Below are 57,671 nucleotides of genomic sequence, written 5' to 3' on the forward strand. Positions count from 1 at the left end.
GGTGGAGACCTTGCCTTGATAGCGGACCATCACGGCGACATCTCCGGGGAGATCAAAGAGCTGCACGCGACCGGTTTCGCTGGTCTCGGCCATCGCTTTTTCGTTGGCTTCATACAGCGCGCGCTTGGTGACGTCACGAGTGCTGCCGTCGGTGTAGTGTGCGGTGACCTTGAGCTGCTGCGCTCCTTTGAGCGGCATGGTGAGCTTGGCGGGCTCCACGCTGATACTCGCCATCTTGGGATCGGTGTCCTTGCCATAGGGCATGCCTTCGCGAATCCAGCGAGCCAGATCGGCGTAGTCCTCAGATTTTGGATCGAGCTTCTTGCCGCCTCCATGCGGGAGCTGGGCGGTGCCTTTGGTCAGCAGCAGACTCTGCTCCGCCGAGGCCGGAAACACACGACGTCCGCGCGCCTCCTTGACGATGTGCTCATAGTCTTCCTGGGGTTCGAAGCCGAGCAGCGAGAGCTTGAAGCCGTTCTGTCCGCCCGATTTGCCATGGCAACCGCCGGAGTTGCAACTGCCCTTGGTGAGGATGGGAACGATGTCGTTCGCAAAATTCAGCGGGCGCAGAGCTTCGGCCGCAAAACAAGGTGCGGCGGCAGAGAGTGCGGCGATGAGGGTGGCGCGTTTCAGATTCATGATGGGTCAAACTACGGGGTGAGAACTGAAATCTTGTCTTGCAGATTAAAAGGAGCGTGAGTTTCCGGCTTGAACCTTTCACACCAGCTCCGCCATCGGCAGATGGCTATCGACCAGATACTGCGGTCTGCCGGTGAGATCGGTGAGGGTGGCCTTCGTGACATCAATGCCCATCTGTTTGTAGAGCGTGGCGAAGACTTCGCCAAAGGCGACGGGACGCTCCGTGGGTTCGCCGGCTTGTTTGTCGGTGGCGCCGATGACCTGACCGTGGCGCATGCCGCCGCAGGCGAGAAGTGCCGATGCGACGCGCGGCCAGTGGTCGCGGCCGCCCTTGGCGTTGATCAGCGGCGTGCGGCCAAATTCTCCCCAGACGACGACGGAGACATCCTTGTCCATGCCGCGCTCGTGCAGATCGGCAATGAGGGCGGAAAGTCCGCTGTCGAGCAGCGGCAAATCTTCGCGCAACTGGCCGAAGTTGTTGGAATGGTAGTCCCAGCGGCTGAATGCGAGCGTAACGACGCGAGCGCCAGCTTCGACGAGACGGCGTGCGGCAAGGAAGTGCTCGGGCAGGCGCGGGCCGCCGTCGTCGCGATTGCGGTTTTCGCCTTTGCCGTAGCGCTCGACGACGCGCGGATCTTCACGGCTCAAATCGAGCGCGTGAAGCAGCTTCGGACTCGTGAGCACATTGAGCGCCTGCTCATTGAAGACATCCACGCCGCCCATGAGGCCGGTGGCATCGAGATCACGCCGCAGATTGTCAAAACTGGAGAGCAGTGACTTGCGATCACGAAGACGATCCAAAGTGATGCCACGGAGTGACATGTCTTCTGTGCCGCCGCCGCGATTTGGCTGGAAGGGTGCATGCGCAACGCCGAGATAGCCTGGCTCACCCGTGCGGGCCCATTCCATGTGACCCATCTTGGGTGCGAGCCCAACGAACGGCGGCATGGCGGGATTGGTGCTGCCCTGCAAGCGCGAGACGATGGAGCCGAGGGAAGGCCAGCCACCGGGAGGCTGCTGCTTGGAGTTGCGACCGGTGAGGCACTGAAAGGCATCGTGACGCGAGTCGCAGTCGGCCAGCGAGCGGATGAGGGTGCACTTGTCCATCATCTTCGCGAGACGCGGCAGATGCTCGCAGATCTGGATGCCGGGGACGTTGGTGGAGATTGGTTTGAACTCGCCGCGAATCTCGCTCGGAGCATCCGGTTTCATATCGAACATGTCCTGATGAGACGGTCCGCCGGGCAGGAAAATCATGATCACCGCCTTGTGTGACTTGCCGGTCTTCTGCACGGACTCGGCACGCAGCACATCATTCAACGACAGCCCGCCCATGGCGAGCCCGCCGATCTTGAGGAAGTTTCGACGTGACACGCCATCGCAATAACCGCCGCTGGGATGGGAGTATAGATTGAGCATGATCTGTTGGAGGACCTTTAACCTACGGAGCGAGGGACGGGACTCTTGCCAGACCGGTCACACAGCCGGCGTTTGGTTCAAACATGAGCGGACTGATCGGACACACGATGTATGGAATCCTGGCGGCGAAAGCAGCAAAGGGGCGAGGGCTGCCCATCACACCGATCATCGAGAGACATCTGCCGAGCTTCCTCTGCGGCGCGTATCTCGGATGCGACATTCAGGTGATGCCGGAAGCGGTCTGCGTCGATACCGGACGCGAGGTTGGCTTTGGCACGGTGCCGTTGGAAAAAAGCCCGATCACAAGCGGCGCGGTGAAGCCCTGGACGCTGGAGCATGATGGGCGCAGCTACCGGCCCAAAGAGATTCACGAGCTGTTTTATGGCCGTGCGCATCTCGTATTCGGCTGGGCAAAACCGGAGGTGAATCTGCGTGTGCCCTGGGACCATCTGGCAGATTACTGTGCACGAGCCATTCGTGATGACATGAGTTCTGAGCGCGGCCTGGCTTATGCGCTGGGCTGGATGGTGCACATTGTAGGAGACTCGTTGATCAAGTCGATCCAACCGGGCATTCGGATGCATTTGCTCGATGGCGTTTACACCCCGCGAAACCGCATCGTGCAGGATCAGTTCACGTTTCACTCGATTGGCGGCGAGCTGGGAGTCGACTGGATTCAAACTTTCCGTGACATGGCGGCGACGCCCGTGGAGACAATCCAGCCGCACTCCATGCGTGTTGGCGAGAAACGCGGTGAGCTTGCTCAACTGTTCGATGACGGTTGGAAGCCCGAGCTGCAATCACTGCTGGCTGCCGTGCTCACCGAAAACCGCCGCTGGCTGCCGCATCACACCGAGGACGTACTGCGTGTGGTGCAGCGTGACAGTGAGGAGGCGAAGCGCGTCAGCGGCGGACTGGAGTTTGATGCGATGATCGAGATCGCCGAGAGCGCGGGCATGCGGGACACTTTGGTGACGATCGCCGAACAGTGCGCCGATTTGATGGAGCAAACCATCGCGCAGGTACCAGAGTGGCGGAAATTGCCTCGACAGCCAGCCGATGGCTGGAACAAGCTCAAACGCTCTTGATGCGTTACGTCAGCCCGCCAATGGGCGAGCCCATGTACAGCGTGTGCGGGCGGCCGGTGAAGTCTTTCCAGATCGTTTCGCGTGGCAGGCCCAGAGCCTCGTAGATCGTCGCGGCGAGATTTTCAGGCGTCTGCGCATCGCTGGTGGGATAGCCGCCGTGTTTGTCGGTGGAGCCAATGACGCGACCGCCTTTGATCCCACCGCCGGCGAGGAGGATGCTTTGGGCGTGGCCCCAATGATCACGGCCCGGCAGGGCGGTGGCGGAGATGCTCTTGATTTTGGGCGTGCGGCCAAACTCGCCGCCCATGATGATGAGGGTCTCATCCAGCTGGCCGCTGGCGTCGAGATCTTCGAGCAGGGCGCTCACGGCCAGATCCATCGGCGGGAGCAGGTAGTTTTTCAGATTTCCCCAGGCGGCCTGATGAGTGTCCCAGGTCTCGCTGTTGCCGAGATTCACCTGCACCATGCGCACGCCGCTTTCCACCAGCCTGCGGGCCATGAGAAGGGACCAGCCAAAGCTGTTACGACCGTAGCGATCGAGCATTTTGGGATCCACTTTTTCCAGGCTGAAGGCATCATGCACCTTGCGGTTGCTCAGCAGGCCGATGGCCGCTTGCCGGGTGGAATCAAAGGCTTCATCACCGGCGAGAGCAGTGAGATCTTGCGTTTGCTGCTCCAAGGCGTTGCGGAGTGAGACGCGGTCCATCACACGATCCATTGTGAGCCCCTGCGGCAGCGAAAGATGCGGGGCCTGGAAGCGCAGCGTGGGGTCTGTTTCAAAACCGCGCTCATGATGGAACAGGTAGTTTGGATATGCGCCGTAGTGCTTCGGGTGGTAGGGCGACATCTCCAAAAACCACGGGTCATGCTGCGCGCCCAGCGTGCCTGCAAACTGCCCGGCGAGCGTGCGGCCTTCGCGATGCACGAGCTTTTCCGGCAGCACAATGGCGGGTGGCAGGTTGTCTTTGCGCTTCGGCAGCAGCGCGGTGGCCAGCGCCGCCATGCTGGGATGATCGGACTTTTTCGGCTTCGATGGATCGAACCCCAGCGGCGCATCGCTGCGGCCGGTGAGCATGATGTGATGGCCCAGCGAGTGATCACTGCTGCCATGCGTGAGCGAACGTACCAGCGACCACTTTTCCGAGATGCGCGCGAGATTGGGCAGGTGCTCGCAGATGTGCAGCCCTGGGGTGCGGGTGCGAATGGGCTTGAACTCGCCCCGGATTTCCATGGGGGCGTCCGGCTTCATATCGAAGCTCTCATGCTGCGCGAGTCCGCCGGAAAGGAAGATGTAGATGACGGACTTGGCCCGTGGCGGTTGCGTGGCCGCCGTCATCGCCTGGAGGGCGCTGAGATGATTCATGCCGAGGCCCAGCAAACCCACCGCCCCGGCCTGAATCACTTCACGGCGGGAAACGGGATGCGCTGGATGCGGCAAGGACATGCACCTTCACATACGCGCGCCATGGCCAAGACTTTCCGAATGGACTACTTCCTGTTCCAGGCACCCAGCTTGATCGTGTGATCAGCGGTTGATACATCCGCTGCCGATTTGATTCGCAAAATTTTGGTCACCACAATCGCGCCATCCTGAACCACCACACGCAGATCGGCTTCATCTCCTTCTTTGAGGACCAGCCCTTCTGGAATAGTCGTTTTGATTGGATACATGGCCACCTGTAATGCCTGAAGGGGGCATGGGCAAGCCGCCTTCCGCTCAAATCAGCTCGGGCATCGGCTGCCAGCCATCAACCAAATACTGCGGCCGACCGGTCAGATCGTTGAGCGTGGTCTTCACGGTGTCGATGCCCATGTGCTTGTAGAGCGTGGCGAAGACTTCGCCGAAATGGACGGGACGTTCGGTGGGTTCGCCGCCGAGTCTGTCGGTGGCACCGATGACCTGACCTGTGCGCATACCGCCACCTGCAAGCAGGGCGCCCCCGACACGGGGCCAGTGGTCGCGACCACCGTCTTTGTTCACCATCGGCGTGCGGCCAAACTCGCCCCAGGCGACGACGGCGACGTCTTTGTCGAGGCCGCGTTCATGCAGATCTTCCACGAGGGCGCTCATGCCTTGATCAAAGAGCGGCAGATGGCGCAGGAGCTGCGGGTAATTGTTGTCGTGGAAGTCCCAGCGGCCGAAATTCAGCGTGACCACGCGCGCCCCGGCTTCGACGAGACGTCGAGCGAGGAGGAAGTGCTCAAGATTGAGCGGAGCACCATCGCCGTAGTTCTTGGGATCACCTTTGCCGTAGCGTTCACGGGTTTTGAGGCTCTCCTGATTCAAATCGAGCGCGGTGAGCAGCTTGCTGGAGGTCAGCACATTCAGGGCCTGCTGATTGAAGGAGTCCATGCTGCCGACAAGGCCGCTGGCGTCGAGTTCGCGGCGGAATTTGTCAAAGCCGGTGAGCAGGGAGCGCCTGTCTTCGAGACGGTCGAGCGTGATGCCATTGAGCTGGAGATCATCCATGCCCGCGCCGTTTGGGCGGAAGGCGGCATGCGTGTTGCCGCAGTAGCCTGGATGCCCGGGCGAGCCATACGGCGGATGACCGGCTTTCGGAGCGAGGCCGATGAAGGCGGGCATTGCGGGATCGGCCTGGCCTTTGAGCTTGGAAACGACAGAGCCCAAAGAAGGGGGATCGGAAAGGCGGCCTACAGGAGCGCCGCCACCGTTCGGTGGTGGTGGCTTGCCAGTGTAGCAGATGAAGCTGTCGTGCGCACCGTTCGGCGAGCCGTACATGCTGCGAATCGGCACCAGCTTGTCCATGATCTTGGCGAGACGCGGCGCGTGCTCGGAGATGTGGATGCCGGGGACGGCGGTCTTGATGGGTTTATAAGGGCCGCGAATCTCCAGCGGCGCGTCCATCTTCAAATCATACATGTCCTGATGCGGCGGCGCACCGCACATATAGATCATGATTACGGACTTGAAGCTGCGGCCCGTGCGAGCCTCCGCCTCGGCCTTCAACAGTTCTGGCAACGACAGCCCGCCCATGGCGAGGCCGCCGATGCGAAGGAAGTCGCGACGCGAGACGCCGTCGCAGAACTTGCCGTGGGATTTGCCGGAAAGAGTGAGCATGAGAGTATGCCAAAATAAGCACTCAATGTGCCGGAACTATCATCAAAACGACGTTATGTGCCGGTCATGCTTCGCCCGCTGCTCTGTTTCATGTCCCTCATATTGACCGCCTCCGCCGCCGATTTGCCATGGTCGCCACTGCCTGCTCTGCCTGATGAGCGCGGTTTCGCCGGTTCGTTTGCCGGGGTGGTGGATGGCACGCTCATGGTCGCCGGCGGCACGCATTTCATCGACAAAATGCCGTGGGAAGGCGGCACGAAGGTCTGGTATGACAAGCTCTTCGCGCTGGAGAAACCCGATGGAGCCTGGCGGGTGGTGGGAAAACTGCCGAAACCCAATGGCTACGGGGTGAGCATCACGACTCCCGCCGGCTGGATCATCCTCGGCGGTGGCAATGCCACGGAGCACTTCCGTGAGGTGTTCTGGGTGCAAAAAGCTGGCCCACTGCCGCCGCTGCCAAAGCCCTGCGCCTTCATGTGCGGCTGCGAATCCGATGGGGTCATCTATATCTCCGGGGGCATCGAAACACCGGTGGCCACCACCGCCATGAGCACGTTTTGGTCGCTCGATTTGAAACAATCCGATGCGAAGTGGCAGGAACTGCCCCCCTGCCCTGGTAAGCCACGCATTCTGGCCTGCATGGCTGCTGTGGAGGGCGTGGTTCACCTGTTCAGCGGTGCGGCATTGCATGCGGGAAAGGATGGCAAGCCCGAGCGCGAATGGCTGAATGATGCGTGGGCCTACGAACCAGCTTCAGGTTGGAAAAAGCTGCCTGACATGCCCCGCGTGGCCGTGGCGGCTCCGAATCCTGCGCCAGCGGTCGATGGCAAGATTTACATCCTGGGCGGTGACGACGGGGCCAACGTCAATTTCGAGCCCAAGGAAAAGCATCCCGGGTTCCCACGGTCGATTCTGGTCTTCGACGTGAAAACGCAGACTTGGAGCCAGGCGGGCGAGGTGCCCTTTTCGCTCGTCACGACCAATGCCGTGCGCTGGAAGGACCAAATCGTGATCCCCGGCGGTGAGGCACGGCCGGGCGTCCGATCGCCGCAGGTCTGGAGTGGGGCGAGGAAGTGACTTGCAACTCCTCCCAGCGAACTCCAATGCTTGATGATGAGTCGTAGTATTTTGATCACCGGCGCAAATGGGGCGCTGGGCCTTGCCATTGCCGAATTTTTCCTGACACGGGAGGAAGACTGCCGTGTGTTTCTCGGAGTGCGGGAGCGGAGGGAGCGGGCGCAGGAGCTGGCCGGACGATTTTCGGACCGTGCAAATTTAGTGACACTCGAAATTACCTCTGCTGACGATTGGAAGGCAGCAGTGACCGAAATCGAAACCAAAGCCGCACCTCTCGGCGTCCTGATCAACAACGCCGGCTTCCATGAAGATGCGCTGCTGGCCAACATGGCGCAGGATCAGTGGTCGCGCGTTTTGGACGCCAATCTGAACGCCGTCTTCCACGGATGTCAGGCGGTTTTGCCGGGGATGATGCGGGAGCGGCAGGGGCGGATCGTCAATATTGCTTCGCTCAGCGCCATTTCTTCGCCGGCGGGACAAACCAATTACGCCGCCGCCAAGGCCGGAGTGATCGGCCTGACACAAAGTCTGGCCAAAGAATCAGCCCGGATGGGCATCACGGTGAACGCGGTCTGCCCCGGCTATATTGAGGGAGGACTGCCGGCCGACTGGACCCCGGAGCACCTCAAAGCACTCAAAATGCAGCTCCCGATGCGGCGTTTTGCCAAGCCGGCGGAGATCGCAGCGGCTGTTTTCTTCCTTGCGAGCCCGGATGCGAGCTATATCACTGGTTCGACCCTAAAAATTGACGGAGGCCTCCTTTAGCCTACCGTCTAGACCCTACGAAACGTATCCCCTGCATGCCGACCCGCCAGCGCCTCAAGGAACTAATGATCAGCGAACTCATGCTCGACATGGCCGCAGATGAAATCGGCGATGACACCCCTCTCTTTGGACCCGCAGGCATCGGCCTCGATTCCGTGGACGCCCTTCAGCTCGTGGTGATGATCGAAAAACACTTTGGCTTTAAAATGGCCGATCAGGATCAGGCCAAACGCATCCTGCAGAGTGTGAACTCGATCGCCGAGGCCGTGGACCAGAAGGCGGCAGCGTGACTCCCCTGCCCTAGCCCTGCGTTTTGAAACGCCTCATCTCCATCTCCCTGCGTCTGCTCATCAGCGGAGTGCTGCTTGCGCTGCTGTTTCGGGAGCATGATCTCATCGCTGACATTTTTCCGCGCCTCCGCGCCCTGGTAACGAACTGGCCCTGGGCGCTGGCCGGGATCTCCTTTGCGTTTCTCTCGCTGTTTCTGGCAGCCCTGCGCTGGCACATCATTCTGCGCGGTCAGGTGCCGGATCTGCCGTTCCATGTCGTGCTCTCCACGGAAATCGTCAGCGCTTTCTTCAACATCAGTTCCGTCGGCGTGGTGGGGGGCGACACCTACAAGATCATGTCACTTTCCCGGCGTCTGCCCGGACAGACGATGCCGGTCAGTGTGTCGCTCGTGCTGGATCATCTCACAGGTCTTATCTCCGTGGCCGTCTTGTTCGCGGTCTGCATGCTGACGCGGGCCTCTCACTGGAATGAAATCGGCCATGACCTGCGCATGCTGATCACGGGTTATGCCATGTATGTCGGCGGAGCGCTGGTATGCCTGGTGATCAGCTGGTTTTCCTTCAAACCCAGCCTGCTGGCCTGGGGACGGCGCGCGTTTCCCCGCACCATGGGCAATCCCAAGCTGGCCGGACTCATCGAACGCCTCTCACGGATTCATGAAGTGGCTGCCCGGCTCTGGCAGCGCACTCTTTCGGCCGCAGTCGTTTCCACAGGCATGCATGCGGCTTTTTTCATGAGCTTTTACTGCGGCCTGCGCGCGGTCGGCGGCGCGGCACCTGTGCTGGATGTGCTCACGGCCATGCCTATCGTCGATGCAGCGGCCTCACTGCCGGTTTCCATCTCAGGGCTCGGTGTGCGTGAGCGCACTTTCGAGGCCCTGCTGGCAGGTCTGGCGAATGTGCCGGAGGCTGTGGGCGTTTCGGCCTCTCTGGCAGGCTGGATCTTCAATCTGTTCTGGGGCATCGTGGGAGGCGTGATATTCCTGCGCGCCAAGCATTCCGCCATCATCGCGCCGGAGGCGCAGTGCGCATGAGTTCACCACCGCGCATTGCCATCGCCCTCGGAGCATCGTTCATGGGTTATGCCACTCATGCAGGCTTCCTGGCGCGTCTGCATGCGCTGGGGGTGCGTCCGGTCGCTGTCTCCGGCTCTTCAGCAGGGGCCATCACCGCAGGTCTTTACGCCTCAGGACTGGAGCAGGAAGTCATCCGGCAGGCGGTGCTCAGTCCTCGCCTCCATCTGTCATTTGCCATGCGCACCAAGTGGCTCTGGCACCAGCTCATAAGCAGCTTCTTTTGTCCTCATCCCGGCTTGTTCGACCCCCGGGGAGCCATCTCTCATTTCGAATCGGTCGTCGGCAAGCGGACCATCGAATCTCTGTCGAACCCCCGATTGCTGATCGCCTTGAGCGATCTGTCAAAACAAGAAACCCTTTTCGTTCGCAGCGGGCCGCTGGCCACGGCGATGGCGGCCAGCTCCTGCGTGCCGATGCTCTTCACGCCGCTTGAGTTTGAAAACCGCATGTGCACCGACGGCGGTGTCGCGCATGAGTCGCCCATTGATCCTTGGTTCACGGATGACGGCATTGATCACATCATCATTCACCGCATCGACCAGCCACAAGGAAAACCACCGGTGATGCCTCTGTCCCGTCTGATGGCCACCATCGCCGCGACGCATGCATCGATGAACCGCCAGATTCTGAACGACCGCATTGAACTGGCCCGCCTTCACGGCAAAAAACTCACCATCATCACCACGAACCACTCACGCCCTTCGCCGTTTTTTCCGGGACGGCTCAAGCAGTGTTATGAGCTTGGGGACGTTACTGGGCAAAAGCTTTTCGACGCGGAGCTGTCGAGCCACGTCTGATCACAGCGTCCGCAGCATCTCCAGCGTCTCAGCGAGCTGCTTGTGACCTTCTCGCGAACTGAGGCGCGGGAATTTGCCCTGGATCATGACGAACTTGCCATTGCGCGTGAGCATGAGTTTGCGGTCTTTGATTTCGACATCGCTGATGCCAACGTGTGCCGCAGCGAGGCGGATGGCGGCGCAGGTGAGCAGGTTCTGCACGGCATGGGGGAGCTTTTCACCAAACTGGTCACGCCACTGGGCTTCCAGTTCCTCAAGCTCCTTGCGGGTCATGATCTCGCCAACCTGGCGGTAGGCGGTGATGCGCAGCTTGAGGTCTTCGATGAAGGTGGAAGGCAGGAAGGCCGGTGTGGCGTGTTTTTCCGCCTGCACCATCATGGCCTCGTTCATGACAAGGAAGTCTGAACGCAGCCCGACTTCGACCGGGCGTGCCACGCGGCGGCCCTGCATGCGGGCGACGCTTTGCTTGAGCATCTGGCAGTAGAGATCAAAACCGACGGCGGCGATGTGCCCGCTTTGCTCGGTGCCGAGCAGATTGCCCGCGCCGCGAATCTCCAGATCCCGCAGCGCGATTTTGAAGCCGCTGCCGAGGCCGGCATACTGCTTGATGGCGTTCACACGCTTGCGCGCATCGCCGGCTGTGACGGCGTCCTGCGGCAGGAGCAGGTAGGCATGGGCCTGCACCCCGCCACGACCGACACGCCCGCGAAGCTGGTACAAATCCGCGAGGCCGAATCGGTCGGCACGATCAATGATGATGGTGTTGGCATTGGGAATATCGACGCCGCTTTCGATGATGGTGGTGCAAACCAGCACATCCGCCCCGCCATCGACAAAGGTGTGCATCACATCCTCCAGCAGCTCGCTGTCCATCTGGCCATGGCCGATGATCACGCGGGCCTTCGGGCATAAATCGCGAATGCGCTGCGCGACTTTTTCGATGGTCATCACGCGGTTGTGCAGGAAGAAGACCTGTCCGCCACGCTCGATCTCCGCCTCGACGGCCTGCTTGATTGTGCGCTCGTCGTAGGGGCAGATCATCGTCTGCACGGCCTGCTTGTTCGGCGGCGGTGTCTCGATGGTGCTCATGTCACGCATTCCCATGAGCGCCAGGTAGAGCGTGCGTGGAATTGGCGTGGCGCTGAGTGTCAGCACATCGACGAGGCGGAAGAGGTCTTTGAATTTCTCTTTGTGCTTCACACCGAAGCGCTGCTCCTCATCGATTACGGCGAGGCCGAGGTTTTTGAAGCGGACGTCTTTGGAAATGACGCGGTGCGTACCGACAACGATGTCCACCGTGCCCTCAGTGATGCCACGCAAAATTTCACGTTCGCGGTTCGGCGGCGTGAGGCGGCAGAGCATTTCGACGGACACGGGAAACTCGCTCATGCGCTGGCGAATATTCTCCCAATGCTGGCGTGCCAGCACCGTGGTGGGCACGAGGATCGCCACCTGGCGGCCGCCCATGACCGCTTTGAATGCCGCACGAATGGCGACCTCCGTTTTACCGAAGCCGACGTCGGCACAGAGCAGCCGATCCATGGGTTTTTCAGCCTCCATGTCGCGTTTGATCTCCTCCACGCTGCGGAGCTGGTCCGGGGTTTCACGATACAAAAATGATTCCTCGAACTCGACCTGCCACTTCGTATCCGGCTGGTGCGAATACGCCTTCAGCGTCTGCCGTTCTGCCGCCACGCTGAGCATGCGCACGGCGAAGTCCTCGACGCTTTTCTCAGCGCTTTTGCGCGTCTTCTGCCAACGCGCTTCGCTGAGTTTGCTCAAGGCGGGTGCTTTGCCGCCGACACCCACGTAGCGTGTGACCAAGTGCGTGTGAGCCACGGGCACAAAGAGCTTGGCACCTTCGGCGTAATGCAGCACGAGCACCTCCTCGCGCTTGCCGGAATCACGCACCTCGACGCCGCCAAAGCGGGCCACGCCGTGCTCGGCATGCACGACGATGTCGCCCTCACGCAGGTCGCGCATCACGTCGCGCGCCTTGCGCAGCACCTCGGCTTCATCAAGCTTCGAGCCGCGCACGCGGCGGATGTTTTGATGACGGCCAAAAATTTCCGCCCCGGTCAGCACCGCCAGTTTGGCCGCCGGCACGGTGAAGCCGCGATACAACAAACCCAGCTTTGTTTCGAGCGAGGCAGGAAGGCCGCTTTGAAGTTCCGCGAAGCGTTCACGCTCGGCCTCGTTGTGGAAAAAAATGACGGTGCGCCAGCCGTCACCATGCCATTCGCGAATCTGACGGGCGAAGTGCTCACGCCGTGCTTCATGCAAAACAAAGTCGGACGCATCAAAGACCCCCAGCGGGTTCTCATGAATCGCCGCTGAGTAATCCTCCATGCCCTCGACAGGCGCCGCACCACTGAGGATGCGTGCGTGTGCCTCGCCCTCGCAGTCGATGGTGACGACGAAGTCGTCCTTGTGCAGGTGCTCCCGCACCCGAGAGGCTTCCTCCGCATTGTCATTCATCTGCAGAATGACGCCCACGCTCTCAAGCCGCTTGATGGATGACTGATTGTGCAGGTCGAAAGCGCGAATCGATTCGATCTCGTCATCGAAAAACTCCAGTCGCAACGGCTCTTCCGCCTGCCAGGAGAAGAAGTCCACGATGCCGCCGCGACGGGCGAACTGACCGCGCTCGGTGACGACAGGCACACGCTCGTAGCCTGCCTCGCTCAGATCACGCAACAGATCCTCCACATCCAGCTTGGCTCCGATGCTGAGTGTGCGGCGCTGGCTGGAGATTTCGGCCAGGGCAGGAGCGGGCTCGTCCAAACTTTCCGCGCACAGGACCATGACCGGCGCGTCTCCTTCCATCATGCGGCCAAGCACCCCCGCGCGCTCCGCCAGCAGTTCGGGGTCAATCAAGGCATCGTTCACCACCTGTCCAAGACGCGGGAAATACAATGCGGGACACTGCCATACACCGAGCTCAGCATGCACGTGATCCTGCGTCTTCACGTCCGCGCACAAGATCCAAACGCGACGCCCTGGCAGGGCCTTCTCCGCGTGCCGAACCATGAGCGCCGCCGCAAAGCCAAAGGCCTGCGGCGTGACGTGGTCGAGCACCAAGTCTGTTTGCTTGAGTTTTCGCTGAAATTCGGCAGCGGCAAGAGTCAGATCCACCAGACCGAGCGCATCCCCCCGCGCACGCCCGGAGGGAGGTGGTGGTTGGCGGTTCGCAGCCTTCTTCACGGCGCGAGGTTTGGTGGCGCGCTTGACGGGGTCCAAAACAAAGCGCCGGGTGAAAACACCCGGCGCTGCATATCAGCGTGCGAAACGCGTAAATTCAAGGCTGGGCCGTGAACTATTTCGGACTTGCGTTGGACTGGGACCTTGAACCGTTTGCCTGCGGCTTGCCCACGGCAGCCACCAAAAGGTCATCCTTGGTGGCCCACTTCGTAACTTCACGTCCGTTTTTATCAAAGATACGCACTGCAAGCCCACCCATGCCATCCGACTGGATGGCGCTGTCGCCATTGGCCCAGTAATAGCCGCCCGCGAGTTCTTCTTTATGCAGGATGACTTCTGCGGTGTCCACGGTCGCCGTACCGGAGCCGGCGATCATGGCGACTTTGCTGCTGCCGGAAGTTTCGATGCGAGCCGCGCCTTTGCCCTTGCCGGAGTCTTCCCGGCGGAAGCACCAATAATCGACACGCAGGTCACCGACCGCCGTGGGCTGGCGATTCCTGATATTGATTTTGTAGATCCAGGTCTCCTCTTCGTGAGTCACGGCCCCCCGCTTCGTGCGGGTCTGATTGAGCTTTTTCTTGGTGTAGGTCACGTCAAAGCTGTACTTCGTGTTGGCGTCCGCCCAGTCGGAGATGACTTTTTGATCTGCGGGAATGAAGCTGTTGGCAGCCACATTGAAGGTGCGGCCATCGGCCGTTCGTTTGAGCATGACCTGTCCCCCGGAAGCTGCCAAAATCTCCGCGTCGAGTTTGCGACCTTGGAGGTCGGTAAATTCATGGGCAGAAAGCACCGGAACAACAGCAAGGAGGCACAGACTGGCGAGGATGTGAAGTTTCATGGCGGAGGGGTGTCAGGATTAACGAATGGATGCTAGTATTTTTAGCCGCTGATCGTCAACCAGTTTTGCCAACGTGTCATGCAACTGTTCTATTAGTCAACAGTCTAATTACTACGACTGTTCAACCGATTACGCATGAGCTCAATCCTTGGCGCTTGCCTGAAGAACCGCTTTAGCCAACGCGTTGATATTCAAAGCCATGAAAGCCTCAACCCAATTCTCCCGCCGCCGATTCCTTCAGGAGTGCTCCGCAGCAACCACGGCACTGGGCTTTCCCACGCTGATCCCGGCATCCGCCTTGGGGAAAAATGGTGCGGTCGCTCCGTCCAACCGCACGACCCTTGCGTTGATCGGCTGCGGTGGTCGCGGTACGGATGTGGTGAAAAATTTCCTGCAGGATGAGCGAGTGCAGGTCATCGCGGTGTGTGATGTGGAGCGCGAATCCGACCGCTACAACAAGGGCATCATCAAAAAGGCGGGAACACTGGGCCGCGAACCGGCGCGACGTTTGGTGGACCAAACTTACGGCACTCAGGGCTGCGGCACGCATGAGGATTTTCGCGAGGTGCTCGCGCGCAAGGATGTCGATGCCGTTCAGATCGCCACGCCGGATCACTGGCATGCGCTGATGGCGGTGGCAGCGGCGCGGGCGGGAAAAAACATCTACTGCGAGAAGCCGCTGAGCCTGACCGTAGGGCAGGGCCGTTTTATGAGCGATGTGGTGCGTGACAGCAAAGTCGTGTGGCAGACCGGCAGCCAGCAGCGCAGTGACATCCATTTCCGCATGGCCTGTGAATACGTGCGCAACGGCAGGATAGGCAAACTGACACAAATCCGTGTCGGACTGGCGAGTGACAACCGTGATAACAACGGCAGCGCAGCACTCACCGCGCCTGCGCCGGTGCCGGAAGGATTGAACTACGATTTCTGGCTCGGCCCAGCGCCTGATGCCCCCTTTTGTCCGGCACGACTGCACTCGAACTGGCGCTGGTTCTTCGACTACTCCGGCGGCAACATCACCGACTTCGGCGCGCATCACCTCGACATCGTGCAATGGGCGCTGGGGCAGGATGAGAGCGGCCCGGTCGAGTTCTTCGACCTGAAGGCCACCTGGCCCGCTGCAGGCAGTCTCTATACCACACCACCGACTTTCTCCTTCGCCTATCGCTACGAAGACGGCACCACGGTGCGCGTGGCTGACAAGCAGGACTTCGGCTCCGGCATTTCCTTTGAAGGCGAAAACGGCAGTGTTCTCTGCACCCGGGGCAAGCTGGAGATCAAGCCCGACTCGCTGCGCAAGCCGCTGGCCGAAAGCGATGTCCGTCTCTACGAGAGCAAGGATCACTTCCGCAACTTCATCGACGCCATCCAGAACGGCGTGAAACCCGCCGCTCCGATTGAGTATGCGCACCGCAGCATCACCATCGCGCATCTGGCGAACATCGCCCTGCGGCTGAACCGCACCAAGCTGCGCTGGGATCCGGCGAAAGAGCAGATTCTCGGAGATGAAGAAGCTTCGGCCATGCTGACACGCCCGATGCGCAGCCCATGGCAGCTGGTGTGATTTGCATGTAACATGGGGTCGCGTTTCCTGAAGAAACGCCGCCAACATGCCAGCCAGCCCTGCTCCTTCCCCACTGTTTGCGACCACTCGCTGGTCCGTCGTGCTGGCGGCGAAGCACCAGGATTCCCAGCAGGCCATGGAGACGCTGTGCCGGGCCTATTGGTATCCGTTGTATGCGTATGTGCGGCGCGATGGTCACACCCCACACGATGCCCAGGATCTCACGCAGGAATTTTTCGCGCGACTGGTGGAAAAGGACTGGCTGCGTGCCGCCGGGCCGGAGCACGGCCGCTTTCGCACCTTTCTGCTCGTGGCGATGAAGCGCTTTCTCATCAACGAATGGCACAAAAGCTCCTCACAGAAACGTGGTGGGCACATCACGCATGTGCCGCTGGATGCAAAGGATGCCGAGCGTCGCTTTGCGAGCGAGCCTGATCTGGCACCGGATGCGATGTTTGAGCGGCGTTGGGCGATGACGCTCCTGGAGCAGACCTTGGCCACCCTGGAGGCCGAATTTGCCGCATCATCCAAGGCGGGAGATTTTCAGGCGCTGAAGCATTGCCTCACACTTGATCGCGGCAGCATCTCCTACCCGGAACTGGCAGCCCAAATGGGTTGCAGTGAGGGTGCGGCACGCGTGACTGTACACCGGCTGCGCAAGCGTTTCCGTGAGCTGTTCCGAGCCAGCATCGCCGCCACTCTGGCAGAAGGGGAGGATGTGGACATGGAGCTGCAGCACGTGGTCGCGGTGCTGAGCAGCGTTTGATGGGAATTCGCTTGTAACACGGCTGCAAACTCCCTGAACTACTCATGGAAGCGATGAGCACCGAACCCACTCCATGCCCCAAATGCGGCGGCGCACTGCCGGCCGATGCCCCGCAGGGCCTGTGTCCGCGCTGCCTTGCCGCATTGAATTTCGCTACGGAAACGCTGCCGCCGGATGCCCTTCCTCTTTCACCCCAGGCACCGCTGACTCCGGAGGAACTGGCCCCTCATTTTCCACAGCTGGAAATCATCAAGTGTCTTGGTCGTGGTGGCATGGGTGTGGTTTACAAGGCCCGGCAGAAAACACTGAACCGCCTCGTCGCTCTCAAGCTTCTGGCACCTGAGCGCTCGAATGACGCGAAGTTCGCCGCACGTTTTGAAAAGGAGGCGCAGGCACTGGCCGCACTGAATCATCCGCACATTGTCACAATTCACGACTTCGGCCAGGCCGGCGGCTACTTCTTCCTGCTGATGGAGTACATCGACGGAGTCAACCTGCGTCAGGCCATGCAGGCAGGCAGGTTCACGCCGGAGCAGGCGCTGGCCATCGTGCCCCCGGTGTGCGAGGCGCTGCAGTATGCGCATGAACACGGCATCGTGCATCGCGACATCAAACCGGAAAACCTGCTGCTCGACAAAACAGGACGCGTGAAGATCGCTGACTTTGGGATCGCCAAGATGATCGGCACAACAGCGGAGAATGGCGGCGAGTCTTTGTCACAGCCGTTCGGCACACCGGCATATGCAGCACCGGAGCAGCGCAGTGAAACGAGCCATGTGGATCATCGTGCAGACATCTATTCACTCGGTGTGATTCTCTACGAGCTGCTGACAGGAGAGCTGCCGCAAGACAAACTCGAACCGCCTTCAAAACACGTGCAGATCGACGTGCGGCTGGATGAGATCGTGCTGCGGGCCTTGGAAACAAAACCGGAGCTGCGCTTTGCCACGGCGGCAGAGTTCCGCACGCAGCTCGTCGGAGCGGTGACACCCATGCCCGGAAAAATAGAGGTGGAAAAAGCGCCCACAGCTTCGCCGCAGCCTCAAAAAAGGCGGGGTGCCCTCGGCATGGTACTGGGCTTGTTGATTGCAGGAATTCTAGCGGTGCTGTTTTTCCTGCGTCAGGATGCTTCGCACATCAAAACGGCCAACGCTTCAAGCCGGGTGTTCATCATGAGTGAGCACAGCGGGACTGCATCTTCCTTTTACGTCCAATGGAGAGTGAGTGCTCTGGAAGCGAGCGAAGTGCGCATCGAATATGCCAATGTCACTCAGTCCAGCCGCATGCGGTGGAACCAGGCCTCTCAAGACTATGAAGTGAAGGCACGGATCGAAATCACCCGCCTCAAAGACGAGCTTGTTCGAATTCACACACAGATTGGTGACTCTGAAAACACAAAGGAACTCAACTGCAATTACACACAACTCCAGAACGAACTTCTCACGACCAGCCTCGTCTCTGCAAAAACAAATACAGACAGTGCTATTGTCATTTGTCGTCTGCTGGGCCAGCCGCTGACACTTGAAATGCCTGCCAATACGAGCACACTTTCTGCGGCCGTCACTCCTCAGGAACAATTCGGAGTCAGCGCCCGTATCTTTGGCCTGCAAATCCTGGTGCTGGCCTTGGTGGTGGTCGGTCTCATCTGGTTGATTCGTTCTCTGTTCAAACGTCAGCGCATAGGCTGTGCGGTGGTGCTCGTCATCCTGATGACGCTGCTTTTGTTAGGCGTGGCAGGCAGTTTGGCGTGGTATTTCAGCGGCCAGTCCCCCGGCAAAAGTACGGCTTCTGCTCAGCCGCCTGCCAAATCCAAGGCCCTTATGTCGGCCTGGGCGAACAGGCTGGGGGAGGATCTGCTCCTTTGTCAGCGGCAAATGTCCGAACTCCGCCAGACACTCGGACCAAACCATCCGCAGATGAAGTCCTTGAGCGAGCAAATCACCATGCTGGAGAAACAAATCGAGCTGGAGAGGCTGAAACCCGCGACCCGCATTCCACAGTTTGTGGAGGAGGATCCTCGATTCCTCAGCACCGCCGGACGCTCGCTTCAGCTGAACTCGCGTTACACTGTCAGTGTCGATTCCAAGCCCATGCGAGGAAAGGACGGCCTTTCAAGCATGCGCAGCTACACCCTCAAAGACAGGCTGAATGATGGGACCGCGGGTGTCACCACCTTTGCCCCCTTGTCGATTCAAAACGAGCGTTTCATCATTTTCTGGGACCGGGAGAAGGAGGAGTTATGGCTGGCGTCTCCCACCATCTTCCGCAGGCACCACCTGCCGCAGACCGGCAAGACCGTGGAGGAAATGTTCATGAAGCCGGTCATCCCGGAAGACTTCAAGCTTCGCATGCCGGACCCATTTCGCGAAGCCATCAACCACTGGCTCCTTGGTGAAGCTCGTGGAGATGACTTATCCAATATTCTGATCACGCCACAGGCCGGAAATTTCACTCTGATCGCCATGCTCTCCCGCATGCATTACTTTGGAAGTGAGGCGCCGCGATATGCGGAATACGAATGTTTCAAAATCGAGACTGATCATGCCCAAGGTCATGCTTTCATTCCTCGGCATGAAGCCTTGAGCAAACTCCTTGAAACATTGCTCCCCTGGGGCAAATCAACACAGTTTGTGATAACCCTCACCTGGCGGCATCAAGGCGCTGTGAGCTGGCTTGAATTGATTGGTGCCAAACCGTTTTGAGGGTTCCTATTTTGACCTTGCTCGCCTTGTCCGCCCTATCGCTCCGACTCGGCCTCCTGCTCTTCTTCGGCAGCTTTTTCTTTTTTGGCAGCTTTGTCCCTGCCCACTGCATCGAAGGGTGCAGTGACGACCTTGCCGGTCGTGGAAACGGTTGTGGTTACAATTTTCCCGGCCGTCTTAACCGGCACGGTAACGAGGGAGCAGCCGGGTGTGGCAAGACACAAAGCATAAGTCATCAGGATGGTGGTTTTCATATATTCTACTATACGCATTCAACATCAAACTCGCGCTTGTCATCCAAACTGTTTCCAGAACATGAGCACCGAAATAATTAAACCTATGGCGGTAATGAGATGCCTCACTCTCTGCGGTGAGATGCGCTGGGAGAAGTGTGCGCCGAGGTAGTAGCCGATCAACGCACCCGCTGTGAGGGCCAGCGCCTGCGGCCAATTGACCATGCCGACTGCAATGAACCACACGGCCGCAATGACGTTGATCAGCGATCCGAGAATGTTCTTCAGCGCGTTCATCTCGTGGATGTTCGTCATCCCCATGAAACCGAAAGAAGCGAGCATCAGGATGCCGATGCCTGCGCCGAAAAACGCGCCGTAGATCGCCACCGGCAGCTGCAGCGCGATGGAAAACCACAGAGCTTTCGCCTTCCCCTCCGTGGCCGACTTGCGCAGAAATCCCTGAAGGAAAAACAGCACGGTGGCAAACAGCACGAGGAAGGGAATGAGCTTCGAAAACTGATCATCGCTGGTCTGTGTCAGCAACCAGCTACCGATGGCCGCACCGATGAGACAGATGGGAACAAAGCTCCACAGCAGCGTGCGGATCGCCTTCAAACGCCCGCGAAAACCCACGATGCTGCCAGCAGTGCCGATGACCAGACCGACGGTGCTCGTGGCATTTGCCAGCACGGGCGGCGTGCCGCACATGAGCAGCACCGGAAACGTCAGTAGTGTGCCTCCACCCGCAATGGCGTTGATCGCACCGGCAGTGCAGCCTGCGGCGCTGAGGGAGAGGATTTCAATCCAGGTCATGCCTCTCACTACTCAGCACAGAGCACGTGGAAAGTGCGGTCTGTGGGCGCAACGAGCTATTTTGCCTGCGGATTCTGCAGGTAATAGAGATGCCCGTCCTCCGCGCCGCCGACGAAATCCGGCAGGCCGTCGGCGTTGAAATCCACCGTGGTAGGGCTGACGTCGTGACCTTCGATGTTGGCATCAATGAGAAGGCCCATGTCAGCGAAGAACCATTTGCCGTCGCTGCTGGAGGTCTGGCGGATGAAGTTGGCATTGGCGGAGTTGAGCAGGATGTCGAGCTTGCCGTCCTTGTCCCAGTCCATGATGCAGATCTTGCGCCTGCCGCTTTTACCCGCAATACCAGCGTTGAGACGCAGCGGTTCACCGGGTTTCATGGCGACAGGTGTTTTCACTTTGACCGCCTTGTCCGCTGCCGCAGGTGCTTGCGCTTCCGGCGCGGCGCAGAGAACACGCTGCGGGTGCTTGAGGATGAGTTTGCCTTTCTGCTTCGCCCGCTCAAAAAACGCGAGATAACCTTCCTGATCGAGCATGATGAGATCGGTGAGTCCGTCCTTGTTCCAATCGACAGCGACAGGTGTGGTGCGCCACTGGGTGAGCAGCGCCTTGCCCTCCGGACGCAGCCAACCGTAGGCGAGCGTAGGCTGCGGCCCATTCCATTCGACCTCCACCGGCTGCGCTGCGGCAAGCTGCGGCTTTTGGCGTGTGCCTATATTTTTGTACCAGACGACTTTGCCGAGGATGGAGTTCAGCAAAAGATCGGGCAGGCCATCGCCATCCCAATCCGCCACGGTCTGCGTGGTGTAGCCCCATTTGGCCTCGCAGGGACCTTGAATGCTGCCATTGCCACCGGCCATCGGACGGATGACTTTGCCTGCGGCTTCGAGGCGCACAGGCGCGGCCCACTTCGGCTGCTCCACACCTTTGCCGCTGAGGTTTTCAATGAAGCCGACGTAGCCCGCCGTGTTGCCGCAGATGAGGTCCATGTCGCCATCGCCATCCCAGTCAAAGCCGACTGGCGTGACGAGCGCGCCAAACTTCACCTGATCCGCCTCTTGCTGGAAGTAGCAGGGCTCGGCATAGACAGGCGCTTTGTTTTCAAATTTGCCGGTGTTTTCGATGAAGGCCACGCGACCGTCTTCGTCGCCACAGATGAGATCAAGGTCACCATCCTTGTCCCAGTCGATTGCGGTTGGCGTGATCATTTCGAGATCCATCGTGAGATAGCGGCCCGTATCGGCCTTCAGGCGGACGCTGAGTTCATACTTCGGCTTGGTGCGCGTGCCGGTGTTTTGAAAATAGGTGAAGCCGTCGAGAAACTCGCCGCAGAGCAGGTCGAGATCGCCATCGCCATCGAAGTCTGCAAAGTTCGGCGAAGGCCAGCCAAAGGTTTCCACCGGGCGGTCAGTGGCCATGACTTTCTTGGGCTTGTCATAGGCCGGTTTGTCATTCGTGCCAGTGTTGCGCAGCACATACACGTAGCCGCGGATCGGGCCGTTCATCCAGCGGCCGTTCTCATTGTAGGCGTTGTCCCAGCCGTACTCGGTCCAGTCGCCGACACCGACGATGAGATCGTTGTTGCCGTCACCATCGAAATCCACCATGCGCCACATGTCGGCGCGGATTTTGTTGGGATGGACCTTTGCGTCGACGGGCAGCTTCTGCTCATGCTCCAGACCGGTTTTGAGGAAGTCGGGATACTCTTTGCCGGGCGAAAGCACCCGTGGCTGACCGTCCACGTAGCTCACCTGCACATTCGACTTCCCCGCGCTGATGCGTTTGGCTGCTTTGAAAACCGGCATCTTGTTTTTCGACGTGTCGCCGCTGGCGTTCTCGAAGAAATAAACACCGTTGTAGGGCTTGTCGGGGCAGTTCACGACGAGGTCGAGATCGCCATCGCCATCAAAGTCCATCGGCAGCGGCCACGCCCACAAACCCACACCGAGATCGACCACGAGGCCGGGATTGTTGTACTTGAGCGGCGTGAGGCCGTCGGCGGCAAAAGCGTGGCTGCAGAAGCAGGCAAGCAGGAGGGGGTGGAGGAGCTTCATGGTTGGGAAAAACAATCAACGCGACAGCGTGCCGCACACATTCACCTGCATGCCCAGGGCGCGGGCCATCGCCGCCTTGGCAAACATGCAGTCGTCGGCTGCCTTCGCGTCATTGGCATAAGCGACCTGGACGTGGTTGGCCTGATGCTTGGCCATGAGCTGGTCGCGGCTCACGCCATAGGTCACCGCGCTCATGATCGGCCACTGCGGCGTGGTGAGCTGCCAGCGGCGCTCGGTTTCTTCACGCGGAAGATCGACCACACAACCGCGGCCGATGTCCATGTGCAGCGCTTCATCCTGCACGTAGATGCGCGACCAGACAATCTCACCCGGCTTGGAAATACCACGCAGTGTGGAGCCGCCGCTCGGGAAGTACATCGCGGGCTGGCGGAAGCCTTCGGCGCTCTTCCAGCCTTCAGCAAAATGTGCTGGAGGTGCAGCGCCACTGATGAGGAAGACCCAGACGTAGTCCTTCTCGTACTTTTCTCCCCACCGCACATCGTGCAGGGTCGTTTCAACCGGCTGCTGCAGCGCGCGATGCACCCGCTGCGTGAGCATGCCGTCGAGTCCGGCGCATTCGTCCACCTCATTGAAATGCAGCAGCGGCTGGCCTTCCAGCAGGGTGCGTTTGCGATCACGCGATTTCACCGGCGGACGGTCCGAATTGTTCAGCATGCCTTCGACGAGGTCACTCGCCGGCAGCAGATCCTTCAGGCCCTGCTGATACTGGATGCCGATGGCGTCGCAGCCGAAGTCATCCGCGATCCTCAGCGCAGCAGCGTACATCTTGCACTGCAGCCGCACCTGATCGCGCGTGAGCTGCGTGACGTGATTGTCGCCAAGCTGGAAGGTCATGCCGTGCTTCACCACCCAGGTGTGGATGGCCAGAGCATCCGAATCGCTGACCTGCATCGTTTCATGGTACAGCGCCGACTGGCTGAGGCGCTCCTTGAACACGCCACAGGCATGCAGTGCGTGGTCGGGAATGATGGCATTGAACATGCCCATGCAGCCTTCATCAAAGATGCCCATGATGGCCTTGTCTGCGCGCAAAGTAGCAGCCAGCTCCTTGCCAAGGGCCGCCGCTTTGGCCGGCACCTTTACCTTTTCCAGCTTCTGCACGTGGCTGAGGTCATGGGTGATGCTGCCGGTCTTGAGCCACTGCTTGAGCTTGGTCTTGAAAAAAGAGTCGGTGAAGTCCTCGCTCCAGAGCGTGGAGTATTTCACACCGGCTTTCGTAAGCGAGCCATTCAGATTCAGCATGCCCACCAGCCCGGGCCACTGGCCGCTCCAGTTTGCCACCGTCAAAATCGGGCCGCGATGTGTGGTCAAACCCGCCAGCACATGATGCGAATACTGCCATACTGCCTCCGCCACGATCAGCGGTGCCTCGGGATCGATGCCGCGAAACACCTCAATGCCCATCCGCTGCGAGTCGATGAAACCGTGCTTCTTGGATGTGTCCAGCGCATGCGCACGCTTGACCTCCCAGCCCTCCGCCTTCAGTGCAGCGCCCAGCGACTCTTCCATGGCTGCCTGGGCCGCCCAGCAGGTTTGATTGGCAGAAAGGCGCAGGTCACCGCTGGCCACGAGCTGAACGATTTTGGATTTGGATGGCATAAACCACATCTTAGCCAAGAGACTTGCATTTCACCAGCACAAGTCACAACTCGCACCAGATGAGCATCCTTGGCACCTGGATGACCATCCTTGATCTAGCCGCCTTACTTTGCCTCGACGCGGAAACGGGGATCATCCCAGGCGAACGGCGGGCGCTTGCCCAGAAGGAGATCATAGATGGTGTGGTTGGTCTTCATCATCTCGGCCAGCATGTCCTTCCAAGGACGATCTGCCACGCTGACGAGGCCGGTGTTGTAGCTCTCTCCATTGTACTTGCTGAACCAGCGCCCCGTCGTGGCCTGATCAATGAGGGTGAACCACTCAATGCCAATGACAAACCCCAGGGAGGCGCTCTGCTCGACATAGTTGCGATAGGCCAGCCCCCGCTCCTGCTGGCTGCTGACTTCACGCCCGCCCACCAGCCCGCTGTCCTTAGGCGAAGCCCAGAAGAACTCGCTGAGCATCATCGGCTTGTTGCCGGTCCATTCGTGGAAGCGCTTCAGCGCCGCCGTATCCACCCCAAAGGTGTAATAGTTGTAGGACACCACATCGAGATGCCTGCCCATGATGCGGCAGAGATGTTCATCATTCATCGTCACCGGTTGCAGACGACTGCCCAGAAGCATGTGATTGGTGTCGTGCTGACGGAACACTTTTTCGACCTGCGCGAAGTAGGTTTCCATGAACGCGCCCACGTAATCTTTCATGTCGGCTTTGGCCGCGTCCGTGGTCACCGCGAGCCCCACGTCGATCAACTCATCAAAGGAAGCCGCTTTGAGCTGCCATGCGGTGTTAAAGACATTGATGGAATGGTACTTGTCCTTCAGCACCGCCACCAAGCGCCGCTTGCAGGCTTGTTTGCCGGTGAGAGAGGGAACGACGCGTGAGATTTCATCGTAGCGCGGCTCATTCACGATGAAATAGCCGATGAGCAGCGGATCATTCGCACGCGCAGGCAGCTCACGCGCGAGATTTTCTGCGATCTTTTGTGCGGTCGCAGCATCATACGGATCCCACACCTCATGCACGCCGGGGATGCGCGGCACGCCTTCCCAGGCATTGATCGGCAGGCTGGTCACATAAGGGAAATCGGCTTTCACATGCGCTTTCTCGGGCGTGGGACTGAACGCGCCGATGGAGTTGAAGCCCCACTTGCGCACCCGCTCGATCATCCGTGCAGCATGCGTTTCATAGTCGTAGGGAGCGCCGAACTTGCGGATCACGTTCGCGAGATAGAAGGAGAAATGTGCATGCCCATCCCCGGACCGGAAGGCACTGGCAAACTCGCCCTCCGCCTTTGGCAGCCACTCGTAGATGCCTTCGCGACCTGTAACGTAGGTGTAGTCATCACTCGGTGCGAAGCCGCAGATGCCGAGGTGGAAGAATGCGTTTCCATCAGGATCGACCAGCCACGATTTGCCCTGCTTCTGCTCCACATGAAAGAAGCCGGTCTTCTTCAGGCCCAGCGCCTCACCACTGCCGGGCTGTCCGCCGAAACGGTCCAGCTTCGGCGTTTCGATGCCTGAGTAGTAGCTCTTGTCCGCCTCCACATCAGCCTTCAGATCTTCCAGGCTTTTGAGCTTGTTCGGGAACGAATCTTTGAGGCTCTGACCAAAGGGATCAATCAACTTCGCGACGGCAGCGAGATCTGAAGTGATGCGAATTTTCGCCGTTGGCTGGTCCTTATTGTACGGCACCATGAAAAACCAGTTGTAGATCGCCCAGTTCCACTCGCGATTGTCCGTGAGCTGCTGAAACGAATAATCCGGCGTGGTGAAGCTCAGACTCTGACCCTGCGCATTCTTCAGCAGGAAGCTCGTGCTGTTCAGGCTCGCTAAATGCGGTGGCGAAGACTTTTCCGCCGGAAACTTGCCGTCCTTGTCTGCAATCTTCCACTCGCCGCCCTTGGCGAAACCGATGTCAATAAGGACGGACATTTTCCATGACTTCACATCTGCAGGCACACCTTTAAATGAGAGGTCGATCTCATCCTTGCTGATGGAAACTGCACACTCCGCCCCGCCTTCATAGCGCACCGTCGCGTTTGTCACGGCCGCTTTCACCTCGATCTGTTTGTGCACCGGATCAAACTCAGGATAGGTCAGCGTGAAGCTGCCGAGGCTACCGGCGGAAATTTCGATGCCTGCGCCGGTGCTTTGGAGTTCGGCGGCAGATGCAGTCACGCAAACAATCGAGATCAGACCGAGAAAGAGAAATTTCATGAGATGACGAGAGAGGGCTGGATTCAAACCTTCTGTGTTTTCCACCGGCCACGTTTGAAAAGCAACCCGCTAAAAATGGCGAGCAGTGAGTAGGAGATGGGGACCGAGATGAACGCGCCCACAGGCCCAAAGCCGCATGATTTTGCCAGCCCCCATGCAATGGGAATCTGCCCGAGCCACAGGCAGAGAAAATTCAAGCGCGCGGGCGTCCAGGTGTCTCCGGAGCCGTTGAAAGCGGCCTCAAAACACATGCCGGCCGCGTAAAGCGGGAAAGCAAGGCTCACGACCCACAATGCCTGTGTGCCGTAGGCCACCACCTCAGGATCTTGGGTGAACAAACGAATCAGCGGATGTGCGAGCAGTACGAAGCAGATGCCCACGAGGCTCAAAACGATGACGTCGAATTTCATGGCGATCTTGACCGCCGCCTCCGCGCGCTCCGGCTTCTTTGCGCCGAGGTTTTGGCCCACCAAAGTAGCCCCGGCGTTCGCCAGCCCCCATGCAGGCATCAGAGCAAAGACCACAATGCGAATCGCAATCGTATAACCCGCCAGCGCCGCACTGCCGAAGAGTGCGAGGATCTTGAACAGCCCCACCCAGCTTGTGGTGCTGATGAGAAGCTGAATGATGCCGCTGCCGGACTTGCTCAGCACCGCAGAGATCACCTCCCTCTCCGGTTTGAAATGCTGCCAGCGCACTTTCACGCGGCTGTGGTGCCCTGCGAGATGCCAGAGCTGATACAGCACTCCGATGCCACGGCCAATGTTCGTCGCCACTGCTGCACCTGTGACACCCAGTTCGGGGAAAATCCACCAGCCGAAAATGAAGCATGGCCCCAGCACGATGTTCAGCACATTCGCCAGCCACAAAGTTCGCATGGCGATCACGGCATCCCCCGCACCACGAAAAATGGCGTTGATGAGGAAGATCAAAAACACCGTGGCGTTGCCACCCAGCATCATGCGCGCAAAACCGGAGCCCAGCGTCACTATCTCTTCACCCGCACCCATCAGCCGCAGAATATCCGGGGCGAAATACCCGAGCACGATGCCCAGTCCCGTCGCTATCAGCACACCTAAAAGCACGATCTGTCCCGCCGCTTGTGCTGCGAGCTCTGTCTCCTTTTCACCTATGCGGCGCGATATAATCGCCGTGGCGGCAATCGAGATGCCAATCGCCACCGCATAAATGAGCGTCATGACCGACTCCGTGAGGCCCACGACGGCCACGGCCTCCTTTCCGAGATGAGAAACCCAGAAAACATCCGCCACGGCGAACAGCGACTCCATGACCATCTCCAGTACCATGGGCACCGCGAGCAGGATGACCGCACGGTTCAACGGCAGCGCGGTGTAATCATGCTCCTCACCACGCAGTGACTGCCTCACACTTTGCCAGAATGAAACCGAAGGCGGTGAAATCTCTTCACTCATTCAGGGCAGCCTTCCCTCATCCACATCAATATATTTCGTGATGGTCTGGATGTCATCACGATCACCGAGGCCGCCATCGGCTTTTCGTTTTGCCAATATGTCAGTGATGTGATCATTGATGCCGAGTTTCAGGATGTAGTAGTTCCAGACGAGCTTGTCGGTGTCATTCAGCGGGCGGCCGTGCACCTGGCACCAGTGCAAAATCTCCTCGTCCGTCCCACCCTCCAGCACGCGGGCTTTGAGATCGTCATAATTGACGTGAAGGAATCCGACGCAGCTGCCGTCACTGCCTTTGCCCAGATTCGCATGCAAATCCTCCCACAGCTTGCCAGCGGCATGCAGACGAATCTTGCCCAGCATGCGCGGGAAATACTTCAACCCGGCGGTTTCATCGAGTGGACTGCAAGGCAGCGTGGCGGGATCAGGTTTGGCGGACATGACGGATGCGTCGCCGGTGCCGCGAATTTGTCAATCAGGCGCTGCTCATCTCCAGCGACAGAAATGCTTCAAAACTTCCGCCATCCCCAGCCGAGCGCGAAAAGGGCGGCGCTCCAGGTGACGATGCAGATGCCCCACCACACGCCCCACAGCCCCCAACCAAGCGTGAAGGCCAGGGTGTGAAACACCACCACGGGTGCGGCGAGCTGCCGGTAGATGCCCATCCACAGACCATAGGCCGGCTGTTTGATGCCCTGCATGGCAAAGACGGTGACAAACAGAATGGGGTAAGCCGCAAGAGTCAGCGATGAGCTGAGCAAGTAGTTCCGGCCATGCCCGATCACGATCGGATCCTGGCTGAACATCTTCATGGCAGGATCACGCAAGAGCCACACGAGCAGGCCGCCGAGCAGCATCAACCCCGCGCCGATTTTCACATTCGTCACCCAGGCCTCGCGCACTCGGAGAGGGAGTCCAGCGCCGTGATTCTGCCCCACGATGCTCAGCACCGCGGAATTCAGGCCAATGGTCGGCATGAGCACAATCTGCTCCACACGTGTGGCAATGCCCGTGGCCGCCACGGCTTCCTTGCCGAAGTGCTTCACAAACCATGTGATGACGAATACACCCAGCGAGATGGTGAGCATGTTCAGCGCTGCCGGAATCGCCTGTCCCGCAATCCGCCGCAGCACCTGCAGATCAGGCTTGAAATCATCCCGCCGCAGATCGCGGCAATAGTGCGCCCTGCTGACATGCGACCACAGAAAAAGCCCGCCACCCATCTGCACAAGCACCGTGGCCAGCGCGATGCCGCCCACACCCAGTGCGGGCAACCCCGTCCACCCCCACATCAGCACTGGATTAAGCACGATGTTCGCCACGAAGCCGACGATGAGAAAATTTCGATACACCCAGGTGGTGCCCTGGGCAGACAGCGCTGAGTTCAGGATCATCGGCAGCAAAAAGAACACCCCGCCGGCGAGGATCACGTGTATGTAATCCAGCACGGTGCTCAAATAACTGCCCTCGGCACCGAGCAGCCGAAACAACCCCGGGGCCACCAGCCAGCCCACGATGGAGAGCAGGACACCCGCCGTGGTGGCAAACACCAGCGACTGCGCAAACACCCTGCGTGCCTCCGCCACGTGCCCCGCGCCCAGCGCATTCGCCAGCAGAGCCGTGGCGCCCTGGCTGATGCCGCTGCCCATGGCAAACACAACAAAGTACAACGGAAACGACAGCGAAAGCGCCGCCAGCGACTCCGTCCCCAGCCAGCCCGCGCACAGCGTGTCCACCACGTTGAACATCGTGTTGAAAAACATGCCCACACTCATGGGCAGCGCGATGCGCCAGATGAGCTGCGGAATGGGATCTGTGGTGAGCGACAGTGGCTGCTTCATCGGCCCAATCCTAGCAGGATGCTTTGAATCTGCGCGCGATGAACTCCCATATGTGTGCCCGCCATCGCCGCCCAGCCGAAAGCATCCAGCGAGCCGAACCACGGATGCTCAAAGCGCTGCTGAGTCTTTAAATCCTGCGCCTCGGTGATAGCGGCAATAACGCTGTCACAGGAACGCTCATAGCCCTCCTCGACATCCGCTGTCACTGCGGCGCTCGGCTTGACTGCCGCAGTGCTTGCCTTGCCAGGCGGCACCTTTCCATGAGTGAGTGCGTTGATGACCCGGATGAGACCGATGTGAATGATGCGCAGATGCTCCAGCGTCATCCACACAGACCAGTTGCGGCTGCTGTCCTCCAGACCGCGCAAACGCTTGATGAGCACTTGCTCGCCCCGCTGCTCCGCTGGACAGGAATCCACCAGCGCACGGATCGCCGCACGTTCTTCCTTGAACTTGGCCACAAAGGCTTCGCGGCTGCCCCGACGGCATGTCCGCGCGAACATCATCCGGGCAACCCAGAGTTCAATGGTGGGCAGACCGGCGCCCGGCGGGGCGAGTTGAGGATCAGTGCTGGTGCTCATGCGGGCAAAATTGTGCATTACTTGCATTATGCAAGTTTTTTACTTTTGAAACGCAAGTGTTTAGAATCATAGTCCCCCATGCCCAAGGCCAAAGCATCCAAACGCCCGATCAAGGCGCCACCGCCATCCTCACGCCGCTCCCCCTGCCCTGTGTCCTGTGCACTCGACCTGTTTGGCGACCGCTGGACGCTGCTCGTCATCCGCGATCTCATGCTGGGCCGCAGCCGCTTCAAAGACTTCGTCAGCTCCCCCGAAGGCATCCCCACCAACATCCTCAGCGACCGCCTCGAACGTCTGCTCGAAGCCGGCATTGTGCGCCAGATCCCCGCCTCTGACGGCGGCAAGCGCATGGCCTACGAACTCACTGAGAAAGGCAATTCCCTCCGGCCCGTCATGAAGTCCATCCGTGACTGGGGGCTGACTTGGGAACCGGGCACGAAAGCCGTCTTGCAGCAAAGCTGACCAAGTCCGGTGTCACAAAGACACCGGACTTGGCAAATCTTCTTCATGCACAGCCTGGGTCACGCCAGCTTCGCGTCCATCGTGATCGTCGCATTCAGCAGCTTCGAGACGGGACACCCCGCCTTAGCCTTGCCCGCGAGGTCTTGGAAAGTAGCATCGTCGATGCCAGCGATGACAGCGGTCACATCGAGATGACTGGCCGTGATAGCGAAGCCACCGTCTTTCGGCTCCAGCGTAATGGTGGCACTGGTATCGATCTTGTCGGGGGTAAATCCGGCACCGCCCAGAATCATGGAGAAAGCCATCGAGAAGCAGCCCGCATGGGCCGCACCAATGAGCTCCTCAGGATTCGTCCCCTGCTCGCCTTCGAATCGAGTCTTGAAGGAGTAGGGTTTGTCAGTGAGCGCACCAGAGCCGGTGCTGAGAGTGCCGGTTCCTTCTTTGAGGGACCCCTGCCATTGAGCGGATGCTTTTTGTTTCATGATCGTGTGGATGAGAGTTTGTCGGGAAAACCCATCCTACGATTGGCGGTGAAATCAGGCTACGATTGGCGGTGAAATCAGGACTTCGAAATCCTTGAGACAATCACCTCAGAGGTCTTCCGGTCGATCGAATACAGCACTCCGGCTTCACCGCGATCCCAAGCAAAGGCCTGGCCGTGAGCACTGATCGGTATCGCGCCCTGCCAGAGCAACACGTCACCCTTGACCGGGAGATCGAGCACATACAGCTCCTGCGCATCATGGCCGGTGATGAAGAGATGCCCGGCAGGACCAAAGCTGCCGCCAGAACTGCTGTTCTTGCCAAACTTAGCCACCACTTCGCTCGGAAATTTCAGTTCTCCGAGCTTCTTCCACTGAGCATCAAACATCACGATCCGAGTCTTCGCAGGATCACCAGTCTTCGCATACTGCGCAAAGCAGGCGTACCAAACTCCATCGCGACGGTCCACCCAGGTCAGCGAGCCGTTGGCGTCCGTCAGGTCAATGGACTCCAAATGCTGCATCGTCTGTGGATCCCAAATCTCCACGGAGCTCGTCATCGGAATAGCGGGGTAGTTCGAATGGGCGCAGTAGAGCTTTCCATCAAGCACGAGCCCTGCGTTCAGATGCTTGATGTGTCCATCCTGTGCCTCCTTCCAGCCGCCTACACGTTCGCCGTTGTCTTTGCGATACTTGCCGATGGCCGAGTTCGTGATCGCATAAAGGCGGGTGTCATCAATCGCCACCCCCTGATGTGCTTCTTCAGCCTTGAAGCGTTTTAACTCCTGGTGCCGCCATGCAGATTTTTTTGCGGGCTTGGGTTTGGGATTCAGCAGTTCCTGGATGCGCGCCTCTTCTTTTTTCAATGCAGCTTTCGGCACGGGCATGGGCTTTAGGTTCTCACTCACCAGCGGCTCATCAGGTGGAATCGCACGCCAGCGAAGATTCTTGAACCACACATCGGCACCATGATCCTGCAGCCAGAGATTGCCGCCACGTTTGGTCAGGTCGGTGCCGCGATAGCTCACCAGTTTGACGGCGTCTTTCCAGCGCGGATCAGCATAGTCGAAATCGACCACTTTCTCTCCGTTCAACCAATGCTGGATAACGCTGCCCTTGCAGATGACACGCGCCTCGTTCCACTGCTCAAACGGCCGCACCACATCCTTGGTCGGGGCCATGCAGAAGAACAGTGAGCCCGCGCTTTGCCGCGGATTTTCGCCATAGGGGCTGTTGGCATTGTCCAGCAGCTGATACTCATACTGACCCGGCCGGTAATAAACACCGCTGTTGCAGCCTTTCGCCACCTTCCAGTCAAAGCGCAGCTCAAAATCATCTGGCACCTTCGCCTTTTCATAGGTCAGCGGCCCGCCCTTCTTCACCCGAGCGATCTCACCGTTCACGACCTCCCAGTTGCCACCATGCTTCCAGCCATCGAGTGATTTACCGTCGAAGAGAGACTCAAATCCGGGCTCCACCGCCAGAGCGGAGCTTGCGAGTGTCAGAGAAAAAAGAAGTAGTTTCATGCGTGGTTCAAAGTGCGGTTTACCTGCCTGCGGAAGCCATTCAAGCGCAGCGATCCATCAGCCATGATGTCGAGCATCGAGTAGCCGTTTTTTTCCAAACCGCTGCCTTCCACCATCGCGACCAGCGTGGTGTAGTGGATGCCGGCGATCTGCTGATAGTCGTTCTTGTGCGAGTGGCCCTGGAACACAGCGAGTACTTTGCCCGACTTCTCCATCAGCGCACGCACCTCGGCGGCGTTGCGCACGGCATGCGCTTTGTCCATGTCGAGCCGTTGATGGGCGAATACAATCACCGGACCGCCTGCCTTGGTCAGCGAAGCCTCCAGCCATGCCAGCTCCGCATTGGGAAGGTTGGCATCCTGCCAGTTGAAGTTCTTCCGTTCATACGGCGTGCCATCCTCACGGAAACAGGCATCGAGAATCAAAAACGTTACACCGTTCTCCTCGAAGGCCGCATGCCCTCCCGCCGACTTCGTGTGAGCCGCAAACTCCTGCTTCGTCAAGGTGCCCACGCAGTGGTTTCCCAGTACATAATGCCTCGGCATCGTGAGCCGGGCGAAGTGCGACTCCATCGTCTTCAGCCATTCGATCTCACGCTCCACCGAATCCGCCTGATCGATGAAATCACCCAACTCGATCACCAATGCCGGTTTTTCGCGGTTCATCACTTCCACGGCCTCATCCAGCTTCGCCAGCGCCTCGCGGTAGAATCTCGTTTTCGTCGGTTCCTTGTCGGCGTAATGCAGATCTGTCATCAAGCCGGCACGCAGCAAGGGGGCAGCCGCAGCATCGGCTGCGAAAAGTCTGCCACCCCCGAAACCTGCGAGGCAAAGGGAGCTGTGATGGAGGAAGGCGCGGCGAGAAATCGAAGACATGGCGTGTGAAAACGAGACCCAGCCCTTTCTTTTTGCCGTCAAATCATCATGCCTTTTCGAGGATACCCTTCACATGCTGCATCGATTTACCGAAGCAATCATGCACATAAGCCATGGCTTTCTTTACTTTGGCCTGGGCCGCAGGGTAATAGGCATCAATGGTGAAAAGCGTCTCCGCCATCTTTTCCGCCGGTGTTTCGTCCATTTCCAGCAGCCACTCTCCAAGACCGATATCCTTGAACATCCAGCACTTCGGCGAATGGAACTCGGAGTAAGTGTGGATGACCGGCGTACCATTGGCCAGGGCGATGATCGGCGAATGCGGCTCGTGGCAGACGATGGTGTGGGCCCGCGCAAAAATGGAGGCGGCTTCATCCGCGTTCCAGAAGTACTCCAGGTTCACCACATGCTTCTGGATCTCCGGCGGCAGCGGATCGTGAATGAGGCGCTTGTTGTGCTCCATCTCCTTCTTTACCTCGGGGGCGATGAGCACTTTATGCCCGGTCTTCTTGACCCACATCGTCACCAGTTCCCGATACTTTGCCGCACGACGCTCATCATCGGCGATCTGTTCAGCGGTGGGATGCAGCGGGTTGAGCTTCGGGGTGCGGGTGTCATCCACGCCGGGCAGTTTGGCGGTGTTGGTGCGCAGTTGCAGGGTGATGAACTTCCGCTCTTTCAGCCCGAGCTTCTTCATGGTCGCCAATCCGCGCTCGTCATCACGCACATCGATGCCGAGGCAGCCATCCGGGCCAAACTCAAGCACAGGTGTTTTGATGCCTGCGTTCTTGAGGATACTCAACGTTTTGGTTTCACGCGTGTAGATGAACGAAGCCGCATTCAGCAAGGCGATACGTTCCTCCGCACCTTTGCCCTCCACCATGCTGGCAAAATACGACTGCCCAAACAGTCCGTAGGGTTTGCCTGCCTTTTGACAAAACTGCATGAAGCTGATGTCCTGACCCATGCCTGAGTTGCGAATGAAAAGGTCACATCCGGCAATTGCCTGCCGCAGCGCCTCGTCCTTTTCGCCTTTTCCGGTGAGGCTACCCTGCAGGATCTCCACCTTGGGAAAGCGCGTCTTGAGCATAGCGGTGACGCGCTCGTCCAGCTTCATCGCCCACAGCACCACCTTCACCTCTGGCAGGTGCTCCTCGATGACACGCAGCGTTCCCGGCGTGTGACCGATGTCACCGATATTCACTATATCCCAGGCAGATTGCAGCAGAATGGTCTTCGGCTTGCCATTGGCGGCAAAAACAGAACCACCAAGCGCGGCGGTGACAGAGGCGATGAAATGACGGCGGGTAGGCATGGTTGGGAGGCACTGAAGCTGAATTGAACGTTAAAATTCCGGCGGGCCGTTGAGATGCTCGCACTTTTCAGGCAAGCCGGGGATGAAATCGACCACCTGCTTCTGGGCGCGCAACTTGTCCTGCAATGGGGCCAGCGGCACTTTCTGCACAGCGACATCGTCCTTCACTGCCAGCGCAGCGGCAATGCCTGCGGCGTGACCGGTGATCATCCACACGCTCTCCAACCGCAGCGTGCAAAAGGCCACATGGGTGAAGCTGGCAGCGCCGGGCACCAGCAGGTTGGTGCATTCGGCGGCTTTCGGCGTCAGCGCCCGATAGGGAATCTGATAAGCGTACCCCATGCGCCAGATGCGCCCTTCATTGACGAACTCGTTTTCATTCAAAGCCACGCGCTGAACGTGATGGCAGTCGATGAAATGGCTGCTCATGCCGATGCTGTCCGATTTGCGACGCTCTTCCTGCACGTCCTGCTGCGTCACGACATGTTCGCCGCGCATCCTCCGTGCCTCGCGTACATAGAGCTGATAAGGCAGGTGGCCGTTGTCAGTGAACTCATCCTTGTGCAGGCCCAGCGCCTTCATCTCCTCCTGCACGTTCGCGGGTACTGCGGCATCCGTGGCAAGAAAATGCAGCAGACCGAGCGTGTAATCCATGTGGTCCTGGTAAATGCGGGCGCGCTCTTCGTACGTGGCATCAGGCCAGTCAAACTGTCCGCCAAAGTGTCCCAGGGAGTAGATGGCGGACTGCTTGTTGTTCATTTCGAACTTGCCATTACGGCGTCCGTAGAGGTCAATGATGTCCGCAAGCTTCACCGGCTTCTTTTGCTGGGTCTGATCGCGAAACCAGCTGGCCAGCAGTGCGTAGCGTTTTTCATCGTAATGCTTCGGCGCCGGGATGGGGACTTGCAGCTTGGGATCCTTTGCCACCGTCAGGCGAAAATTGTAGTTCATCGGTGCGCGATGCGCATCGCCTTCATGCAAATCTTTGGCCCACGCACTGATGCCAGGCAGCAACGTTCCAATCTCGTCCACCGTCCGGGCTTGGCGCGCTGTCTTGTCAAAACGGACGCCCGCAGCCTCCTCGCCAAACTCCGCCTTCGCCTCGCGACCGACGGCATGTTTGACACCCGCACGCGCCATAAGATCGCCTTCGTAACCTGCGTCGATGAAGACTTTCGCCTGAAGCTTGGAACCATCCGTGAGGGTGATGGCAGTGATGCGCGCTCCCTCTTTTTCCACCGTATTCACCGACGCACCATAACGCACCTCCACCCCCGCCTCGCGCAGCATTTCGAGATAGATTTTTTCGGCAACACTGGACTCAAAGAAATACTCTGGTCCACCGGTCTGGTAGTGGGCACCGAGGCGGCGATAAAATTCATCCGCAAACCCACCGATGGTCCATTTCAACATGTGCTCGCTCTCGGAGGTGTTGATGCCGCTCGTGCTCAGACCGCCGACATGCTTCGTCGGCTCAATGAGCACCACCTTGGCCCCTTCACGCGCCGCCACGATGGATGCCGCAATGCCACAGGGCACTCCTCCATACACCACGATATCCGCCGCGTTGAGGTGGGTGACGCAGATCAGGCAAGCAAAGAAAAATGTCTTCATGGTGGGTGCTTCAGTTGTTCGACTCGATAAGTTGCAGTGCATCCAGTATCACGAACCCTTCAGTGCCGCTATTGCTGACAGTGATGACGGTTTCAACGCCGCTATCAAGCTGCACGCTGCCGATCGTTCGAAATGCTTCTCCTGCAGCCAGAGGCAGTGTTTGATCAACAATTATATCAGTCTTGCGCCCGTCGTTTTGAATCGTCACCGGCACCTTTGTCGCTCGCGTTTCATGAGGTGAATAGGCCATGCGTAGTTCGTAGCGTCCTGTCTTGGGTGCTTTGCAGCGTAAGATGGCGATGCACTGGCCGTCGGCGCGTTTGTCGTCATGGAGATAGCCGGTACCGATATGCGGCTTGAAGCCGGAAGAGCGGCTCCACTGGCCTTTGAGTTCAGCCTGCGAGTCATCGAGCACAATGCCGGGCAGACTTTTCGGATCGACGTTCATCACCCCCTTGGCTTCGGGTGGAACATCCGGCAGCACGGGCAATTCGAGCACCTGCTTCTGCGCCAGCAGTCTCTCACGCAGCGCGGGGTATGTCAGCTTCTGAACGGCGATATTTTGCTTCGCACTCACGGCGGCGGCAATGCCTGCGCTCTGGCCTAGAATCATCCACGTGGGCTCCACGCGGATCGAGGAAATGCCCACATGCGTGCAAGACAGCGCAACGGGCACCAACAAATTGTCACATTCGGCAACCTTTGGCGTGATGGCGCGATAGGGGATGTGATACGGATACCCATGCCGCCGGCCCGCCATGCGCACCGGCATGATGGTGCCTTCATCCACGACCATGTCCTTCGTCCCCACTCGCTGGCAGTCATGTGAATCGATTGGAAAGGATGAGACGATGATGGCATCGTCCTTTTTCGGCTCGTCCATGATGTCTTTCTGCGACACGACATATTCGCCGATCATGCGCCGTCCTTCGCGCACATAAAGCTGCGGCGACCAGTGGTCATAAGCAGCGAATTCATCACGACAGAGACCAATCTCCGCCATCTGCTGCCGCAGTTGCTCTGGCACGGCAGGATCAGTGCTGAGGAAGTGATGCATCTCCAGCGTGTACTGCTTGTGCGCCTCCCAGATTTTCGCGCGTCCGGCCTCATCCGCTTCGCTCCAGCCATTGCAGGCACCCACGAGCCCCATGGAGAATTGCTTCCCGATGCCGTTGTTTGCATCAAATTTGTTGCCCGGCAGCGGATACAAATCCCACAGCAGATGCGGTCTCTTTTCCTGCGCAAAGTAGCGCCGCACGACTTCAAAGCGTGCGGGGTCATAATGAGAAGGCTTTGGAAACGGCACGCGGTTTGCGGCATCTTTCGTGACGCACAGGCGGAAGCTGTACACCATCACATTCTTGTCGCCGGCTTCGTCTGGGCCTACATCAGTAGTGGTGATCAGAGGCAAGGGCTTGCCAGCGGCATCGAGACCGGAGATTGGGAGCTTTGCCTTCGAATATTGCTTTCCAGCCAGAGATTCGCCGAACTCCTGGCGCCCTTCGCGGCCGATCGTCCAGCTCACTCCGGCGGCAGCCATCAAATCTCCTTCATAGGTGCCATCCACGAACACCTTGGCGAAGAAGTCGCCGTCATTTGTGACCAGTTTAGTGATGTGTTTGCCTTCCTTTGCCACTGATTGCAAAACCCGCTTTGTCAGCACCTTCACTCCGGCTTCATCCAGCATCTGCTGCGTGATCTTGGCCGCCACATGAGGCTCGTAGGTCCAGGGTTTGTGATCTTTGTCACTTACGGTGTAAGGCAGTGCAACACTGCGCATCTGGTAGTCTTTTTCGATGCGTGTATGCCATTCCTCGAACAGGCCAAGAACCGTGCTGCGCACCGTTTGATTGGAGTCGCTGAAACAGAGGCCGCCGGTGTTTACGCCGCCAACATGAGCGGTGGGTTCCAGCAGGATGACTGAGGTGCCCTCACGTGCTGCGGCGATGGCTGCGCAGAAGCCGCCTGGGGTGGCTCCATAGACGATGACATCCGCCTCCATGGCGGCGTGGGCTGAGAAACTGAGTGCAAGTAGAAGCGAGACGAGGCGAGTCATGGCTCTCATAAGAACATGCCCCTCTCATTTTGGACATCATTTTGTCCGGTCTATCACTGCTCGATGCGCGGTCTCTTGTAAATAACGGGCGTCCGTCGGATCCAGTCCCTTGGGCATGAAGGTGTTGCCCACGGCGGTCTCGCCAAACAGCACCTCGTACCAAACGCAGGCACCGAGGTATTCGCCCATCATGCTGGCATGATGGCCGTCCATGCCGAGTGCGATTTTACCACCGTTTTTGGGCTTGGCCCAGCGCCAGCCGACGTGCAGAGAGTGTGTCTGATTCGGCAATTGGGGCTGCTTGGCGGTCTTGGAATCAAAGGTGGTGTCGGTTTGATAAGCCCAACTCGGATCGGTGTCGGCGAGATGGAAAGCGTCGCCGGTCGGAATGATGCGGGCATTGAATTCTGCGGCGATTTGGTCATAGGCGGCGCGCAGACCGGAGTACATTTCCTGCTGCGTTTTGGGTTCGCCTGGTTTGCCCGAGGGCTTGGTGAAGCGCGCATCGTCTTTCCGGTACTCCCATGTTTCATGCACCAGCAGCTTTGCCTGCGGAGCGTGTTTGGAGACGTAGTCGCGCAACCAGCCTGCGTAGGGCTGATAGGTGGCGAAGTCGTGGCTCTTGATGCTGGCCTGCTGGATGGTGACGTAGTCCCACTTTTGCAGCTCGAGGTTTTCCTTCAGACCACGACCGCTGGTGTAGAGACCCGCTTTGTCCTTCGGGTCTGCTTCATGCTTTTGCGCCTTCTCGGCGTGCACCTGAAATGAGGCACCGCCGATGACGAGGGGCTGATGGATGAGCGTGTGACCTCCCGCCTTCGCCAGATCGCCGAGGTAATGGGTGGCGTTGGCGGAGAAGCTGTTGCCAATGGTAAGCAGCTTCACCGTTTTGGCCTCGCCAGCGAAGGACGAGGCGCAAAACAGCAGCGCGGCGATCAGAGCGAACGCTTTCATACCCTTCGGTGCTTAGTGGCAGCCGCAGCCTTCACCACAACCTTTGGAGAACACTTCGGATTCGGCAGGCACGGCACCACGCTCGAGGCTTTTGCCGACGAAGCTCGTCACCACTTCGGCAATGCCGCGCAGAACGTCCTGGGCTTCGATGAAGCTGAGGATGGCGGTGTTTGCATCGCACTGATCCTGCAGATCGGTGAAGCGGGAAATTTCTTCTCCGCTGGGCTCTTCGCCGTTGTGCTGCTTCTGGTGCAGGGCGCGGCCGAGCGTGGCCATCTCGCGGTAGAGCGACACGGCTTCCTCATTGGCGAGGAAGGCTTCCGCTTTTTCGCGGGCATTTTTCACGTCGGTGTCGGCCACGAGGGTTTCGCACAGTTCGACGATTTTGGATTTGATTTGGGGGGATGCGTTCATGGGGGAGGCGAGATTATAGGGGAAACGCCTTTGAACAGGAAAAAGTCAGACTTTTTCACCATGCCCGCGCCGTGGCGAGGTTCCGTTTGAAGCCCTCGCGCACCAGCGAGAGGTCCGAATCCATGGCAATCCAGGTGAAGCCCAAGGCTTTGAGCTTCTCCTTGTCATCCGCATGCCGCACGAGAATGCCGCAGCCTTTGCCGTGGTCATTGGCGGCTTGGACGATGCTGTTTACACAGTCGTCGTAGCTGCGGGGTGACTGCTGTGCCTTGAGATCGAAGGACAAATCGGCGGGACCGATGAAGAGCGCATCGATGCCCTCCACGGCGGCGATTTGAGCTGCATTCCCCACGGCCTCGGCGGTTTCGATCTGGGCGAGGATGATGGGTTTGGGCATGTCGCCGTCTGGAAGACGCATGCCATAGCCATAGGCGCGCACGGTGCGTGACACGCCGCGATGGCCCTGTGGGGGATAATAAGCCGCGTCCACACAGTGCCGCGCTTCCGCGACTGTGTTTACATGCGGGATCATGATTCCTTGCGCCCCCCAATCAAGGACGCGGGCGATCAGATCTGGATGCGGGGCGCTCACACGCACGATGGCGAGAGTGTCGCTGCCCCGAAGAGCGCGCAGTTGATCTGGCAGCGCGGCCTCGGATTCGCAGCCATGCTCCAGATCGATCAAAACCCAGTCGAAGCCGCACTCGGCGGCGAGTTCAGTGACCGCAGGTGAGCCGATGGAAAGAAAGGTGCCGATGTGAGTTTTCATGGTCGAAGAATGTCGATGCTGCTGGAGTTGCGCAAGCCTTGCAGTGCGAGGTCGAGACGTGAATGGGTGAATTCGCGCAGCGACTGGCCGGAGGTGCCGGATGAGATGAGGAAAAAGCCATCGTCACGGTCAAAGTAGCCCGCACCCACGCGGATCACGGATTTGACGATCATGTTGCGCAGCAGATGCAGCCAGAAACGGCGCAGATAATCGGGAGGGAAGGCACGGATGCTTTGATAACCCTCAAAGGCCCGGCGTAGAAACGCATCGTCATGGAAGCAGGCGAGGAGCGAGAGATCGTCCATGGGATCGCCGCTGATGGCGTCGTCAAAGTCGATGAAGGCCGAGATCTCGCTTTCGCTGCCGAGGATGTTCCAGAGGGCGAGGTCTTTGTGAACAAAGCAGCCGGTGTCGAGTTGGAGGAGCGACTGATGATTTTCGATCTCGCCGCGGATTTCGGCGCTCTGAGATTGCGTGAGGAAGCCGCGGGTGACGAGGAAGGCCAGGTGTTGATCAAGGCGAAGATGGAAGTAGTCGGCGTAAGTGGCGTGATACCCACACATCGACTCATCCAGGATTCCAAAGCCCGGCAGCGTGATCGTCTGCCATTTGGCCACTGCCTCGCCGATGCCGAAGGCAATGCGCGGTACATTGATGCGGCCCTGCTTGAACCAGTGATTGAGATCAGGGTCAAAGATGCGCTCCATGGCCTGCCAGGCGAATGGGACACGGGAGCGCGAAGCATCGCAGGCATAAACCCGAGGTGTCATCACTCCGGCGTCACGCACTCTCGCCAGAAGCGCCGACTCCACGGCAAGCTGGCCGTCCTTTTCAGGACCGTTTTCGACACGGATGAACATCGCTTGTCCGGCCACCCTAGCGTTCCAGGTGAGGTGGTTGCCCTGACCGATTCCTGAGCTCAGCTCAACGACCTGCGTGACGAAGTGCCGCTGCAAGGCCTCGCCAAGCTGCTGCTCGATCTCAGCATCCGCCGCGCCGCGAATCTGCGTGCCGTGAAACGCCGCAGGGCGGTCGCATTTCCAGTAATAGATGTCGCGTCGGCTCATGATCAGGCATCCGGCGTGCGGCGCTTCCACCAGGCGGCCATGAGGCCGCCGACGATGTTTTGCATCACACCGCTGAAGACGGCGGCTGCAGCAGCGAGTGGCAACAAGGGAAAATGTTCACGGGCGAGCGCGGCTGCCATGCCGCCGTTTTGCATGCCCACCTCGATGCTCACCGTGCGAGCGACAGATTCAGGATACCGCAGCACTTTGGGGATGAGGTAGCCGACAACAAAGCCCATGACGTGGAGCAGAAATGCAGCGAGAGCCAGACGGCCAAAGTGTGAGGCAACGGCGTCGGCACTGGCGGCCACGATGCCACCGCTCACCAGGGTAAAAGCGAGGACGGCGACGGTGGGACCGCAGGCACCGATTTGATCGGCAGTGCGCGGCAGTTTCCAGCGAATGAGAACACCCAAAACGACGGGGGCAATAGTGAGCTGGAGTGCTGACAAACACAGGCCCCAGGCATCCACCGGCACATATTTTCCGGCCAGCACGCTGGTCCACATGGGGGTGAAGAAGAAGGCCAGCAGGGTGGATGCGAGGGTGAGCACCACAGAGAGCGCCACATTCGCCCGGGCAAGATAGCTGATCATGTTGGAGGCCATGCCGCCGGGACAGCTGGCCACAAGGATGATGCCCACCGCGAGTCCGGGCTCAAGTTTCAGCAGTGTAGCAACCAGCCAGCCGGTGAGAGGCATGATCGTGTACTGTGCGACGAAGCCAAGCGCCACGCTGCCGGGCATGCGCGCGATGGCCTTGAAATCATCAAGGCTCAACGTGAGCCCCATGCCGAGCATGGAGGCCGCGAGCGACCAGAAGATCCACGGCTTGTCGAACCACAGCATGGTCTGCGGGAAGAAGAACGCGAGGGTCGCGAGGCTCACGAGCCACACGGGATAGAGATTGTTAAACCAGTTGAGAAAGCGGGTCATATTCGGTGATACCAGGAGGATGTGGAGTTGATCAAGGATGGATTTCGCGCAGTGCAGCGCCGGTGCCGCTGATCAGCAGCACCAGCTTTTTGAAGTGAAGTTGTTCACCCGCTTTGGCCTCTTTTCGATACAGGCTAACGCGATTGATCTCTCCGGGGAAAAGCTGCACCTCGGGTGCCTCAACCTTCGTGAATCCGGCGCTGACGAGTGCTGCTTCCTGGCTCGCAGCATGCAGTCGAGGCGATGGTGTGAGCGCGTAAAGAGTACCCGGCTTGGTGACCTCGACATCAACCTTCTCGATGTCGGCGCGCAAAAACGGCAGGCCGCTGAGCTGTTCAAACAAGGCTTCAATCACGTAGTCACGATCCGTGAAGAGCTTCGCACCCACCTTCATCACCGCAGCTTCCTCCGGCGGTGGCGCAGGCCAGACGATGCGCTGTTGCCCAGCCTGCGGCTCGAACTGCCCCACGTCTTCGAGTTTGCCGAACATGATGCGCTCCTTGCGGCTCGCGTCCTTATCTCCCTGAGTCACGACGAGCCAGATCACCCCGTCGTGTTCGTGAAAGGTTGGATATTGAAAGGACTGCGGCGTCTCGAAGCGGTATTTGCGCTCCCACGTTTTGCCATCGCGCGAGACGTCCACATTGAAGACGCTGCGGCTCACGCCCTGGATACGGGTGGACTCCTGCCAGCCGAGGTAATAGGTGCCACCGAACTTGTCGAAGGTGGGTTTCGAGTTCGCGCCATTCGGCACGATGGGCAGCGGCTCGCCCACACTCCATGTTTTGCCATCGGCACTGGTCGAGAAATGGTAGTTTCCCTTGTCGTTGCGGCAGATGGCCATCCAGGTGCCATCGGGCAGACGGTTCACGGCAGATTCGCTCAAGGCTTCCGACTGCGGTTCATTGTAGTGCCCGAGCACCTCAAAGGTCTTCAGATCTTCATGCACCCGCGCGAGAGCGTTCTGTTTGCCGCTGAAGTTGTTCAGGGCGACGTAGGTCTTGCCGTCGAACTGCTTGAACGAATCAAAGATGAAGAAGGAGGAGTCCAAGGCCTTCTTGGCAAAGCCCTGCGCCGCTGCGTCTGCGTGAAAGTACTGCGGCTGGAAGTCAAAGGTGCCCGCTGTGGTCTTCAGCTTCGCCTTGTGGACCGTGGGCATGAAGTCGCCGGACTTCAGATCAAAGTCGCGATACCACATCTGCGACTGCCGCTTGCCCGGATCTTCACTGGTGAAGTAGCAGCGCAGAGTGCTCGCATCCTTCTGCAGGATACGCGGCACAAAGCATGCGCCCACCGGCAGAGCCTCGTTCTCAAAGCGCTGTTCGCCCCTAGCAAAGTCGATCACTTTTTCCAGAGCAAGCGTCTTGAGATTCACAATGGAGAGCGTCGCGTAAATTTCAGGCCAGCCTGCGCTCTCCCCTGCCCTCACGTCATTGGCTTCGGTCACGATGTAGGCGCGCTCACCGACACACACAAACTCCGCATCATGCGCCCCCTTCACACGTGGCGAGGAGGTGTTCACGAGGCGCTGCATGACAATGTCTCCGGCCAGCGCCGGATCCCACTTGGCGGGGACAATTTGGGGCTTCTCCAGCTTGCTGATCGTTTGTTTCAGGCTCACCGCGCCAGATGCATTTTTACCGGCGAGAACATCTTCCTCACGGAACTTCGCGAGGAGGATCTCGCCTTCGCCCTGGCGGTCGCGGTCATAGGTGATCCAGATGAGACCCTCGCGATCCTGCACGCCATCGGGATAGGAAACGCCTTTGCGCTCATCCAGCAGCAGGCCTTCATTCCAAGTCTGTCCGTCGTCGGTGGAGATCTGGGCGGTGAGGTGGCTGCGGGTCTTGCCAGTGAAGCCGTGATGATTCACGAGAAGGAGATTGCCGGATACGAGGCGGCGGATGAAGAAGCGAGAGCCGGGATTTGGAATGGTGCTGGCTTTGGCCTCAGACCAGGTACGGCCTTTGTCTGAGGAATGACTTTCCCACAAGATGCCACCGCCCGTGCGGGTGAGCAGCCAGAGGCGGCCATCCTTCAGTTCAGTGATCATGCACTCCAGCGCCCACTCGGGGGCTTTGAGGGCACCGTGAAGTTTCCATGTCTTTCCCTCATCCGTGGAGATGCCGACGCCTTGCAGTTGTTTCGGCCCTGCAAACCAGTCGTGCACCGGCTCGGTGGCATGCGTGACGGGCATGATCCATTCACCGGTGGAAAGCACCGTGGGCTTGTTCATGCGGAAGGCATAAGGGCTTTCGTAGCCCACGCGGAACTCGGCACCAAAGACGGGTGGGGTGGCATCGGGATCGTCGCAGATGCGCGCATGGACGTCATGCACGGCGGTGTCTTTGTTCCCGCGATTGAAGACGTACCAGAGACGGCCTTTGGGGTCGATCCACAGGGTGGGATCAAAACAGCGTGTGCCGTTTTTGGGCCCGGCCATGACCTGCGGTTTGGTGAAGGTTTTTGCCTGATCATCGCTGTAGCAAAGCAGGACGAGATTCTCGGGAGACGGCTCCTTGGGACCACCGGTGAACCAGGATGAAAACACGCGGCCTTTGGCGGTACGCTCCAGCCCGGGAATGCCCTGCCATGTTTCATGGCGCTCACCTAAGGGTGCGGCGGCACCGACACAGGCGGTAATGAGGTAAAGGAGAAAGCAGAGCTGGCGGAAAATCATTGGCTTATCAAACGTGGGGCCGGGCAGGCTTTCATTGCGGATCGGGTTGATAAAGTGTTATGATAACACGGCACGCTTTTCGCCACCGAAGCCGCTTGAAGTGTCACCGCTTCCACCGCAGCCTGAATCATCCCCGAATCGAATTCCCTCCATGTCCTCTTCTGACCTCCGCGCCCTCGAACCCCAGGCACTCTGGAACTGCTTTGCCGATCTCAATGCCGTGCCGCGGCCTTCCAAGCGCGAGGAACGGATCGTGGGATTCGTGCTGGGATTCGCCGCGCGTCATGGACTGACGGCGCAGCTCGACAGGGCCGGCAATGTGATCGTCAAAAAGCCAGCCTCGGCGGACCGGCAAGGCCGCCCTCCGGTGATCATGCAGGCGCATCTGGACATGGTGCACAAGGCTGCGGACGGACTGAAATTTGATTTCGACCAGCAGGGAATCGACATGTGGGTGGATGGGGACTGGGTGCGCGCACGCGGCACCACGCTGGGCGCGGACAATGGCCTCGGTGTTTCCGCGATCCTCGCGGTGCTCTCTGCGAAAGATTTGTCGCATCCACCGATTGAAGCGCTTTTCACCCTGGACGAGGAGCAGGGCATGGGTGGCGCCCTGGGTCTGGAGCCCGGTCTGCTGACTGGCAAGACGATGCTGAATCTCGACTCTGAAGAGGACGACACTTTCACCATTGGCTGCGCAGGCGGCATCGACACGACCGGCCTTTTTGAATACACCGAAGTGGCGCATGATTCGGCCGGCCCCATGGTCGCCATCCAGATCAGCGGCCTGCGCGGCGGGCATTCGGGACTGCAGATTCACGAAGGACGGGCGAATGCGATCAAGCTAATAGCGCGTCTTCTCAGCGCCTGTGGCGAAGATGTTGTGGCCCTTTCCACGATGCGAGGCGGGAGTGCGCGCAACGCCATTCCGGCGCAATGCGTGGCGCAGGTAGTGATTTTGGACGAGGTCCGCTTTGCAGAAAGCTTCGAGCGCGAAGCTGCTGGGATCCGTGAAGAATTTCGCCTGATCGAACCCGGGCTTAGCATCGTCGCTACACCCATTGAAGCGGATGGCGGCGAGGTGGGGATCATGGGTGCAGAGCATCAGAAATCCCTGGTGCTGGCGATGCAGGCGGTGGTGAATGGGGTGTATCGCATGAGCCCGGTGGTGCCAGGGCTGGTGGAGGCGTCTTCGAACTTTTCCACCATCGCGCTCGGTGGAGGAAAGGCAGAGTGGGGCAGTCTGCAGCGCAGCTCGGTGGAATCGAGCAAGCTCGACGTGGCCCGTGCTTTTCGTGCGCCGTTTGAACTCATCGGTGCGCAGGTCAAATCAGGCGATCCATACCCCGGCTGGAGCCCAAGTGCTGAATCACCCATCCTGGAAAAGATGAAGACGATCTACCGCGAGCTCTTTGGCCATGAGGTCAAGGTGGGTGCCTGCCATGCGGGTCTGGAGTGCGGCGTCATCAGCATGGCGTATCCTGGGCTGGATATGATTTCGTTTGGACCGAACATTCATGAGGCGCATTCGGAGAAAGAGTGCGCCAGCATCTCCTCCACGCAGAAGTTCTGGAAGCTGCTCACGGCGACGCTGGCAGATCTGTAGCTTCAAGCGCCGCCCCATCCCGGAGCTCCGAGGTCGTCTTTACGTCCGCTTCCAACGCCATGCCAGTCACCACCGCGCCCACGCTTAAGGACATCGCCCGTGCGACCGGCTTTTCATTGATGACCGTGTCCCGGGTGTTGCGCGGAGCGCCCAAGGTATCCGCCGAGAAGCGTGAGCTGGTACTGAAGGAGGCGAAGCGGCTGAACTACCAGCCCGACCCGCATCTGGCGCGCATGATGCAGGTGGTGCGCGGCAAGAAGCAGCAGCGGGTGCGCGCCGTGATCGCGGTGATCCGTGAGGATGTGCCGCAGGATGGATTGCTAGGCCCTTCATACCAATACGTGCCGATCGATGACATCCGCAGTCGTGCGCATGGGCATGGCTACGCCGTGGAGGAGTTCTGGCTGGGCAGGGACGGGCTCACGCCCAAGCGGCTGCAGAAGATCCTGCATGCGCGGGGAATCGAGGGCGTAATCGTGTCGCCGCAGAGCATGCAGCTGCCGTGCAGCAAGATGGACTTCTCACCTTTTGCCGCTGTGACCTTTGGCAATGCGATGAGCAACCCGGCGCTGCACATGTGCGCGGGAAACATGACGCTGGGCATTCACATGGCGGCGGATCAACTCAGTGCGCGAGGTTACAAACGCATCGGCGTGGCGGTGACCAAGTGGATCGTGAACCGCTCGCAGTTTGGCTACAGTGGCGGCTTGTTTCACTGGCAGCAAAGCCTGCCGCCTGAGGACCGGGTGCCGCTGCTGCTGTTTCCGAGCAATGACATCAGCAAAGGATTCGACGCATTTGCCAAATGGATGCGTGAATATGAGCCGGATGCGCTGATCACCTTCGACACGCATGTGCCCAACTGGCTGCGGAGGCTGGGGCTGCGCGTGCCGCAGGACATCGGTTTTGTGGCGCATGACTGGACGCCCAAGATGCAGGAGTTTGCGGGCATTTACCAGCAGCGCGAACACCTGGCGGCGGCAGCGGTCGATTTGATCGTGACGCAGCTTTCGCAGCACGAGCATGGTGTACCCGCAGTGCCGCGCCAGATCATGATCCCGCCCAAGTGGGTGGACGGACCGAGCATACGGTCATTGCAGTGATTTAAACGCGCTGTCCCATCGCCTTCAGCTTGGCCTCGCCCTCGCTCCAGGGGACTTCGTGCGGCAAGCGTTTGGAGGTCGCGGCGAGGGCGGCGATGACACCCGCTCCTTCGCCCATGCCGACGGCATTGCCGGTCACGCGATAGCTCGCGTGGGCGATGAAATCGCCGCTGATGCAGCGCCCGGCCATCATGAGGCCATCGACCTCTTTTGCGATCAAGGCACGCAATGGGATGTCGTAGGGCTTGACCTTGATGTTGGTGGAATGAATCGCTGCTTTTTGGTTAAAATCCGCACTGGTTGCATGGATGTCCACGCCGAAGGTGGCGCGCACGACGGCGTCATCGTAGCGCGCGCCTTTGATGAGGTCTTCCTTGTTCACGACGTAGCGCCCGACGATGCGGCGGCCGTCACGCACGCCGATTTGCTCGGCGGTGGCGACGATTTGAATGCCCTCCCACGGGCCACCGAGGCCGCGCAGGCCATTGACCATGAGGTTCATTTCCGCTCGAGCGCGCACGGTGGCGGCGGTGATCTCGGCGGCGTCCCAGGGCTTGATGCCGAATTCCTGATTCATCATGGCAAAAACGAGGTTTCCACTGACGTGCCAGAGGGTGGCTCCGGCGTAAGATGGGAAATGGCCGGTGCTGACGATGGCGTCCTTGATGCGCTTTTTCTTTTCACCGTCCGTGTTTTCGCCGGGCTTTGGCTGGCCAAAGCGGACGAAGTCGCGGAGTTGCTCGACGTCTTTCACGACGAGCAGGGCATTGAGTGAGAGGGGCTGGCAGGGACATTCGGCGGCTTCGCCAATTTCGAAGGCGCAGCCCGCCTGGAAGCCGAGATCGCCATCGCCTGTGGTATCGATGAAGACTGGGGCTTTCCATGCCTGGCGACCCGATTTGGATTCGGTAACGATGGTGGTGAGGCGCTTGCCTTCGCGGAACGCAGCACAGACTTTGGTGTGATATTGGAATTTCACGCCGGCTTCGACGCAGAGCTCTTCGAGCAGGAGTTTCAGGGCTTCGGGGTCGTAGCAGAAGCGGCTGGTGCTGGTGGAGTTTGCACGTGCGCCGCGTGCATCGAGTTTGTCGCGCAGCTCTTTGGCAAAGCCGGGTTTGTTGAAATCGAGGAAGTATCCCAGGAGGCCCGCCGTCCAGATGCCGCCGAGGCAGCCACGCCATTCAAACAGGCGGACCTTTGCGCCTGCGCGTGCGGCGGTGATGGCTGCTGTGACGCCTGCGGGTCCGGCACCGCAGACGATGACATCGGCATCCTGCGCCAGGGGGATCTCGTGAGCGGGTTCGGAGAACATGCCTGCTTTTGGAGCCGCGTCAGCCGCAATGAGCGGACTTTGGCTTACCGCGCCACCGGCAAGGGCGGCGTGCAGGAAATGACGGCGGGAAACGGGGGCAGGTTTCATGGGGCCACTATCACGAAGGGTGCGGCGTGGAGTTATCACGGAGTTCTTTCCTCAACGCACAAAGATGAACTGCTGCGTGTTGATCAGGGCAAAGACGAGGTCTTCGATGTTCAGGCCGGACTGCACTGCTTTGGCCCATGCGGACTTCTCTGCCGTCATGGGCGAACGTGAGAGGAGTGTCTGGTATGCAGCGGCGAGCTGTTCGTCAGGATACTTCGCGGCAGCCAGGTTGAGCTTGAGCTGAGTGTGCGGCTTGAGGATGCTTTGGAACAGATCGCTGTTCATCAGGACGAGGGCCTGGGGCATGCTGGCGTCAGAGTTGGCATTGTCGATGATGTCGCGATCGCTCTGGCCGAATTCGCGCAGGTAGTGGCCCCGGGGGGCGGGAGACTCGAGATCAGCGGCGCGGGGCCATTCGCGGGCCTGGGCCCGACGTGATTTGAAATAGCCGTCGATGTCAGTGATGCCGAAGAGCTTGATCTCGTCGCGGAAGAGAGCTTCGCGCGCCTGTTCGGCGGCGGTTTCTTCGCGCGGAATGGCCTGGTCGATGTCGTAGCCGGGCACGTCGATGTAGGCGCGATTTTGGCCGGCTTTTTTGAGGTCTTCGAGCGTGGGAGCTTTTACGGGAATGGGCGGCGGAGCAGGCTTGCCGGTCTTTTGCGTGTAAAGGCGGGCCACGGCGGGGACGACAACGTAGTCATGAATGCCGGTGCGTGCGGTGAATTCCAAGGAGCGGATTTCGAGATTGAGCTTTTCGAGCAAGGGCTTGTCCTTGGCCTTCTGCGCGGCGGTGTATTGATCCCGCAGCACTTTGGAACGTGCGGCGATGCGTTCGTAGCCTTCGGAGGCCCTGGCGGCACCGTCGAAGATTTCCTGGGAGGTGAGGAGATCGAGGGCGTCGCTGAGCTTGCCGCGATAAACGATTTTTTGCGCCATCTCGCTGTCGATGCCGTGCCTGCGCGGAAGATCGGGAGTGGGCTGGATGAGAGTGACGAAGGAGTCGTAGATCTGCTCCGCGGTCATGCGGCGGAGCAACGGGCCGGTGAAGTGGCAGACTTCGCCGGGCAGGAGTTCAGCGCGGGTGACCTCATTTTGATAGGCCTGGGTGTTGTAGAGGGCGCGCTGGTAGGCCTTTACATCATAGCGGCAGTCGCGCATGAACTGCTCCAGATGTTTCATGAGCGCGGGATTTGATGCCACGGTGCTGTCGAGAATTTCATCGACAGGCTCGATCAAGCCGACCCCGAAGACTTTCTTCCAGAGGCGATTGGCGATAACGAGGGTGAAGCGTGGATTTTCTGGCGAGGTCATCCAATCGGCAAAGGCGTTGACCGTTTCGCCGGTGGGTTCGCACTTCACGGATTTTCCCAGCATCGTTGAAGGTGAGATGACTTCCTTCGGTTTAGCATCGGGGTATTGGTAGTCGTGCGGGAGCTTGAGCAGGCGGGTGGGAAGGGCCTGCACTTTGCTGTAGCGGACGAAGTCGCCGAGGTTTTCAAACACGCGGCCCATGTTGCGAGTGGAGGGCTCGAATTCGGGTTTCTTCCTTGCCTGCACCATCAATTCAATTGCGCCTTTCTGCTGGGCGATGCCGGTGAAGTTTGTCTCCAGCGGGTAGGTGAAGGCGGCCATCTGATAGAACTGCATCTGCGTCCATTTGTCGAAGGGATGATTGTGGCACTGCGCGCACTCGATGCGGGTACCGAGGAAGACGCGGGTGGTGTTGGCCAAGTTGTCCAGGGGCATGCCGATGTCGCGCATGTAGTAGCCAATGGCGGGATTGTCCCAGACCTTTCCCTGCGCGGTGAGGAGCTCGCGCACGAAGGCGTCATAGGGCATGTTTTCGCGGATGCGCCGCTTCACATGCTCGAGGTAGGGCTTTGAGGTCATTTCCCCCTGCCCGCTGTTCGCACGTGTCTGCACGCGCAGCAGGTCCGCCCAAAAGTGGAACATGCGCTGATTGTAGCCGTCGCTGGCAAGAAGCTGGTCGATGAGCCTGGCGCGCTTGTTTTTGTCGGTGCTGGTGAGGAAGGCCTGTGACTCTTGAAGGGTGGGGATGCGGCCGATGATGTCGAGGTAGAGGCGGCGGACGAGAGTCTCATCACTCGCAGGAGGATTGGCGGTGAGCTTGTGCTGCTGCCAGTCTATGGCGAGGAGCGTGTCTATCTGCCGCGACGCGTCGGTGGCGTGCGCGGCAGAGAGGAGGCTCAGCGTGATGAGAAGGGTGCGCGTGAATGATTGCATGCTCGTGCAGGCAAACGAGGAGGCTGGAGGGCTTCTATCTAGCGAGCGGTGGCAGGAGGAGTGATGTCGTGGTCACAGGCGGTGAACTGCTCCCGCAGGCTTTGGGAATTCCCCTCACCCCGGCCCTTTGACTCACTTCGTTCGCCCTTCGGTCTGCCTTCGGCAGTCTATCTTCGCTTCGCTGCGATTCCCCGAAGGTAGCAGAATGTGGTTCAGCGAGGCAGGGGCGCGGAGAGGGAGACCCTTTTGCAGCGCTGGAATCCTAATGGAGGAATCATTCCATACGCTCCAGGTGGTTGGCGGCGGCCCATTCGTGGATGATCCCCATGACGTTCCGGCCAGCGTGAGCGTTACGCGGGGCCTTGATCTGCACGATCTTCCGGGTGGCCTGCTCCACCTCGATGGTGGCCACTGAAAACGCTTCCACGACGGCCTTTTCCCGTTTTAGAAAACGGACGCTGAAGATGGCGGATCTGCCGCTGCGACAGCGGCCGGTGTAGCCGGACACACAGTGACGCATGCCCCGCCCTTCCGCCTTGAGGGCCTCCGTGGTGCACAGCTCGTCCACACGCCATATGGGGCGGCCATCCACCCAGCCGCTGCGGCTTTCAAAGGGAATGCCACCCAGCATGGGCCGCCAGCGCCTGTCGGCGAGACGCAGCAGTTCAGCGCTCCCGGCCGCAGCGCGCACCTGCTCCTCCGTGAGGTCATGCCCCTCCTCGTGCATCAGCCCGGTGAGAAACTTCACCGCGTGGCGCATGAGCGCGGACAGCGGCAGCCGCAGCAACTGCTCGGCCTGCGCACGCCCCTGATGTGCGTCGATGGCGTGCAACGCGTCCACCACCAAAGGGAAATGGGCGGCTACAGAGGCCTCCGCAGCGGCGGCGAACTTTTCCACGAGCCTAGCCCCCAGAGCATGCCAGCCAAGGGTTTGAAACACACGGTGCGTCATCACCGCCTCCCGCAGCGCAGGCGCGGCGCCCGCTGCATCCAGTTCGGCGCGCCAGACAGCGGAGGCCAGGCTGGCGGCCTCACCGCCGATGAGCGTGGCATGCAGCACACGGTTGGTGATGCTCCTGGGAAAGCCGGGCACATCCTTCATGGAACGGCCCTGGGCCACCGCAATCCAGCAGTCGCGGTCAAAATGCTGCGGCGGGCCGAAGACATGCCACGCAGAGTCGAGAAACTCCGGCACCGGATACAAGGCCAGCAGGTGGCGCAGGAAGGAAGCCCACTGAGCGCGGGCATCCTGCGCAGGATCCGGCCGCCAGTCTTCCGGCTGACGCACCCATGACGGAGCATAGGCGGCGAGGCGAACAATGGCAGGCACGACGCCGAGTTCCTTGGGATGCAGGTCAAACAATACACGGCTACGGGCCTCCAGCACGGTAAGGAGGTGCATGCCGAGAACCCGCCAGCACGGCACGCCCATGACACGCCGGCTGCGGGCGGCGGCATGGCAGTGCTGGCGGAAGCAGTTGTTACGAAGGCGGCGCGCCGTCCAGGCGCGGCCAGAAAGGACCACCGGCATGACCGGGGCCTGCGGGCGCGCGGCGGCGCGCCCATGATGCAAGTTCATGATTCTGAAAAGGGATGGGGTCTGGCTTGATCGACCCGCGCAGGGACGCGCCTAGACAGCGGCAAATGCGACGGATGCGGATGCGATGGTTTGTTTTCCCCGGCTTCGGGGCCAGGGCTTCAAACGATCCGAGGGATCAAGCGAAGGGAGACAGAATCATGCGAGGAGAGTAGCGGCACCTCGCCGGATTTCCAGCAGAAGTGCGGTGAAAGTGTTTTGCAGGTGCTGAATTTTTAACCACGGATGAAGTCGTGATACCATAACCTAATACCATTACCCGTAGAAAACGGGTCTGTGAGGTGCAACTCAATCTTGGACCAGAGTCGCTTAATTAGTTGAGTTTGGTTTGCTGAGCTTCGAACTGGTTGGGGGTGAGGTAGCCGATGGCGGAGTGCTTGCGCTGGTTGTTGTAGTAGGCGTCGATGTAGTCGAAGAGTTCGAGCCTGGCATCGGTGGGGTCTTCAAAGCAGCCGCCCTGCAGCATTTCTCGCTTGAGGGTGCCCATGAAGGACTCCGTCCACGCGTTGTCATAGGGGTTGGCCCTTGCCGACATGCTCTGGCGCATGCCCGCGCCGGCCAGCATGGCCCGGAAGGCGCTGCTGCCATACTGGCTGCCACGGTCGCTATGAAAGAGGGTGTGCTGGCCTCTGGCCTGCGGTCGAGCCTGCAAGGCCTGCTGCAGGGCATTGACCACGAGCTCCGAACGCATGTGCGTGTCCAGGCTCCAGCCGATGATGCGGCGCGAGGCCAGGTCGATGACCACTGCGAGATAGAGCCACCGCGAGGTGGTGGGGATGAAGGTGATGTCACCGGCCCAGGCTTCATTGGGCTTGGTGGGCATGGCCTGCTCGGCGAGCAGGTTCTCTGAAGGCCGGTCAGCCCTGCCATCGCTGGTTTTGGGCAGGTAGTTCTTCGGCTGGATGGCACGCAGACCGCTCTGGCGCATGAGACGGCGCAGCCTGGCAGGAGCGCAGACAATGTCGTGGTCCTTGAGTTCCTGCTCAATACGGCGGTAGCCATAGCGGCGGCGGTTGCGTTTGAAGATCTCCTCAATGAGCGGAGAGAGGCGGCGGTCTTCAAGCCGGGTGGCTGTGGCCTCGGCGGCATGGTAGAAGCTGCTGCGTGGGAGCTCCAAGACGTGGCAGATGAGGCGGATGCTGGCCTGGGTCTGGGTGTGAAGCTGCTGGATCATCGTGCGGGTTTGCTCTGGGGTTGAGTGTGAGTGCCGAGGATGACAGCGGCTTTTTTTAAAATGTCGTTCTCCAGGAGGAGCTGGGCGTTGTCCTTGCGCAGGCGGCGCAGCTCGGCGGCTTCGTCCAGCTCGCCTGCGGCTCGCTGGACTGCGCCGCCGAGCTGTGCGGGGTTCTGGCTCTGACGCTGAGACTGCGTCCAGCGGTAAAGGATGCTCTGGCCAATGCCCAGTTCCTTGGCCACTTCAGGTACGGCCCTGCCCAGGCTGACCATGGCCACCGCCCGGTCTTTGAAATCACTGTTATAACGTTCTCTCTTCACGGTCTTCATGGTGCTTGTCCCTTATTTGGTGGTCCAGAATTTTAGCGCACCTCACTGTGCAAAAGCCCCCGGCTTTATGGCACGTGGTAGAGAAGAGCTTCTGGTGATGGTGATGCGCTGTGACTGCGGCGGCGGGACGGTGAGACGCTGCTGGAGGGCGCGGTGGGGTGAAGAAGGCGCCCATTCTTCGCTAAAGCTACGAAGGGCAAACTGGCTTTGCTTTCCCGGAAAAGAGTGTACCAGGGAAGCCTCGCTGAGGCTCGGCATCCCTTCGCTATGATGCGGAAGGCCTTTGGCCTTCAAGATGAATGTGGCAGTCTATTACGAGAGTCTAGATAGACAGGCGGGATGGCTATTCTCCGTCGCTGCTTCTGCCTTTCCATGTTGTCAGGACGGCGCACCTTTTTTTTGCGCCTGCGATGTGGCAGACCCGAAATTTGGGCCCCGACACAGCGGGGCCCTACCTGCCCTGCGGCATGCGGAGCGGTTTCATGTGCTCAGGGGATCACTCCTTATCCTTGGCTTTTTTGAGCAGCTTTTTTTCCTTCTTTGCCGCTGTCTTTTCGTTGCCGGCCACGGGATTGTTGATGGTGGGGAGGTGTTTGGCGAGTTCGGCCTTGGTGCCGACGTATTGCGGATCTTTGGCGAGGTTGGTCCATTCGTAAGGATCGGTGGACTCGTTGTAGAGTTCTTCATCGCCATTGGCATAATGGATGTAGCGCCAGCCTTCGGTGCGGACGGCGTGGTTGTTCCGACCGAAGGTGGTGACGGCGGGGGTGTCCCAGGCGGCAGAGGCGTCGGCGAGGAGGGGCTTGATGCTTTTGCCGTCGAGGTGTGCGGGCGCGGGCAGGCCGCAGACGTCGGTGAGGGTGGGGAAGACGGAGGTGAAATCGACGGTGCGCTCGCAGATGCTGTCGGGCTTGGTCAGGCCGGGGACGACCCAGATGAGCGGGGCGCAGGTGGCTTCCTCCCAGAGGGCGAATTTGCGCCAGTGGTCTTTCTCGCCGAGGTGCCAGCCGTGATCGCCCCAGAAAACGATGGCGGTGTTCGCCTTGTGGGGGCTTTTGTCGTAGGCCTCCATGAGACGGCCGATGAGCATGTCGGTGTAGCTGGCGGCGGCGAGGTAGCCTTGGATCGCTTCCTTCCACCGGCCGCTTTTGACCATTTCAGCGTGATCGCCATCGGGCTTGGCCATCTTGATGCCGGCGGGAGGGACATCGGCGAGGTCATCTTTTTTATATGGGGGCAGCTCGATTTTATCGAGGGGGTGCATGTCGTAGTACTTCTTGGGCACATTCCAGGGCATGTGGGGCTTGTGAATACCGCAGGCGAGGAAGAAGGGTTTTTCCTGCGGTTTGCCAAGCTGGTCGATGCAGTAGTCCACGATGCACCAGTCATTGAGGTCTTCGTCCTTGCAGTCGAGCGGGGCGAACTTGATGCCGCCGACGCCATCGCTCTGGCCTGCGGGCACCTTGGGCATGCCGCCTTCGTTGGCCAGGTAATCGTCCCAATCCTCACGGCGCTTGTAGCTCTCATGATAAATCTTTCCCGCACCGCAGACGAAGTAGCCGCCCTGGCGGAAGGCGTGGGTGAGTGTCTGTTCTTCGGGAATGGCGGGACGCCAGTCCTCGTTGTTATCATAAATGCCCGTCCTCCCTGGACGCATGCCGCTCATGAGCGCGGCGCGGGAGGGATTGCATACGGGCGCGGCGCAGTAGCTGTGCGTGAAGCGCACACCGCGGGCGGCGAGCTTGTCAATATTGGGCGTGATTGTCTGCTTGTTGCGGCCGAGATAGCCGACCCAATGGTTGAGATCATCAATGGCGATGAACAGGACGTTCGGCTTGTCGGCGGCGGAGGCCGTGACAGCGAACAGCAGGAAGGCGAGGATGAGGCGCATGGTGGCCGCTGAAACGCGGGCCACACATGCGTCTTGCGCTCACTTCAGCGCTTCATAAGCCGTCAGCGTCGGTTCGATGGCCTTCAGCGCCGTGGCCCAGAATTCTGGCTGGGTGATGTCCTCGCCGAGGCTTTGCTTCACCACCTCTTCGCAGGTCGCGCTGCCGGTCATGGAGAGGAAGGCTTCGTAGCGTGGCAGGAAGGCCGCGCCTTCGGCTTTGAAGCGTGCGAACAAGGCCTGGCTCAGCAGGTAGCCGAAGACGTAGGGGAAGTTGTAGAAGGAGATGCCGCTGATGAAGAAGTGCATCTTGGAGGCCCAGAACATGGGATCGGTGCCGCCGTCGAGGAGGGTATCGCCATAGAGCTTCTGCTGGGCTTCGTTCATGAGCCCGCTGAGGCGGCTCACGCTCACCTCGCCACTGGCACGTTCCGTGTAGAAGGCCTTCTCGAATTCGTAGCGCATCGGGATGTTGATGAGGTAGGCGTGCGCACGAAGCATCTCCTGATCCAGCAGGTAGGCCTTCGTCGCCTCGGTGATGCCAGGATTGGTCATGAGACCGTTGAGCAGGATCATCTCGCCGAAGTTAGAGGCGGTTTCTGCGAGCGTCATTGGATAGCCGGCTGCGAACGAACGTGCCGGACGCAGCACGCAGGAGTGCCAGGCATGACCGACTTCATGAGCGAGGGTGACCATGTCATGCACGGTGCGGTGGAAGGTCATGTACACGCGCTCTTCGTGCTTGAGCTGCGATCCGGTGCAGAACGCACCGGGGCGCTTGCCTGCACGCGGCTGGGCTTCGATCCAGCGCTTTGCGAGCATCTCGCGGAAGTAGGAGCCGAGTTTTGGATAAGCGGAGCTGAAGGCATGATCGACCGTGGCGCAGGCCTCGTCCCAAGTGAGTTCCTTTTCATCCGGTGCGGCGATCTGGGGTGCTTCGAGGTCGAAGTAGTGCAGCGCGGAGGTGCCTTGGAGCTTGGCGGCTTTGCGCAGGGCGCGGCGCGGCAGATCAATGTGGGTGTGGATGGCTTCCAGCATGGCATCGAGCGACTTGCGGCTCATCGCGCCA

Annotated in this window: 47 protein-coding genes (2 of these 47 only partly in view); 12 read left to right on the forward strand and 35 right to left on the reverse strand. The window is 59.6% G+C overall.

Annotated features, from left to right (window positions below; genetic code table 11):
* Both AC24GY_RS12955 and AC24GY_RS12960 read right to left on the reverse strand, forming a co-directional pair.
* Positions 1 to 639 carry the start of a DUF1549 domain-containing protein gene (locus AC24GY_RS12955; RefSeq protein WP_487683460.1) on the reverse strand. Its footprint begins 1,560 nt before the window's first position, so only the first 639 of its 2,199 coding nucleotides appear in the window; the start codon lies at positions 637 to 639; its stop codon lies off the left edge, out of view.
* Between the two features lie 78 nt (positions 640 to 717).
* Positions 718 to 2,058: a DUF1501 domain-containing protein gene (locus AC24GY_RS12960; RefSeq protein WP_487683463.1), complete on the reverse strand. Its 1,341-nt coding sequence runs from the start codon at positions 2,056 to 2,058 to the stop codon at positions 718 to 720.
* A gap of 83 nt (positions 2,059 to 2,141) precedes the next feature.
* Here AC24GY_RS12960 and AC24GY_RS12965 point away from each other — a divergent pair, with 83 nt between their 5' ends.
* Positions 2,142 to 3,146 carry a hypothetical protein gene (locus AC24GY_RS12965; RefSeq protein WP_487683466.1) on the forward strand — a complete coding sequence of 335 codons (1,005 nt, stop codon included), beginning with the start codon at positions 2,142 to 2,144 and terminating at the stop codon, positions 3,144 to 3,146.
* A 4-nt stretch (positions 3,147 to 3,150) separates the two neighbouring features.
* Here AC24GY_RS12965 and AC24GY_RS12970 read toward each other — a convergent pair whose 3' ends face one another.
* Genes AC24GY_RS12970 through AC24GY_RS12980 form a run of 3 tightly spaced genes read right to left on the reverse strand, consistent with a single transcriptional unit; the run spans position 3,151 to position 6,225 of the window.
* Entirely contained in the window at positions 3,151 to 4,590 is a 1,440-nt protein-coding gene (locus tag AC24GY_RS12970) for a DUF1501 domain-containing protein (RefSeq protein ID WP_487683468.1), read from the reverse strand.
* Between the two features lie 44 nt (positions 4,591 to 4,634).
* A complete protein-coding gene (locus AC24GY_RS12975) occupies positions 4,635 to 4,817 on the reverse strand; it encodes a hypothetical protein (protein WP_422318141.1) in 183 nt (60 codons plus the stop codon).
* 46 nt (positions 4,818 to 4,863) lie between these two features.
* Complete coding sequence (locus tag AC24GY_RS12980) at positions 4,864 to 6,225, reverse strand: DUF1501 domain-containing protein (RefSeq protein WP_422318143.1); 1,362 nt, start codon at positions 6,223 to 6,225, stop codon at positions 4,864 to 4,866.
* Positions 6,226 to 6,315: 90 nt separating this feature from the next.
* On the opposite strand from AC24GY_RS12980, the gene AC24GY_RS12985 reads away from it, so the two are divergent.
* Genes AC24GY_RS12985 through AC24GY_RS13005 form a run of 5 tightly spaced genes read left to right on the forward strand, consistent with a single transcriptional unit; the run spans position 6,316 to position 10,230 of the window.
* Entirely contained in the window at positions 6,316 to 7,302 is a 987-nt protein-coding gene (locus AC24GY_RS12985) for a galactose oxidase (RefSeq protein ID WP_487683472.1), read from the forward strand.
* Between the two features lie 36 nt (positions 7,303 to 7,338).
* Positions 7,339 to 8,067: a 3-oxoacyl-ACP reductase FabG gene (gene fabG, locus AC24GY_RS12990; protein WP_487683647.1), complete on the forward strand. Its 729-nt coding sequence runs from the start codon at positions 7,339 to 7,341 to the stop codon at positions 8,065 to 8,067.
* A gap of 35 nt (positions 8,068 to 8,102) precedes the next feature.
* The gene (locus AC24GY_RS12995) at positions 8,103 to 8,357 is read left to right on the forward strand and encodes a phosphopantetheine-binding protein (protein ID WP_422317303.1); all 255 of its coding nucleotides are present in this window, start codon (positions 8,103 to 8,105) and stop codon (positions 8,355 to 8,357) included.
* A 23-nt stretch (positions 8,358 to 8,380) separates the two neighbouring features.
* The gene (locus tag AC24GY_RS13000) at positions 8,381 to 9,391 is read left to right on the forward strand and encodes a lysylphosphatidylglycerol synthase transmembrane domain-containing protein (RefSeq protein WP_487683476.1); all 1,011 of its coding nucleotides are present in this window, start codon (positions 8,381 to 8,383) and stop codon (positions 9,389 to 9,391) included.
* Entirely contained in the window at positions 9,388 to 10,230 is an 843-nt protein-coding gene (locus AC24GY_RS13005) for a patatin-like phospholipase family protein (RefSeq protein ID WP_487683479.1), read from the forward strand. The genes AC24GY_RS13000 and AC24GY_RS13005 overlap by 4 nt, the downstream gene beginning before the upstream one ends.
* Here AC24GY_RS13005 and mfd read toward each other — a convergent pair whose 3' ends face one another.
* Both mfd and AC24GY_RS13015 read right to left on the reverse strand, forming a co-directional pair.
* On the reverse strand, positions 10,231 to 13,470 hold the full coding sequence (gene mfd, locus AC24GY_RS13010; RefSeq protein WP_487683482.1) for a transcription-repair coupling factor: 3,240 nt from the start codon (positions 13,468 to 13,470) through the stop codon (positions 10,231 to 10,233). It abuts the gene before it with no gap.
* Positions 13,471 to 13,546: 76 nt separating this feature from the next.
* A complete protein-coding gene (locus AC24GY_RS13015; RefSeq protein WP_487683485.1) occupies positions 13,547 to 14,269 on the reverse strand; it encodes a hypothetical protein in 723 nt (240 codons plus the stop codon).
* A 199-nt stretch (positions 14,270 to 14,468) separates the two neighbouring features.
* Here AC24GY_RS13015 and AC24GY_RS13020 point away from each other — a divergent pair, with 199 nt between their 5' ends.
* The 3 genes from AC24GY_RS13020 to AC24GY_RS13030 are packed head-to-tail and all read left to right on the forward strand — an operon-like array spanning position 14,469 to position 19,301.
* The gene (locus AC24GY_RS13020; protein WP_487683488.1) at positions 14,469 to 15,833 is read left to right on the forward strand and encodes a Gfo/Idh/MocA family protein; all 1,365 of its coding nucleotides are present in this window, start codon (positions 14,469 to 14,471) and stop codon (positions 15,831 to 15,833) included.
* Between the two features lie 46 nt (positions 15,834 to 15,879).
* A complete protein-coding gene (locus AC24GY_RS13025; protein WP_487683491.1) occupies positions 15,880 to 16,599 on the forward strand; it encodes an RNA polymerase sigma factor in 720 nt (239 codons plus the stop codon).
* Between the two features lie 53 nt (positions 16,600 to 16,652).
* The gene (locus AC24GY_RS13030) at positions 16,653 to 19,301 is read left to right on the forward strand and encodes a serine/threonine-protein kinase (RefSeq protein WP_487683494.1); all 2,649 of its coding nucleotides are present in this window, start codon (positions 16,653 to 16,655) and stop codon (positions 19,299 to 19,301) included.
* 35 nt (positions 19,302 to 19,336) lie between these two features.
* On the opposite strand, the gene AC24GY_RS13035 is transcribed toward AC24GY_RS13030, so the two are convergent.
* From AC24GY_RS13035 to AC24GY_RS13075, 9 genes are all read right to left on the reverse strand, one after another.
* On the reverse strand, positions 19,337 to 19,555 hold the full coding sequence (locus AC24GY_RS13035) for a hypothetical protein (RefSeq protein ID WP_487683497.1): 219 nt from the start codon (positions 19,553 to 19,555) through the stop codon (positions 19,337 to 19,339).
* Positions 19,556 to 19,594: 39 nt separating this feature from the next.
* Complete coding sequence (locus tag AC24GY_RS13040) at positions 19,595 to 20,347, reverse strand: sulfite exporter TauE/SafE family protein (RefSeq protein WP_422319355.1); 753 nt, start codon at positions 20,345 to 20,347, stop codon at positions 19,595 to 19,597.
* A 56-nt stretch (positions 20,348 to 20,403) separates the two neighbouring features.
* Entirely contained in the window at positions 20,404 to 22,398 is a 1,995-nt protein-coding gene (locus AC24GY_RS13045; protein ID WP_487683500.1) for an FG-GAP repeat domain-containing protein, read from the reverse strand.
* Between the two features lie 15 nt (positions 22,399 to 22,413).
* Positions 22,414 to 24,018 (reverse strand): fucose isomerase, encoded by a 1,605-nt coding sequence (locus tag AC24GY_RS13050; RefSeq protein WP_487683503.1) that lies wholly within the window; start codon positions 24,016 to 24,018, stop codon positions 22,414 to 22,416.
* Positions 24,019 to 24,122: 104 nt separating this feature from the next.
* Positions 24,123 to 26,240, reverse strand: a complete 2,118-nt coding sequence (locus AC24GY_RS13055; RefSeq protein WP_487683506.1) for a hypothetical protein — start codon at positions 26,238 to 26,240, stop codon at positions 24,123 to 24,125.
* Positions 26,241 to 26,263: 23 nt separating this feature from the next.
* Positions 26,264 to 27,673, reverse strand: a complete 1,410-nt coding sequence (locus AC24GY_RS13060) for an MATE family efflux transporter (protein WP_487683509.1) — start codon at positions 27,671 to 27,673, stop codon at positions 26,264 to 26,266.
* Positions 27,674 to 28,111, reverse strand: coding sequence for a DUF5069 domain-containing protein (locus AC24GY_RS13065; protein ID WP_487683512.1), 438 nt, complete (start codon positions 28,109 to 28,111; stop codon positions 27,674 to 27,676).
* Between the two features lie 68 nt (positions 28,112 to 28,179).
* A complete protein-coding gene (locus AC24GY_RS13070) occupies positions 28,180 to 29,511 on the reverse strand; it encodes an MATE family efflux transporter (RefSeq protein ID WP_487683515.1) in 1,332 nt (443 codons plus the stop codon).
* Positions 29,508 to 30,092, reverse strand: a complete 585-nt coding sequence (locus AC24GY_RS13075) for a DinB family protein (RefSeq protein WP_487683518.1) — start codon at positions 30,090 to 30,092, stop codon at positions 29,508 to 29,510. The genes AC24GY_RS13070 and AC24GY_RS13075 overlap by 4 nt, the downstream gene beginning before the upstream one ends.
* Positions 30,093 to 30,170: 78 nt before the next feature.
* Between AC24GY_RS13075 and AC24GY_RS13080 the strand changes: the two genes are divergently transcribed.
* The gene (locus AC24GY_RS13080) at positions 30,171 to 30,554 is read left to right on the forward strand and encodes a winged helix-turn-helix transcriptional regulator (protein WP_422321559.1); all 384 of its coding nucleotides are present in this window, start codon (positions 30,171 to 30,173) and stop codon (positions 30,552 to 30,554) included.
* A 59-nt stretch (positions 30,555 to 30,613) separates the two neighbouring features.
* On the opposite strand, the gene AC24GY_RS13085 is transcribed toward AC24GY_RS13080, so the two are convergent.
* The 12 genes from AC24GY_RS13085 to AC24GY_RS13140 all read right to left on the reverse strand — a co-directional run bounded on the left by AC24GY_RS13085 (position 30,614) and on the right by AC24GY_RS13140 (position 45,241).
* Entirely contained in the window at positions 30,614 to 31,036 is a 423-nt protein-coding gene (locus AC24GY_RS13085; RefSeq protein ID WP_422321558.1) for an OsmC family protein, read from the reverse strand.
* Positions 31,037 to 31,113: 77 nt separating this feature from the next.
* The gene (locus AC24GY_RS13090) at positions 31,114 to 32,562 is read right to left on the reverse strand and encodes a 3-keto-disaccharide hydrolase (RefSeq protein WP_487683522.1); all 1,449 of its coding nucleotides are present in this window, start codon (positions 32,560 to 32,562) and stop codon (positions 31,114 to 31,116) included.
* Complete coding sequence (locus tag AC24GY_RS13095; protein ID WP_487683525.1) at positions 32,559 to 33,437, reverse strand: metallophosphoesterase; 879 nt, start codon at positions 33,435 to 33,437, stop codon at positions 32,559 to 32,561. The genes AC24GY_RS13090 and AC24GY_RS13095 overlap by 4 nt, the downstream gene beginning before the upstream one ends.
* A 46-nt stretch (positions 33,438 to 33,483) precedes the next feature.
* The gene (locus tag AC24GY_RS13100) at positions 33,484 to 34,752 is read right to left on the reverse strand and encodes a polysaccharide pyruvyl transferase family protein (protein WP_487683528.1); all 1,269 of its coding nucleotides are present in this window, start codon (positions 34,750 to 34,752) and stop codon (positions 33,484 to 33,486) included.
* A gap of 30 nt (positions 34,753 to 34,782) precedes the next feature.
* A complete protein-coding gene (locus AC24GY_RS13105; protein WP_487683531.1) occupies positions 34,783 to 36,366 on the reverse strand; it encodes an FAD-dependent oxidoreductase in 1,584 nt (527 codons plus the stop codon).
* Between the two features lie 10 nt (positions 36,367 to 36,376).
* Positions 36,377 to 38,422: an FAD-dependent oxidoreductase gene (locus AC24GY_RS13110; protein WP_487683534.1), complete on the reverse strand. Its 2,046-nt coding sequence runs from the start codon at positions 38,420 to 38,422 to the stop codon at positions 36,377 to 36,379.
* Positions 38,423 to 38,458: 36 nt separating this feature from the next.
* A complete protein-coding gene (locus tag AC24GY_RS13115) occupies positions 38,459 to 39,376 on the reverse strand; it encodes a DUF4886 domain-containing protein (protein WP_487683537.1) in 918 nt (305 codons plus the stop codon).
* Between the two features lie 12 nt (positions 39,377 to 39,388).
* Positions 39,389 to 39,790, reverse strand: coding sequence for a YlbF family regulator (locus AC24GY_RS13120; RefSeq protein ID WP_422321551.1), 402 nt, complete (start codon positions 39,788 to 39,790; stop codon positions 39,389 to 39,391).
* Between the two features lie 55 nt (positions 39,791 to 39,845).
* The gene (locus tag AC24GY_RS13125; RefSeq protein ID WP_422321550.1) at positions 39,846 to 40,559 is read right to left on the reverse strand and encodes an HpcH/HpaI aldolase family protein; all 714 of its coding nucleotides are present in this window, start codon (positions 40,557 to 40,559) and stop codon (positions 39,846 to 39,848) included.
* Positions 40,556 to 41,626: a phosphotransferase family protein gene (locus AC24GY_RS13130; RefSeq protein WP_487683541.1), complete on the reverse strand. Its 1,071-nt coding sequence runs from the start codon at positions 41,624 to 41,626 to the stop codon at positions 40,556 to 40,558. The genes AC24GY_RS13125 and AC24GY_RS13130 overlap by 4 nt, the downstream gene beginning before the upstream one ends.
* 2 nt (positions 41,627 to 41,628) lie before the next feature.
* A complete protein-coding gene (locus AC24GY_RS13135; RefSeq protein ID WP_487683544.1) occupies positions 41,629 to 42,561 on the reverse strand; it encodes a bile acid:sodium symporter family protein in 933 nt (310 codons plus the stop codon).
* Between the two features lie 31 nt (positions 42,562 to 42,592).
* The gene (locus AC24GY_RS13140) at positions 42,593 to 45,241 is read right to left on the reverse strand and encodes a sialidase family protein (RefSeq protein ID WP_487683547.1); all 2,649 of its coding nucleotides are present in this window, start codon (positions 45,239 to 45,241) and stop codon (positions 42,593 to 42,595) included.
* A gap of 151 nt (positions 45,242 to 45,392) precedes the next feature.
* On the opposite strand from AC24GY_RS13140, the gene AC24GY_RS13145 reads away from it, so the two are divergent.
* Positions 45,393 to 46,847, forward strand: a complete 1,455-nt coding sequence (locus AC24GY_RS13145; RefSeq protein WP_487683550.1) for an aminoacyl-histidine dipeptidase — start codon at positions 45,393 to 45,395, stop codon at positions 46,845 to 46,847.
* Between the two features lie 59 nt (positions 46,848 to 46,906).
* The gene (locus tag AC24GY_RS13150) at positions 46,907 to 47,950 is read left to right on the forward strand and encodes a LacI family DNA-binding transcriptional regulator (RefSeq protein WP_487683553.1); all 1,044 of its coding nucleotides are present in this window, start codon (positions 46,907 to 46,909) and stop codon (positions 47,948 to 47,950) included.
* Position 47,951: 1 nt separating this feature from the next.
* Here AC24GY_RS13150 and AC24GY_RS13155 read toward each other — a convergent pair whose 3' ends face one another.
* From AC24GY_RS13155 to AC24GY_RS13185, 7 genes are all read right to left on the reverse strand, one after another.
* Positions 47,952 to 49,370, reverse strand: a complete 1,419-nt coding sequence (locus tag AC24GY_RS13155; protein WP_487683555.1) for an FAD-dependent oxidoreductase — start codon at positions 49,368 to 49,370, stop codon at positions 47,952 to 47,954.
* A 51-nt stretch (positions 49,371 to 49,421) separates the two neighbouring features.
* Entirely contained in the window at positions 49,422 to 51,614 is a 2,193-nt protein-coding gene (locus AC24GY_RS13160; RefSeq protein WP_487683558.1) for a DUF1549 domain-containing protein, read from the reverse strand.
* A 274-nt stretch (positions 51,615 to 51,888) separates the two neighbouring features.
* Positions 51,889 to 53,193 carry a PcfJ domain-containing protein gene (locus AC24GY_RS13165; protein ID WP_487683560.1) on the reverse strand — a complete coding sequence of 435 codons (1,305 nt, stop codon included), beginning with the start codon at positions 53,191 to 53,193 and terminating at the stop codon, positions 51,889 to 51,891.
* A 331-nt stretch (positions 53,194 to 53,524) separates the two neighbouring features.
* A complete protein-coding gene (locus AC24GY_RS13170; protein ID WP_487683562.1) occupies positions 53,525 to 54,385 on the reverse strand; it encodes an IS3 family transposase in 861 nt (286 codons plus the stop codon).
* Positions 54,382 to 54,705, reverse strand: a complete 324-nt coding sequence (locus AC24GY_RS13175; protein ID WP_487683565.1) for a transposase — start codon at positions 54,703 to 54,705, stop codon at positions 54,382 to 54,384. The genes AC24GY_RS13170 and AC24GY_RS13175 overlap by 4 nt, the downstream gene beginning before the upstream one ends.
* A 505-nt stretch (positions 54,706 to 55,210) precedes the next feature.
* Positions 55,211 to 56,605 (reverse strand): sulfatase, encoded by a 1,395-nt coding sequence (locus tag AC24GY_RS13180; protein ID WP_487683567.1) that lies wholly within the window; start codon positions 56,603 to 56,605, stop codon positions 55,211 to 55,213.
* Between the two features lie 39 nt (positions 56,606 to 56,644).
* A protein-coding gene (locus AC24GY_RS13185) for a M3 family oligoendopeptidase (RefSeq protein ID WP_487683570.1) crosses the window boundary here: on the reverse strand, positions 56,645 to 57,671 show its 3' portion. It continues 782 nt past the right edge of the window; the window shows 1,027 of its 1,809 coding nt (coding positions 783-1,809); its start codon lies beyond the right edge, outside the window; the stop codon is at positions 56,645 to 56,647.

The sequence above is a fragment of the Prosthecobacter sp. Pr1 genome, from assembly GCF_057652315.1.

What these genes read in the sequence shown, in the direction of transcription:
- AC24GY_RS12960 (WP_487683463.1), bottom strand. Translation starts at nt 2,058, where the DNA reads ATGCTCAATCTATACTCCCATCCCAGCGGCGGTTATTGCGATGGCGTG.
- AC24GY_RS12965 (WP_487683466.1), top strand. Translation starts at nt 2,142, where the DNA reads ATGAGCGGACTGATCGGACACACGATGTATGGAATCCTGGCGGCGAAA.
- AC24GY_RS12970 (WP_487683468.1), bottom strand. Translation starts at nt 4,590, where the DNA reads ATGTCCTTGCCGCATCCAGCGCATCCCGTTTCCCGCCGTGAAGTGATT.
- AC24GY_RS12975 (WP_422318141.1), bottom strand. Translation starts at nt 4,817, where the DNA reads ATGTATCCAATCAAAACGACTATTCCAGAAGGGCTGGTCCTCAAAGAA.
- AC24GY_RS12980 (WP_422318143.1), bottom strand. Translation starts at nt 6,225, where the DNA reads ATGCTCACTCTTTCCGGCAAATCCCACGGCAAGTTCTGCGACGGCGTC.
- AC24GY_RS12985 (WP_487683472.1), top strand. Translation starts at nt 6,316, where the DNA reads ATGTCCCTCATATTGACCGCCTCCGCCGCCGATTTGCCATGGTCGCCA.
- fabG (WP_487683647.1), top strand. Translation starts at nt 7,339, where the DNA reads ATGAGTCGTAGTATTTTGATCACCGGCGCAAATGGGGCGCTGGGCCTT.
- AC24GY_RS12995 (WP_422317303.1), top strand. Translation starts at nt 8,103, where the DNA reads ATGCCGACCCGCCAGCGCCTCAAGGAACTAATGATCAGCGAACTCATG.
- AC24GY_RS13005 (WP_487683479.1), top strand. Translation starts at nt 9,388, where the DNA reads ATGAGTTCACCACCGCGCATTGCCATCGCCCTCGGAGCATCGTTCATG.
- AC24GY_RS13015 (WP_487683485.1), bottom strand. Translation starts at nt 14,269, where the DNA reads ATGAAACTTCACATCCTCGCCAGTCTGTGCCTCCTTGCTGTTGTTCCG.
- AC24GY_RS13020 (WP_487683488.1), top strand. Translation starts at nt 14,469, where the DNA reads ATGAAAGCCTCAACCCAATTCTCCCGCCGCCGATTCCTTCAGGAGTGC.
- AC24GY_RS13025 (WP_487683491.1), top strand. Translation starts at nt 15,880, where the DNA reads ATGCCAGCCAGCCCTGCTCCTTCCCCACTGTTTGCGACCACTCGCTGG.
- AC24GY_RS13030 (WP_487683494.1), top strand. Translation starts at nt 16,653, where the DNA reads ATGAGCACCGAACCCACTCCATGCCCCAAATGCGGCGGCGCACTGCCG.
- AC24GY_RS13035 (WP_487683497.1), bottom strand. Translation starts at nt 19,555, where the DNA reads ATGAAAACCACCATCCTGATGACTTATGCTTTGTGTCTTGCCACACCC.
- AC24GY_RS13040 (WP_422319355.1), bottom strand. Translation starts at nt 20,347, where the DNA reads ATGACCTGGATTGAAATCCTCTCCCTCAGCGCCGCAGGCTGCACTGCC.
- AC24GY_RS13045 (WP_487683500.1), bottom strand. Translation starts at nt 22,398, where the DNA reads ATGAAGCTCCTCCACCCCCTCCTGCTTGCCTGCTTCTGCAGCCACGCT.
- AC24GY_RS13050 (WP_487683503.1), bottom strand. Translation starts at nt 24,018, where the DNA reads ATGCCATCCAAATCCAAAATCGTTCAGCTCGTGGCCAGCGGTGACCTG.
- AC24GY_RS13055 (WP_487683506.1), bottom strand. Translation starts at nt 26,240, where the DNA reads ATGAAATTTCTCTTTCTCGGTCTGATCTCGATTGTTTGCGTGACTGCA.
- AC24GY_RS13060 (WP_487683509.1), bottom strand. Translation starts at nt 27,673, where the DNA reads ATGAGTGAAGAGATTTCACCGCCTTCGGTTTCATTCTGGCAAAGTGTG.
- AC24GY_RS13065 (WP_487683512.1), bottom strand. Translation starts at nt 28,111, where the DNA reads ATGTCCGCCAAACCTGATCCCGCCACGCTGCCTTGCAGTCCACTCGAT.
- AC24GY_RS13070 (WP_487683515.1), bottom strand. Translation starts at nt 29,511, where the DNA reads ATGAAGCAGCCACTGTCGCTCACCACAGATCCCATTCCGCAGCTCATC.
- AC24GY_RS13075 (WP_487683518.1), bottom strand. Translation starts at nt 30,092, where the DNA reads ATGAGCACCAGCACTGATCCTCAACTCGCCCCGCCGGGCGCCGGTCTG.
- AC24GY_RS13080 (WP_422321559.1), top strand. Translation starts at nt 30,171, where the DNA reads ATGCCCAAGGCCAAAGCATCCAAACGCCCGATCAAGGCGCCACCGCCA.
- AC24GY_RS13085 (WP_422321558.1), bottom strand. Translation starts at nt 31,036, where the DNA reads ATGAAACAAAAAGCATCCGCTCAATGGCAGGGGTCCCTCAAAGAAGGA.
- AC24GY_RS13090 (WP_487683522.1), bottom strand. Translation starts at nt 32,562, where the DNA reads ATGAAACTACTTCTTTTTTCTCTGACACTCGCAAGCTCCGCTCTGGCG.
- AC24GY_RS13095 (WP_487683525.1), bottom strand. Translation starts at nt 33,437, where the DNA reads ATGTCTTCGATTTCTCGCCGCGCCTTCCTCCATCACAGCTCCCTTTGC.
- AC24GY_RS13100 (WP_487683528.1), bottom strand. Translation starts at nt 34,752, where the DNA reads ATGCCTACCCGCCGTCATTTCATCGCCTCTGTCACCGCCGCGCTTGGT.
- AC24GY_RS13105 (WP_487683531.1), bottom strand. Translation starts at nt 36,366, where the DNA reads ATGAAGACATTTTTCTTTGCTTGCCTGATCTGCGTCACCCACCTCAAC.
- AC24GY_RS13110 (WP_487683534.1), bottom strand. Translation starts at nt 38,422, where the DNA reads ATGACTCGCCTCGTCTCGCTTCTACTTGCACTCAGTTTCTCAGCCCAC.
- AC24GY_RS13115 (WP_487683537.1), bottom strand. Translation starts at nt 39,376, where the DNA reads ATGAAAGCGTTCGCTCTGATCGCCGCGCTGCTGTTTTGCGCCTCGTCC.
- AC24GY_RS13120 (WP_422321551.1), bottom strand. Translation starts at nt 39,790, where the DNA reads ATGAACGCATCCCCCCAAATCAAATCCAAAATCGTCGAACTGTGCGAA.
- AC24GY_RS13125 (WP_422321550.1), bottom strand. Translation starts at nt 40,559, where the DNA reads ATGAAAACTCACATCGGCACCTTTCTTTCCATCGGCTCACCTGCGGTC.
- AC24GY_RS13130 (WP_487683541.1), bottom strand. Translation starts at nt 41,626, where the DNA reads ATGAGCCGACGCGACATCTATTACTGGAAATGCGACCGCCCTGCGGCG.
- AC24GY_RS13135 (WP_487683544.1), bottom strand. Translation starts at nt 42,561, where the DNA reads ATGACCCGCTTTCTCAACTGGTTTAACAATCTCTATCCCGTGTGGCTC.
- AC24GY_RS13140 (WP_487683547.1), bottom strand. Translation starts at nt 45,241, where the DNA reads ATGATTTTCCGCCAGCTCTGCTTTCTCCTTTACCTCATTACCGCCTGT.
- AC24GY_RS13145 (WP_487683550.1), top strand. Translation starts at nt 45,393, where the DNA reads ATGTCCTCTTCTGACCTCCGCGCCCTCGAACCCCAGGCACTCTGGAAC.
- AC24GY_RS13150 (WP_487683553.1), top strand. Translation starts at nt 46,907, where the DNA reads ATGCCAGTCACCACCGCGCCCACGCTTAAGGACATCGCCCGTGCGACC.
- AC24GY_RS13155 (WP_487683555.1), bottom strand. Translation starts at nt 49,370, where the DNA reads ATGAAACCTGCCCCCGTTTCCCGCCGTCATTTCCTGCACGCCGCCCTT.
- AC24GY_RS13160 (WP_487683558.1), bottom strand. Translation starts at nt 51,614, where the DNA reads ATGCAATCATTCACGCGCACCCTTCTCATCACGCTGAGCCTCCTCTCT.
- AC24GY_RS13165 (WP_487683560.1), bottom strand. Translation starts at nt 53,193, where the DNA reads ATGAACTTGCATCATGGGCGCGCCGCCGCGCGCCCGCAGGCCCCGGTC.
- AC24GY_RS13170 (WP_487683562.1), bottom strand. Translation starts at nt 54,385, where the DNA reads ATGATCCAGCAGCTTCACACCCAGACCCAGGCCAGCATCCGCCTCATC.
- AC24GY_RS13180 (WP_487683567.1), bottom strand. Translation starts at nt 56,605, where the DNA reads ATGCGCCTCATCCTCGCCTTCCTGCTGTTCGCTGTCACGGCCTCCGCC.